We start from the raw sequence: 56636 nt of genomic DNA, 5'->3' as shown, positions 1-56636 counted from the left end.
ATGTAATCCGGCGAGATCCGGTACTCGGGCCGCTCGAACAGGCCGTTGACCGCCCGTACCTGGTGCTGGCACGGGAAGGCGAAGGCCACCATGAAGTCCAACGCCACGACGGTGTCGCGGCCCAGGAACTCCTGCAGCGTCTTCATCGGCGTCATCCGCGGCGGCGTCACCACGATCGGATCGGCCGAGGGCACCTTGTCGTCGATGACCACGCGCACCGTGTTCGTACCGCGGGGCAGGTCGGCCGTCGGGAAGCGGAGGTTGCGCCAGTTGTTGTTGGTCCACGCGTCGAGCGGTGCCAGGCGGCCCAGCGGCTGCACCGCACCGTTCGCGGACCGGTTCCCGGCCTCGAGGAACAGCGTCCGGCCGTCGCGCTTCACGCCGTTCAGGCCGGTCGCCGCCACGGGGCCGCCGACGGAGAGGGTCACCAGAGGGGTCGACTCGTCGACCGCGCCGAGCGTGTACCAGTCGGTGGTCAGGTTGGCCAGGCCGGTCGCGCCGGAGGATCCGAGCACCGGCGTGGTCGCCGGGTTCAGGCCGAAGGGCAGCGGCACCCCGTCGGTCTTCGGGTCGGGATTGCGCTTGCCGCCCACCGTCTCCGGCACGTCGGAGTTGGTCACGTCGGTGTTGTGGCCCGGGTTCGACTTCACGGGCGAGAGCCAGCCGGGGATACCCGTGGGGGAGAAGCCCGTCGACTTGCCGGCCAGAGCCTGCGCCGCGCTCGGCACGGAACCGTCGGGCCGCGGGGCGGGCTTGAGCTGCCCCGCGTTGGGGTCGGTCTCCATCAGCACGTAGTCCGCCATCGAGCACGTATCGCCCTGCAGCGCCCGGACGTTCGACGCGGTCCAGGAGAAGCTGCCGCGCTGCGCGTAGGCGCCCTTCGCCATCGTGCCCACGTCGAAGAGCACCATCAGCATGGTGAGGATCGCCAGCGTCGGGAGGGTACGACCGTGGGTCTTCGTGGGCTCCGGCGCGTAGTCGCGACGGTAGTGCAGCCACAGGCCGTAGAGGGCCGTGAGCACCGAGGCGAAGAACAGCATCCAGGAGATCTCGAGCCCGAAGAGCTGCGGCGGCATGGTGTTCCAGGGGATGCCGTAGGTGCCCACCCAGTAGTAGCCGACGCGCGCCGCGAAGGAGATCGCGGCGATGAACAGCGCGGCGGCGGCGAAGAAGACGCGGTTGCGCTTCGAGCGCATCATCGGCGCCATCGTCAGCGTCGCCGCGACCGCGGCGATGCCCGCGGCGTAGCCGGCGAACAGGCCCAGGTGATGCGTCCACTTGGTCGGGGTGAACGCCAGCAACACCACGGTGGCGAAGAAGACCGCCATGAGCCGCCACACGGGGCCCGCGGAGATGCCCGCCGGACGCTTGCGGCGCAGCATGAAGGTCAGCACCGTGAGCAGGCAGAGGAAGGCGGTGAGCACGCCGATGCGGCGCACGGCGGAGCCGTCCTCCGTCTCGAGCATCAGGTAGTAGTAGCGGACGCCCTCCTCGTACCAGTCCAGCGTCGGCCCGGTGACGCCCTTGACGGTGATGGCCTCCCGGAGGGCCGCCGCGGTCGGCGTGAAGAAGGCGTAGAACAGGTACGCCATGCCCGAGGCGAGGATCGGCGCGATCATCGGGAGCAGCCCGTCGCGCTTCCGGCGCTTGACGATGCGCGTGATGATCTGGCGCGACGCGGCGAGCAGGGCGGCCACGGCGATGAGGCCGCCGGGCGCGGCGCCCACGCAGAGCGCGGCGCACGGGACGGCGATCGCGACGGGCAGCATGCGACCGGTCGCGATGGCGCGCTCCACCGAGACCCAGGTCAGCAGGGAGAAGAAGACCACCGCAGGCTCGGGACGCAGGCCGTTGTTGAGCGGCAGCCAGATCAGCAGGAATCCGCCCGCGCCGGCCCACAGGGCGGCGGGGTTGTTGCGCACCGCGCGGCCGAGCCGCGGGATCATCTCGCGCGAGATGATCAGCCAGGTCAGGAGTCCGAAGATCAGCCCGGGCACGCGCATCGCGGGCGCCGCCGTCGTGAAGTGCGAGATCGCGGTGAACAGGTAGTCGTTCCAGCCGACCGGGTTCTCCGGCACGCCGAAGCTGCGGAAGTAGTTGATCAGATAGCCGCTGTACTTCGTCTGCGTGGCCATCGTGATCTGGTAGCCGTCGTCGGACGTGTTCGGGCCGATCAGCCACCAGATCCCGAGCACGCCGATCACGGTGAAGTCGACGGGCCGGGGGCGCAGCCAGCCCTGCGGCATGAACCGGATGTGGCCGCGGCCGTCGCGCATGTCCACGAAGCCCAGCGCGACGAGCGCGAGGATGGTGGCGGCGATGCCGACGATGATCGCGATCAGCTTGATCGTCGAGGGCGAGGTGTTGAAGCGGGTGTCCACCTGCGTCGCCACGTCGATGCCGGCGACGGGCGTCGACGGCGGGAGGTCGGTGTAGAAGCCGGCGATCTGCGGACGCAGGTTCGGGTCGGCGACGGTGTTCGACAGCTGGTTGGAGGTCTGCGCGCCCTCCGGCATCCCGGTGAACTCGGCCGTCGTCGCCTCGGGGGTCGAGACGAAGCGGATCGCGCAGCCCGCGCCGGCGCGCGCCACGTCGGCGCGGCTCGCCGTCGCCAGCGCGACGTCGCGGTCGGCGATGATGACGTTCTTGGCGTCCGCGCGGATCACCAGGCCCTGCAGGCCCGGGCGCGGGCCGTCCTCCGGGAGCGTCCGCAGCAGCGTGCCGCCGGCCGCGGGGAGTTCGTCGACCACCGAGCACGGCAGCGTGACGTCGAGCCGCACCGGCGTGTACGAGACCAGCGGAGCCTCGACGTTCGCGACCTTGCCGTTCTGCGGCCAGTGCAGTGCGGTGGTGGTCTCCTTGACGGGCAGGAAGGGGGTGAGGATCGCCAGGACGAAGCCCAGCAGGCCCGCGACGGCGGCGACGATCCGCCACTTCCCGTAGCGCTGCTCCGGCGGCACCGTCGCGGGTGCGGTCGAGTTATCGCTGCTCATCATCGATTCCTAGCTCTTCACCGTCTGGTTGGTCAGCGCGCGGATGGGGCCCTGGCGCCACCATCCCGACCGCGTCTGGACACCGACCGTCAGGTCCGCCGCGGGGGCGTCGTCGGCGAGGGGCGCGTACTGCTGAAGTTCGCCCCAGTCCCGGGTGAGGTCACCCGTCATGTACGTCGGCAGCGTCGTGGTCCGCAGCAGCGTGTCGGGCACCGTCAGGAGGCCGCCGGCCTCCCGCGCCTGCCAGGTCCCCGACGTCGAGAGCGCGTCCTTGCGGGTGGGCAGGATCCGCCACTTCGGGACCTCGTAGGTGCCGTTGCGGATGGCCAGCGGGCGCTGGCACGGGAACTGCTGGCCCACGAGCAGGTCGAGCAGGACCGGGTCCTTCTCGCCCACCACGTCCTGGAGGGTCCGCAGGCGCGGCACGCGCGGCGGCGTCACCGCCACCCACTGCTGTGCGCCCAGGTTCGGGTCGCGCACGTGGATGCGGACCACGTTCGCGGCCGGCGGGATGGCCTCCATCGGGACCCGCAGGTTGCGCCAGGGCTTGTTGGGGCCCGGGTCGATCGGGTCGATGACGCCGCGGGCGCCGATCGAGCCGTCGGCGCGGCGCTCGGCCCACTCCAGGGTCACGGGCTGGCCGTACTCCTTCTTGCCGGTCGGGCCGACGGAGGAGATGGCGCCGGAGGCGGCGAAGGCCACGAGCGGTCGGTCGGCCGACCGCGCGGGCAGGCTGTACCAGTCGCTGAAGAGCTCCGCGGGCACCGTGTTCTGGCCGTACGAGCCGACGACCGGCGTGCGCGCCGGGTCGAGCCCGAAGGGCAGGGCGGCGGTGCTGCCGTTGACGGTGCGCGGCCCGGTGCCGCCTCCGGTGCCCGCCGTCGCCGCGGTCGACGTGAACGGCGACGTGATCGGCGACGCCATGTTGATCTGGCCGGGCGCCGAGCTGATCGCCAGGGGCTTGAGCTCGTTCGGGATCCCCTCGGGCGTGAAGCCGGTCGATCCCGCCCCGACCAGCGCCTGCGCGGCTGGACGGCCCTCGGCGGAGGTGAGCATGTCGGCGTTCGGGTCGGTCTCCACGAGCACCGAGCGCGCCATTCCGCAGCTCTTGCCGCGCAGCGCGTCCAGGTTGCCCTTGGCCACGGTGTACGTGGCCGGGTTCGAGACATAGGCCTTCGCGAAGATCGCGCCCTCGCCGAGCACCAGCATGCCCAGGACCGCCACCAGCGGCAGCGAGGCCAGCTGCAGCCGGCGCCGGCTGCGCAGCGCCTGGTCGCGGTCGGCCCGGGTGTGCGTGGCGAGCTCCGCGTCGTCGAGCGCGGATTCGTCGACGGTGCCGTCCTCGACCAGGCCGCCCTCGCCGCGACCGCGGAAGTCGATCCGGAAGTGCTGCCACGCGGCGAGCGCGCCCGCCAGGCCGGCCAGGATCAGGAAGGCCTTGCTGAAGGTGATGCCGGCGACCTCGGGCTGCCGGTCGAACCACGGCACGCCCCACAGGTACGGCCACGACCACAGGTTGAAGCCCGCGAAGGCGGCGGCCAGTGCGAAGAGCATCCCGCACAGGAAGAAGGTGAAGTTCCGGACGGAGGTGCGGGCGGCCTCGACCACCGCCACCGTCGTCACCGCGGCCAGCGCGGCGGCGAGCCCGGCGTACACCCCGAAGTGCACGGTCCACTTGGTGGGGGTGAGCGAGAGGAGGGCCGCCGCGATGAAGACGGCGCCGACCAGGCGCCACACCGGGCCCGGCGCGATCCGCGGGATCCGGCGGCCGCGGAGCATGACGAACAGCGCCACGAACAGGCACATGACGAACAGGTAGACCGGCACGCGGCGGACCAGCGAGCCGTCGGTCGTCTCGACCGTGAGGAAGAAGAAGCGCAGGTACTCCTGCGTCCACGGCGCGGCCGGGCCCACCTCGAGCCGGATCCGGATGGCCTCGGCCACCGAGGCCAGCGACTGGTCACGGAAGGCGATCGGGATCACCACGGCCGCGGCGGCGAGCACCGGCAGGACCAGCGCGGCCAGGCCGGCCTCGCGCCGTCGCGCGACGAGCACGCGGAGCACCGCGGCCGACGAGGCCAGCAGCAGGGCCGCCGCGACGACGCCCTGCGGGGCGAGGCCCAGCGTCAGGCCCGCCGCCATCGCGGCGACCGCCGCGGGCAGCGCGCGGTGGGTCGCGACGGACCGCTCGACGGCGGCCCAGGTGACGATGGTGCCGAGCACGATGATCGGCTCGGAGCGCAGGCCCGAGGCCAGCGGGAACCAGAAGGCCAGGAGCATCGCGCCCGCGGTCCACACGGCCAGCGGGTAGCGGCGCACGCCCGGGCCGAGGCGCGGCAGTAGCACGCGGCTGAGCAGCAGCCACGTGAGTGCGCCCGCGGCCAGCATCGGCAGCCGCATCCAGATCGCGTTCGCGCTGATCGAGCCCCAGTGCGAGAGGAAGGTGTAGTACCAGTCGAAGGGCGCCTCGGGGGCGCCGAAGAATCGGTAGTAGTTGGCCGTGTAGCCGGCCTCGGGCGCGACCTTGCCCATCGACAGGATGTAGCCGTCGTCGGAGCTGCCCGCGCCGAGCACGGTCCACAGGGCGAGGCCGCCGAGCACGGCCACGTCGACGAGGCGGGGGCGCAGGATCTGCCCGACGGTCCGGTGCGGCGCGCGACGGTGGTGGCCGAAGTTCCGGTCCAGCAGCCACAGCGCGATCAGCGAGGCGAGCACGCTGAGCAGGCCGATGCCGATCGCCGCGGCCTTGAGGGGCGACGGCGACAGCTCGAAGCGGGTGTCGAGGTCCGCGTGCAGGCGCAGGCCCGGGCCCGCGGCGGCGACGTCGGCGGCCTTCAGGGAGGTGAAGACGCCGCCCATGACGGGGCGGTTCTCCGTGGGGATGGACCCCGCCACGTCGATGCCCTCGAAGCGCGCGCCCACCTCGGCGGCGTTGGACCACAGGCGCAGCTGCGAGCAGCCGCGCAGCCGGTCGACGGGCGCCGCGGCGATGACGGTGTTGCGGGAGGAGACGGTGACCGCCTGGCCCGGCCCGGGCGCCCCGACGGTGACGTTCAGGCCCAACTCGCGGGCGGCGCCCGAGCCCACGGGCAGCGTCGAGAGGACGGTGCCCCCGGAGCCGGCTGCGCGGGCGATCGCCGAGCACGGCACCGTCGCCGTGAGGTCGGCGGGCGACTGCGTGACGAGGGAGGCCGTGACCTCCGCGCTCTCGGCCCCGGGTCGCAGCTGCGGCCAGTCGAGCGAGGCGGTGGCCTGCTGGACGGGCAGCAGCGGGGTCAGCAGGCAGAGCAGCAGGCCGACCGCACCGGCGACGACCGCGGCGAGGCGGGCGACACCGGCGGCTCGCGGCGGCGCCGCGGCGGCGGCTCGACGCTGGGGGCCGGGCTCCGACTCGGAGCGGGACGTAGGCACGGACACGGGTGCTCATGGTATGCGAGTCAGCTGCGAGAACCGATTCGCCGTCCGGGGAAGACGGGATCGCTTAAGGGATTCTCAGTCCGTGCGATGCCGCAGGTCAGGAAAGTCCGTCAGGAATCGGTCCGGTCCTTGCGGATCGGCGCCTCGACGTGCGTGCCCCAGACGGTGCGGGTCCCGAGTGTGAGATCCGCCGCACGCGCCTGGGAGTACGGAACGAGCCGCATCACGTCGCCGAAGTCCTGGCCCAGGTCGCCCTGGAGGTAGCCGGGGATCTTCTCCTGCTGGAGCAGCATCTGCGACCAGCCGAGCGGGCCGCCGCCGAGGGTGCCCTCCCACTCCGTGGTGACGGGCGACAGGTTCTGATCGGGGGTGATCCGCCACTGCGGCACCTCCGCGACGCCGTTGGCGTGGCTGAACGGCCGCTGGCACGGGAAGGCCAGGCCGGACGTCCAGTCGAGCAGCACCGGCTCGGTGGAGCCGATCAGTTCCTGCGCCGTGACCAGCTTCGACACCCGCGGCGGGGTCACGGCGAGCCAGTGGTCGATCGCCAGGTCGTCGTCGAGCGCGACGACTCGGATCGCGGTGGCGTCAGCGGGCAGGTCGGTGCGGGGCAGGCGCAGGTTCCGCCACGCCGGCTTCGGCCCGATGTCGATGAAGGACTTCTTGCCCGCGACCTTCGGCTGCGCGCCGGCGGCCGGCGCATCGGTGGAGTACTCGACGTAGAGCTCGTCGTCGGTGAACTTCCCGGCGGCGGAGAGCGTGATGAGCGAGCGGTCCGCGGCGTTCGCCGGCAGCGGGTACCACTTCGAGACCACCTGGGCCTTGACCTGGCCCTCCTGCGAGTAGGAGCCGAGCACCGGGGTGCGCGCCGGGTCCAGGCCGTAGGGCAGGCGCATGTGCGAGCCGTTGATCCCGGCCGTCGACGTGCGGCCCGACGTGGTGTCCTGCGGCAGCCGCGCCATCGCGTCGAGCGAGGTGCTCGAATCGTCGGTGTTGGAGCTGGTGGTGGCGTTGATGATGGTCGGCACCCCGTCGGGCGAGACGCCGGTGGTGCCCGGCCCGGCGAGGCCGTCGCGGATGTTCCCGTCGAGCGGCAGCAGCAGGCCCGACGTGGGATCCGGCTCGGTGAGCACGTAATCGGCCAGGTTGCAGCCGTCGCCGCCGAACGCCCGGAGGTTCGCCTTGCCGTTGGAGAACGAGGAGAACTGGGTGATGCCGGTCGTCGCGAGCATCGAGCCGACGCACAGCACGACCACCGTCCAGGCGGCCCACGTGATCGACGACTGGCGACTGAAGAAGTCGACGACCCGCTTCGCCCGCGGCGGCACCGGGGCCGGATCGGGCTCGTGGAAGTGCAGCCACCCGGCGACCAGCAGCGCGACGCCCGCCCCGGCGAAGAAGACCGTGCCGAGGGCGAGCACCGTCGACTCGCCCCAGGGCACGCCGTAGTTGCTGGCGTACCACCAGCCGTTCGGGCCGCTGAAGGACAGGCCGAGCACCAGGAGGACCACGGAGGCGCTCAGCGCGCGATTGCGGGCGCTGCGCAGGGCCGCGGGGGCCAGCGCGATCGCCGTGAGCGCGGCCAGCGCGCCCGCCAGGCCCGCGAAGGCGCCGAACTGGTGCGTCCACTTGGTGGGGGTGAACATGAGCAGCAGCAGGCCGCCCAGCGTGACGGCCACGAGGCGCCGGCTCGGCCCGAGGCTCGCGCCGGGGATCCGGCCCTTGCGCAGCAGCACCGCGCCCGTGAGCAGCAGGCAGGCGATGGTGACGATGACCGCGAACCGTCGGGCGACGCCGCCGTCGGCCGTGAACGTGAACAGGGCCGAGTACCGGTCGATCTCGTTGTACCACTTCTTGGTGTCGACGACGGTGCCCACGTCGGACTGCATCAGAGTCTTCTGCACGAAGGCCGACGCGGTGAGCTTGGAGAAGATGATCGGCACCAGCAGCACCCCGGCGGCGAGCACCGGCGCCACGTACGCGGCGATCGTGAGCCGGAACCCGGCGGGGCTCGTGCGGGCCCGGGCGAGGATCCGCCGGCCCACCGGCCGCACGCCGGCCAGCAGCGCGGCCACCGTCATGATGCCCGTCGGCCCGGCCGCCACCGTCCACCCCGCGAAGACCGCGGCCGCCGCGAAGGGCAGGACCCGGCCCGTCGCGATCGCCCGCTCCACCGAGCACCAGGTGAGCAGCGCGCCGAGGGCGATCACGGGCTCGGGGCGCAGCCCGTTGTTGAAGGCGAACCAGTAGACCAGGAAGACCCCGGCGGCGGCCCACAGCGCGAACCGCGAGCGCGCGGCCCGGCCCAGCCGGGGCACCACCTCCCGGCTGATGATCAGCCAGGTCGCGATCCCGCAGATCAGGGCGGGCAGCCGGACCCACGGGCTGGCCGTCGAGAGGTGCGAGAGCCACGCGAAGGCCTGGTAGTACCAGCCGAAGGGGGTCTCGGGCGCGCCGTACCAGCGGTAGTAGTTCGCGGTGTAGCCCGCGGCCTCCGCCGTGCGGGCCATGGTGAGGATGTAGCCGTCGTCGGAGGTGTTCGCGCCGATCACGTGCCAGGTCGCCAGCAGGGCGAGGACGGTGCTGTCGAGCTTCGTCGGGCGCCACCACCCCTCGGGCATGATCCGACGGTGCCGGCGGCCGTCGGCCGCGACGTCGAGCCGGTGCAGGGCGACGAGGCTCGCGAGGATCAGCGCGATCGCGAGGACGATGACGACCCACCGGGCGGCGGCCGGAACCGTCGAGTAGCGCGTGTCGATATCCGCACGGAACTGAATCCGCGTGCTGTCCGTGACTGTGCCATGCAGGTCTGTGAACACCCCGACGACCTGGGGCCGGTAGTCGAAGCCGTTGTCCTTGCCGCCCGCGAGCGGCGTGCCGTCGGGGGCGGAGACGCCCACGACCTCGGCCTTCACCGTCTTGTTGTCGCCGGAGAAGACGATCGCGCGACAGCCCGGGGCGGTCAGCGCCGCGACGTCGACCGTGAGCAGGGGGGTGTTGCGGACCACCACCTCCAGCATGCGCCGCTGGTCGGGGAGTGTGTTGACGCCGATGGTCATGCCCCGTCGGACGGTGTCGGGGGAGTCGACGGGCCCGGTCGCGACCAGGGTCCCAGCACCCCCCGGAAGTCCGCCCACAGCGGAACAGGGGATTGTGATGTCGACCCTATCGGGCACGTAGGACATGAGCGGCGCCGTGACCGCCTCGAGCGATCCGCGCTGCGGCCAGTCCAGCGCCGCGGTGGTCTGCTGGACCGGCATGAAGGGCGTGAGCAGCGCGAACAGGACGCCGAGCACGCCGGTCAATGCGGCGGTCCGGGCCGTGGAGCGGACGGTGCGGGCAGCGTCGGACGGTTCGGGCACCCCGCGAGTCTAGACGTCGCGACCTGGCGGAATCCGGGCGAACCGGTTCTATGAGCGGCTTGGTGTACAACGAGCCGACGAACCGACGTATCGTTTCGGTCATGAGGGGATCCGACCGGCCGACACGCGCAGTCCGCGCCGTCGTGCGTGCGGTGACCCCGCAGTCCGGATCGGGTCCGGGGACCGTCGCCGAAGTGGTCGCCGCGTACTCCGAGCATCTCGGCCGGCGGATCGACGTGCAGCGCATGACGCTGCCCGTCGGCGTCTTCGGGATGTGGCTGCGCTCCGACGAACGCGACCTGCTGGTGGTCTCCAGCGGCGTCGCCACCTTCGAGCAGACGCTCGCGCACGAACTGGGCCACCTGGTGCTCGGCCACGAGCAGGGCTGCTCCTCCGATCCCGACAGCGGCCGGGCCGCGCGGTGCGAGGCCGAGGCGGAGTCCTTCGCCACGCTGCTCGTGCGCCGTGTGAAGGCCGGGCACACGATCACCCGCGTCGACTCGGTGGTCGACGAACTGCTCGGATGATCGCGTCGCTCGTCGCACCGATCCTCTGGCTCGGTGCGCTGGAAAGATTCAGCCGGTGGCAGACGAACCGGAACCCCCCGGCGGGCGGTGCGCTGCTCACCGCGGTCGCGCTCGCGCTGATGGTCACCATCGACACCCCGGTGTCCATCGAGGCGTTGGGCCGACTGGGCCTGTCCGAGTACGAAGTGGTGACCATCGAGCGGGTCCTGCTGCTCGTGGCCTGCTACGGCGCGCTCGTCTTCGCCTTCGCGCTCGACGGGCGGCTGAGCCGGGCCCGGCTCCTGGTATGGGCGCCGCCGCTCGTCGTGGTCGGCGTGATCATCGTGACCGGGTCCGCCCTCGGCCACCTCGGCGACCCGACGGGCCTGGGCTTCGGCGGCGACTTCGGGCTCGCGGTCGAGACGGCGCTGGTCTACACCTGCCTCGGAGCCACGGCGCTGGTCGTGGCCGTGTCCACGTGGCGGGTGTCCAAGCGCAGCCGGGTGCACCGCGCGCAGTTGCGGCTCCTGGCGCTGGGCGGGGTCCTGCTCGCGGTCGTCGCGGTCGCGAACGTCATCGCCGGCGGCGTCCTGCTCCAGCAGCTGCAGGTGGGCGTGTGGGTGCTCCGGCTGAACCGGTTCATGCTGGACGCCGCGTTCGCGAGCTGGACGCTGGTGCTGATGGCCTCGTGGCTCGCGTCGATCCTCATCTCGGCGCGGGAGTGGCTGCACTTCCGGCCGGCGTACGAGCAGGTCAAGGAGTTGTTCCCCGACCTCGAGGCCGTCGTGCGGCAGGGCGGCGGCTGGGTCGAGACGGCGGAGGCGCGTGCCGTCGTCGTGCTCGACGGCTGGGCGATGCTGGCCAGCCCCGGCGACGGCAAGTTGTCCGACGCCTCGCCGGTCGATCGCGCCGCCGCGGTGGCGCGATGGCTGGATCGTGAGGCGCCGTACGGCTCCGTGCACGCCGTCGATCTGGAGCCCCCGTCGGGCTGGCGGACCTCGCGCTGGACGGCCGCAGTGACGAAAAGGGCCCAGCACACCCCGTCGCCCCTGTTGGAGCGGGTGCGCTGAGCCCCGGTGGGCCGCTGCCGGCCCGGCGGGCCAGAGGCCCGGAGAGGTGCGCGGCCTAGGCCTTGTCGTCCTCCGCCTCGAGCTCGGCGAGCAGGCCGGCGAGCGCTGCCCGGCGGTCCGCCGAGAGCTTCGTCGAACGGCGCGCCATCTCGAGCATGCCCGACTCGCGAAGCTCGCGGGTCAGCTCCAGATCGCCCAGGACCTCACGCTCGTAGAGCGGGTCCGAGAAGTACTCGGCGCGGACGCCGAAGGTCTGTGCGATGGACGCCACCATGTCGTACGCGGGGCGCGAGCTCCGGCCGGAACGCAGCTGCGACAGATAGGGAACGGACAGCTTGCCGCCGCTCTCCTCGACCATCCTGCAGAACTCCGAGGAGGTGTAGGGCCCCCGGTCTGCGGGATGCACGACCTCGAAAAGTCGATTCAATTTGGCCGCGAACGTTGTCATAAGGCCCTCCCTTCCAGATTGCGAATACTGGGAGATTACATGATCCGCGGGTCAGATGCGCACGGCGTGGGACATGTATCCCATTTCCTGTGATCCACCCCGGGCTATTCTGGGCCCATGGGAGCCCGCATTCTGGTGCTGAACGGACCGAATCTGAACATGCTGGGCGTGCGGCAGCCGCAGGTCTACGGGCAGAATTCGTACGCCGACGTCGTCGACGTTTGCCGTCGGGCGGCGGCCGCGCGCGACGCCGAAGTGGAGGTCCGTCAGACCAATGACGAGGCCGAGCTGCTGGGGTGGATCCACGATGTCGCACGCGACCGAAAATTCTCCGCGATCGTGGTTAATCCGGCAGCATGGACACATACTTCAGTGGCTGTCGCCGATGCTTTGGTGATCCCCGAGGTGCCGATCATCGAGGTGCACATCTCCAACATCCACGCCCGTGAGGCCTTCCGGCACCACTCCTACGTCTCGCCCATCGCGGCCGGCGTGATCGCCGGATTCGGGATCGCCGGGTACGGCTACGCGGTGGACCGCGCCGTCGACCTGTCCTGAGGTCAGGCCGGCGCGGACGTGCGGGCGCGCAGCCCGTCGACGATGAGGTCGACGCCGCCCGCGAAGGCCCGATCGGTGGCGGTCTGGTCGAGCTCGCCCGCGGCTGCCCCGGCGCGGGCCATCGCCTCGCGGGTCTGCTCCTCGAAGGTGAAACCGACGACGAAGTGCGTCAGCGTGAGGGCGACGGCGCTAGCGTCCGCAGGACCCGCGCCCGCCGAGGCCGCGATCTCGGCGATCTGCGACTGCAGATTGCTGGTGCCCAGCTGCGAGGCCAGCGATGCGGAGACCACCTCCGCGCCGTCCCGGTGCTTGCGGAGCACGGCGCGCAGCGCGTGCGCGTAGCCGGTGAGCTGGCGGTCCCAGCGCATCCGCGACTTCGACGCCGCCGCGGCCAGCGCCGGATCGGCGAGGATGGTGTCGGCGATCGCCGCGAGCAGCGACTGCTTGTTGGGGATGTGCCAGTACAGCGCGCCCGGCGCGACGCCGAGGTCGGCCGCCACCCGACGCATCGTCAGGTCCGGGAGGCCCGACCGGTCGAGGACGCCGATCGCGGAGGTCAGCACGTCGGAGCGGTTGATGGCCACGGACTTGACTCTAGCCGAGCGCCCCGATACTTCTTGAACCGTGTTCAACGCCGCCACGTATCGCGCCACGCCGCGCGATCTCGCCCTCGTCGCCGTCTTCACCGCCCTCACCGCGGTGCTGGCGATGCCCACCATCACGATCAGCGGCATCGCCCCCATCACCCTGCAGACCCTGGGGTTCATGCTCGCCGCGTCGCTGCTCGGCTTCCCGTGGGGCGGGGCCTCGGTGGCGCTGTACGTGCTGCTCATCGTCGTGGGGCTGCCGATCGGCGCGGGCGGCCGCGGCGGCCTGGCGGTGCTCACCGGCCCGACGGGCGGCTTCCTCATCGGCGGCATCATCGGGGCCCTGGTGACCGGCTGGCTCGTCGACAAGTGGGGCCGCACGAATCCCTTCACGGTGGGCCTCGCCAACATCATCGGGCTGGTGCTCATCGTGTACGCGATCGGCCTGCCGTGGCTGGGCTGGCGCACCGGCTCGGGCCTGTTCGCCAAGCTCACGCTCGGTTTCCAGTTCGTCCCCGGCGACCTGATCAAGGTGGTCATCACGTCGCTCGTGGTGGTGACGGTGGCGCGGGCGTATCCGGCCATCGCGAAGAAGGGGGCATGACCCCGCGCGGGGTCGCCCGCCGCGCCCCCGCGAGGGCGTGGGCGTGATCCGGCTCGACGACGTCCACCACGCCTACGACGAGCGCCCCGTGCTGCGGGGCATCACGGCGGAGCTGTCGGAGCGGCGGATCGGGATCATCGGGGCCAACGGCTCCGGTAAGTCGACGCTCGCGCGCACGTTCAACGGCCTCGTCGTCCCGGACGGCGGCACCGTCGAGACCCTGGGGCTGGACGTGCGGAAGAAGCGCTCCGAGGTGCGCCGGAAGGTGGGCTTCATGTTCGCCGACGCGGCCGCGCAGATCGTCATGCCGACGCCGGCCGAGGACGTCGCGCTGTCGCTGCGCCCGCCGGGCCGCGGCCGACGGCGGCCCGTCGACACCGATCGGGTGATGGCCGTGCTCGCCGAGTTCGGCCTCGCCGACCACGCCGATTCCCCCGCGCAGCTGCTGAGCTCGGGGCAGAAGCAGATGCTTGCCTTCGCGTCGGTGCTGGTCACCGACCCGGAGATCCTCGTCTGCGACGAGCCCACGACCCTGCTCGACCTGCGCAACGTGCTCAAGGTCCGGGACCGCCTCGCCGCGCTCGACCAGCAGGTCGTCCTGCTCACGCACCACCTCGACATGCTCGACGACTTCGACCGCGTGTTGGTCATGGACGACGGTGCCCTCGTCCACGACGGCCCGCCCGCCGAGTCGATCGCCTTCTACCGCGAGCTGGCGGCCCGCTGATGCTGGGCCGCTACGTCCCCCGCGATTCCCCGATCCATCGCACCCCCGCGGCGGTGAAGCTTCTGGCGATGCTGGCGCTCGTCACCTTCCTGGCGATCCTTCCGCGGCCGGTCCCGCTCGCGGTGTCGGCGCTGGTGGTGGCCGCGCTGTTCCCGGTCGCCCGGCTGCGCCCGGTGCACCTGTGGCGGGCCCTGCGCCCGGCGCTGCTCTTCTCGGTGGTGCTCACGGCCTTCTACCTGCTCAGCCAGGGCCTGTCCGATGGTGCGCGCGCGGCCGTCGGCCCCGTCGGGCAGCTCGTGGTGGGCGTGCTGGCGGGCAACCTGCTGGTCTTCACCACCCGCGCGACGGACCTCGCCGCGCTCGCCGGGCGGGTGCTCGGCTGGCGCGTGGAGCTGCTGATCGCCCTGACCATCCGCTCCATCCCGACGGTGATCGCCGTCGTCCGGGAGACCCGCGAGGCCGCGTGGGCGCGGGGGCAGCGAGCCTCGCTCGTCCGCGTCCTCCCGACGGTGCTGGTCCGCCTGATCCGCGACGCCGACCTCCTCGGCGAGGCCCTCGCCGCCCGCGGCCTGTAGTCGCGAGGACCGCGTCAGCGCAGCGGGTGGGTGAGGAGCAGCTCGCAGTTGCGGTCGGCGGCGGCGCCGAGGAGGGCGTCGTCGCGGTGGATGTCGTTGTAGGACAGCTCCCGGTACAGGCTCGCGAGGCCCTTCGCGCTGAGGTCCGACGGGTTCGCCGTCGCGGGGCTCGCGGCCTCGATGAGCGGCGTGAACAGGCTCAGCGTGCCGTCGCGGTTGTCGGCGACCTCGATGATCCGCGCCAGCTGCGGGAAGTCGACGTGGCTGGCGGTGTTGATCTCCCAGAAGCTCTGCTTCGGCGTGGGGCCGGTGTGCGGGATCATCTCGTTCTTGTGGGTGTGGCCGTTCACCCAGGCGATCACGTTCGGGTGGTCGGTGAGCGTCTTCACGACCACGCCGCCGTCGTACTGCTTCTCGCCGGGCTCCTCGGGGTCGGGGAGCTTGGCGGTCATCGACTTCGACGTGTGGTGGCTGAACACGATGACCAGCTGGTCCGGGTGGGCCTTCAGCTGCGCGATCAGCCAGGCGAGCTGCTTCTCGCCGATGGTGCCCTCGGCGATGCCCAGGTTGTTGGTGGTGTCCAGCGCGATGCCGAGCACGCCGGGCGCGATCTGGAAGGCGTACCAGGTGGGGCCGTCCGGGCTGGAGAACCCGTGCCCGACGGGGCCGGGGCCGGTCACCGCCGGGTCGAAATGCCGGCGCACGAAGTCGCGGGGACTGCACGGGGCCCGCTTGGCATCGACGGTCACGGGGATCACCGGCCCGGAGAGCTTGAGTTTGGTGAGCATCGGCCCGACCTGCGACGGATCCGTCGTGAGCGCGCGGGCGATGGCGAGTGCCGCCGGGTCGGTGTGCGGGATGTCGAGCTTGACCGGCGAGAGGTAGAGCCAGTCGGCGATGCCGTTGGGCAGCGTGCCGAGCAGGCTGTCGTCGTGGTTGCCGACCACCGCGTACCAGGGCATGCGCAGCCCCGGGCTGGTGTGCGCGCCGATGGCGGCGCGGAGGAAGCCGGGGATCTGCTGGAAGCCCTTGTCCTTGTACATGTCCCAATAGGGGGATTCGGGCTGCCAGTACAGGGCGGCGCCGTGCGCCTGCAGGCCCTCGAAGCGATCCGGGGCGCCGGTGTTGGGCACGACGGTGCCGCCGGAGAGCACCGTCTGGAACCAATTGAGCTCGGCGAACTCGCGGTTGTCGGTGTTGTCGCCGGTGGTGATGACGCAGTCGAAGGCGCGGCCGGTGAACGGGCCGGACGCGATCGCGTTGATCCGCTCGACGAGGGAGACCGCGCCCTGCGTGGTCAGCGTCTCCTGCGGGCGGAAGGCCGGGGCCTGGAACGGGTGGACGAACTCGAACCGGGCGGGGCTCTGCGCATCGACGATGTGCATGTCGGTGAGCTGCACGAAGGAGGCGAGCGGGGCGCGGACGGCCTCGCGGGTGCCGCCCGCGGTCGCGAGCTCCTGCCGCACGTACAGGGGCCAGCCGGCACCGTCGACCAGCGGGCGGTAGCCGCCGGCGCGGGCCTGACCGGGCACGCTGACCCGCTCCAGGGTGGTGCCGGTGATGTTCCCGGCGACGGTGCTGCCGGGCAGCGCGTGCGCGATGCGGCCGGTGGCGGCCGCGCTGGCGGTGGCGAGCGCGGCGACGGCGCCCGCGCGCAGGAATCCCCGGCGTGTGGTCATGGGTAGAGACCCTAGCCACAAGTCACATGAGACACATGAACAACACGCGTAACATCGTTGACCGACGGATGACGCCCGGGTGGTGCCACCCGGGCGCCGCGTCGTGCGCTACTTCGCCAGGTACTCGCCCAGCTGCTTGACGATGAGGTTGGCGCCGGTCGGGCCCAGGCCCAGGTACCAGACGTCGTCGTCCACGCGGAAGGCCTTGCCCTTCTGCACGCCGCTGAGCTGCGACCATGCGGGGTTCGCCAGCGCCGCGGTCTCGCCGGTGTTCTCGGGCTTGCCGTAGCTGGAGTAGAAGATGTAGTCGCCGTCCGCCTGGGAGATGTTCTCCAGCGAGATCTCGGTGGCGAGCTCGTCGACGCCCTGGTTGCCGGCGCGCGGCAGGCCGGCGTCCTGCAGGATCACGCCGATGAGCGACTTGTTGCCGTAGAGGCGCAGCCGGTTCGGCATGAACCGGACGAGCGAGATGGCCGGCTTCTGGCCGGTGAACTTCGCGCTGAGCGCCTTCGCGTTGTCCGCGTAGGAGTTGAGCGCGTCGACGGCCTTCGTCTCCTCGCCGAGGGCGGCGCCGATGAGCCGGAAGTTCTCCTTCCACGGGAAGCCGGGGCGGATGGAGAAGACGGTCGGCGCGATCGCGGAGAGCTGGTCGTACTGCTTGTCCACGCGCAGCTGGCTGCCGAGGATCAGGTCGGGCTTCAGCTTGGCGATGGCCTCGAGGTTCAGGCTCGTGTTCTTGCCGACGGTCTCGACGCCCTGCACCTTGTCGGCGAGGTAGGTCGGGATCGGGCTGGCGCCGTCGGTGACCACGAGGCCGACGGGCTTGATGCCGAGGGTGAGCACGGAGTCCAGCTCGCCGCTGTCGAGCACGACGACGCGCTCGGGCTTCTTCGGGATCTCGGTCACGCCGCGCGCGTGCTTGATGGTGCGCGGGAAGACGCCGGGCGCCGCGTCGGTGCCGAGCTTGGCCGTCTCGGCGTCGGCGGTGCCGAAGCGCTCGCCGCCGGTCGCGACCTCGGTGTTGCCCGGGGTCTTGGCGTCGTCGTTCGAGTTCGAGCAGGCGCTGATGCCGACGGTGGCGGCCAGCAGGACGACCGCGGGCGCGAGCCGGCGGGCGAGGGATCGTTTCATCACGCGCCGAAGCGTACCGCGCACGTTAGGTGAGGCAAATCAAAGTTACTTCGGGTAAGGGGTGCGATCTCGACGGCCGGTCCGGCGCGACGGCTCAGGTCAGCGACGAGATCGTGCGGTCGGTGGTTCCCGGCGACAGCAGGTCCATCACCGGCAGGACGGCGCGCAGCGCCGCGGGCGAGACCTCGACGGGCTGGTGCGTGATCGCGCGGACGATCCACCGGCCCGCCTCGTCGGGCTCGAGGGCGGAGGCCCCGGAGTACTCGGTGGTCGGCGCGATCATCTCGGTGCGGACCAGCGGGAAGTAGACGTTGGTCGCGTGCACGCCGGGGTGCGGGCGCTCGGCGTTCAGGCTGCGGCCGAAGATCGCGAGCGCGCTCTTCGACGCCGCGTACGCGGAGAACTTGGGGAAGGTGTTCGCGAGCAGGCCCCAGGTGCAGACGTTGACGATCTGCCCGCGGCCGCGCTCGATCATCCCCGGCAGCACGCCCAGCGAGAGCTGCACGGCGGAGAAGTAGTTGAGGTTCATCGTGCGCTGGTAGTCGTGGAAGCGCTCGGTGGAGTCGGCGATGGTCCGCCGGATGGAGTGGCCGGCGTTGTTGACCAGCACGTCGACCTCGCCGAGGTCGGTGAGCAGCCCGTCGATCGAGTCGGTGTCCGTCAGGTCGCAGACGCGGTACTCGCCGCCGGTGAGCGCGCACAGTTCCTCGAGCTCCTGCTCGCGCCGCGCCACCGCGATGACGTGGGCGCCGCGCTCGGCGAGCTGCAGGGCGGCCTCGCGGCCGATGCCCGCCGACGCCCCGGTCACGACGATCCGCAGGCCGCGCAGCGTCCGGCCCTTCCCGGCGAGGGCCGCGTCGACGGAGTCGGGCAGCAGGCTGCGGCGCTGCATGAGGTCGCGCACGGAACGGGACAGGGACATGGTCACTTCCTCACGATCACGACGAACGGGCCCGTCTCGGTGACGGCGAATCTCGGGTCCTCGAAGAGCTTCTCGGGGAAGACGACGGTGTACCGGCGCACGTTCGGGTCGTTGGGGTAGACGTCCTCGGCGAGGCGCAGGGAGAGGCCGTCGGCGGACCGTCGGAAGACGAAGGCGTCCGGGGCGCGCCACGGCGTCTCGTCGAGCGCCTTGACCAGCTCGTCCGGCGTCTCCAGCTTCGCCCACTCCTCGATCGCCGCGGACCGGGCGGTGAAGTGCGCCAGGGGGTTCGCGTAGTTCGACGTGAGGTTCTGGAAGCCCCAGTACGGGTAGATCGCGAGGAAGCCGTAGTCGGCGGTCAGCACGACGGTGTCGGTCCGCGGCCTGCCCGTCGCGGCCAGGATGGCGGCGTCCACGTCCTTGTACGACGATTCCGCGCCCGCGGGACGGCGGTCGCCGCGCTCGCCGTGGCCGTCGGTATCGGAGTAGGCGACGGCGATCTCCCCGGCCAGCTGCGCCGGGATCGTCTGCGCCACACCGATCGCGGCGAGCACGCCGAGCACGACGCCGGCGTCGCGGTAGCGCGGGTAGCCGTCGCCGAGCGCGCCGACCATCGTCACCGCGCCGAGCGCGCCCGCGGCGGCGAGCAGGATGTGCAGGACCGGCTCGGTGCGGAAGCCGAGGAGGGTGGTGCCGGCGGGGGAGGCGGCCATCGAGAGAATGGCCCACAGGTACGAGCCGGCGATGCCGAGGCCGAGCGCCTGCGCGGGCAGGCTGGAGCGGGCCTTCACCAGGACCCAGATCACGCCGATCATGCCGAGCGCGCCGAGCAACGTGAAGTGCAGCATCGGCAGCGACAGGACCGAACCCTGCTCGGGCAGGTAGTGGAACGCGGAGCCCTTGGAGTCGGTGCCGTCGCGGGCAACGCGCAGCAGGAACGGCCCGTACGAGGGGAGTCCGATCGCGATGGCGATGACGCCCATCGCCGCGACCCGCGCGGGGTAGCGCCACTCGAACCGGCGCTCGCGGATCCAGGCGGCGACCAGCGCGACCACGCCCATCAGCACGATGGTGAACGCCGCGACGCCCAGGTACAGCGTGTAGAACCACACCGCGACGCCGAGGTACACGCCCACCAGGACGATCGCCCCGCGGCGGCCGCGGAGGATGGCGGACCAGGCGACGATCAGCGCGGGCGGCAGCAGGATCGCGACCGCGGCGCCGTAGGGCTCGGCGGAGCCGTAGAGCAGCATCGCGACCGTGGTGGCGAGCGTCGCGGCGATCGCGCGCGCGGGACCGACGACGGTGAGCCACAGGGCCAGCGCGACGGCTGCCGCGACGGCCAAGGAGATGATCGACCAGGGCTGGAACGCCGCCCAGCCCTCTAGCCCGAAGAGCTTCGCGAAGCGCCCGCCGAGCCAGAACCAGCCGGGGGAGTACAGCGGCGGCATGTCGATGTAGGTCATGTCCGCCAGCCGCGGCGACGAGGTGAACCGGGTGAGGTACTCGGTGCGGAACTGCTGGTCGACGGAGATGCCGCCGAGGTAGAGCTTGGTGCCGCCGAGCGGCAGGGCCAGGGTGACGGTGACGAACCCGGCCACCGTCGCGAAAGAGAGCAGCCGGGCGACGCGGGCCTGCCAGGCCGGGACGGACCGCGACAGCAGTACCGCGCACGCGGCGAGCACGACGATCGCGATCACCTGGAAGACGGTCGAGAACGCGCGGGTGACGTTGGAGCTGCTGTACGCGGGCCACTCGACGGAGCTGATGGCGAACCACCCGACGACGCCGACCGCCGCCGCGAGGATCGCGGCGGCGGCGAGGTCGAGGGCCAGGTCCCGCCCCCGGGCGGGGGCCTCGGGGGCGTCGACGGTGCGCGTGTCAGTCACGCGGGCCAGCGTAAAGGGTGGTTCCGAGAATCGGACGCGCCCCCTAGATCGGGAGCTTCTTGAAGATCGGCTGCGGGATGTTCTTCAGGCCGAAGCTGACGAAGCCCCACGGCGCGGGCGCGTAGATCAGCGACTTGCCCTTGATCGCGGCGTCGACGGCGAGGGTGGCGATGACGTCCTTGTCGATCGTCAGCGGGGCCTCCTTGACGTGCGCGGAGAACTTGGTGCGCACCATGCCCGGCCGGACCACGAGGACGGAGCCGCCGAAGGGCTCCAGGGCCTGACCCAGGTTGAGGTAGAAGCCGTCGAAGCCGGCCTTGGAGGAGCCGTAGACGAAGTTGCTGCGGCGCGGGCGCAGGCCGGCGACGGAGCTCATGGCGATGATCTGGCCGTGGCCCTGCTCCTTGATCTTCTGGCCCAGGAGCACGCCGACGGACACGGCGCCGGTGTAGTTGACCTGCGCGAGGAGCACGGCCTTGCGCTGGTTCTGCCACAGCTCCTCGGCGTCGAAGTCGAGGGCGAAGGCCACGATCGCCACGTCGATGTCGCCGCCGGAGAAGGCAGCGTCGATGGTCTTCTGGTGACCGTCGAAGTCGGTCGCGTCGAAGTCGATGACCTCGACCGACGTGGCGCCGGCGGCCTCGACCTGGGCGACGGCCTGCTCGCGCAGCGGGTCGTTCGGCAGTGCGGCGAGCACGACGCGCATCGGGCCCTTGGCGAGGTACTCCTCGACGATCGACAGGCCGATCTCGGAGGTGCCGCCGAGCAGCAGCAGGGACTGGGGAACGCCTACGGCGTTGATCATGTGACTGATTCCTTACGGGTCTTAGGCGAGTTCGAGGCGGCGGCCGAGGTCGGAGATGAAGACCCCCGTGGGATCGATCCGCCGACGGGTGGCGATCCAGTCGTCGATCTGCGGGTACATGGCGTGGAAGCGGTCCGCGGTGGTCCGCGAGTCCTTCGCCGTGTAGAGCCGCCCGCCCATGGCCATCACGCGGCGGTCGAGGTCGTCGAGGAACTCGGCGAGGCCACGCTTCACGGGGAAGTCGAGGCACACGTTCCAGCCCTTGAACGGGAAGCTGAGCGGCGCCTGGTTACCGTCGCCGAACAGCTTGATCACGTTGAGGAAGCTGACGTTGCCCGACGCCTGGATGTGCTCGATGAGCTTGACGAACTCGGGCTCGTTGCCGGTGGGGACGATGAACTGGTACTGGCAGAAGCCGCCGGGACCGTACGCGTAGTTCCAGCCGCCGAAGGCGTCGAGCATGTGGTAGAAGGCCGTGAGGTTCTTCACCTTGCCCTTGCTGGGCGGGCCCGCGCGGTAGTAGCCCTCTCCGACGATCGAGAAGTCGAACTTGTTCGCCAGCCCGGGGGGGAAGACGTTGGGGAGGGTGAACAGCGGCTTGTTGTTGAAGCTCAGCGGGTTCTTCCGGTACTTCTCGGGCAGCTCGTCGAGCGTGGCGAGGTTGCCCCGGGAGAACGTGCCGCGACCCAGCTTCGGCGGCGCGCTGATCGCGTCGAACCAGCCCGACGCGTACTCGTAGCCGTCCTCGAAACCGTCCTGCAGATGCAGGTCGAGGGTCTCCTGCAGCGAACCCGTGCGCTCGGTGTCCGCGATGAAGTACGCACTCTCGGTGCGCTTCATCTGGAGCTTCGCGCGCAGGATGATGCCGGTCATGCCGACGCCGGCCACCGTCGCCCAGAACAGTTCGCCCTGGGGGTCGTCGGACGAGCCCTTCGGGGTCAGGGTGAGCACCTTGCCGTCGGCGGTGAGCAACGTCATCTCGGTGATGTGGTTGCCGAACGAGCCCTGGCTGTGGTGGTTCTTGCCGTGGATGTCGTGGGCGATGGCGCCGCCGATCGTGACCTGGCGGGTACCCGGGAGCACCGGGACCCACAGGCCGTACGGCAGGGCGGCCTGCATCAGGTCGTCGAGGCTGACACCCGCGTCCAGGTCGATGATGCCGGTCTCCACGTCGATGTCGTGGATCGCGCTGAGCGGCGTCATGTCGATGGTGAGGCCGCCGGTGTTCTGCGCCGACTCGTTGTACGAGCGGCCCAGCCCGCGCGCGATCACGCCGCGTCGCAGGTAGGCGGGCTTGTCGGCCTCGGCGTCGGCCACGACGGCGACGGCCTTGGCGATCTGGTCCACGTCGGGCGTGGACAGCACGTGGCCCTCGATCGGCGTGGTGCGCGACCAGCCCACCAGCTTGCGCGTCGAGATGGGCAGATAGGGAAGAGTTGTCTCGGACATCGCCCATCAGATTACCGCGCCCAACCTGAGTCGATGCTGAGGTTGAAGCTGCTGTGACCTCGTCTTGGTCACAGGTCGGGGCCGTGCGACCCCGCGGGCTCGGTGCTCACCGACAGTCGCGGTTTGTCGTCCGACGGTGCGCCCGGCTCGCGCAGGTGCTCCCACATCGCGTCGACGAGCGGCTGCAGGAACAGGGTGCCCATCTGGCGGACCATCATGGCGATCACCTGGTCGGACTCCGCCCGGTCGGTGGAGGCGAGGTGCGCGGCGCGCAGGCGGACGACCTCGCTGCGGCCCAGTTCGGTGAGCCGGATCAGGAGCTGCGAGCCCGCCGGGTCGAGGAAGGAGCGCCGCAGGTAGTCGACGACCGCGGGGTGCCGGGCGAGCATCTCGCGGACGGAGGCGTCCCGGGCCGCCGCGACGTCGGCGGGCGGACCCTCGTCGGGGACGCGGGCGATCGCCTGCGCGTGGTACTCGACGATCTGCTCCTCGACGGCGGTCCGGAGGCCGTCCTTGGTCGTGAAGTGGTGTTGCACCAGGCCGACGGTGACCCCGGCCCGCGCGGCGACCGCGCGCAGCGAGACGGCGCTCGTCCCGTGCGCGGCGAACAGCTCGAGCGCGGCGTTGCGAATCCGGGCCTTCGCGGTCAGGTCGTCGTTCGACGCGGGGAGGCCGGCCGCTGGTGTCCCTTCCACCTGCGTGATCCTAGCGGCCCGGGCCTTGCGCTGTACACACGCATCGTGGACTATACGAATGTATTGCCCGATCGTGCGCCGAAGAGAAGAGACCGCCCATGACCGCACTGTTCCCCGACTACCGCCCCGCCTGGGAGACCCCCGAGCACACGGAACTGCGCAAGCACGCCGCCGAGTTCTTCCGCCGCGAGGCCACCCCGAACCAGGAGCGGTGGGCCGAGCAGCACCAGGTGGACCGCGAGTTCTGGAACAAGGCGGGCGCCGCGGGGCTGCTCTGCACCGAGTTGCCCGAGTCCCTGGGCGGCGCGGGCGGCGACTTCGGGCACGACACCGTCGTGCTCGAGGAGCTGGTCTTCTCGGGCGACGGTGCCTTCGGCTACGGCGTGCACTCCACCATCTGCGCGCACTACATCGACGACTGCGGCACCGAGGAGCAGAAGGCGCGGTGGCTGCCCAAGGCCGCGTCGGGCGAGGCCGTGCTGGCCGTCGCGATGACCGAGCCCGGCACCGGCTCGGACCTCCAGGCCGTGCGCACCACCGCCGTCCGCGAGGGCGACGAGTACGTGATCAACGGCTCGAAGACCTTCATCTCCAACGGCAGCCACTGCGATCTGCTGATCATCGTGGCGAAGACCGACCCGAGCCAGGGCGCCAAGGGGATCTCCCTCATCGTCGCGGAGACGAAGGACCTCCCCGGCTTCGAGCGGGGGCGGGTTCTCAAGAAGATCGGGCAGCACGGGCAGGACACCCGCGAGCTCTCCTTCACCGACATGCGCGTCCCCGTGGAGAACCTGCTCGGCGGCGTCGAGGGCCAGGGCTTCTACCAGCTGATGCGCCAGCTCCCCCGTGAGCGCCTGAGCATCGCCATCGGCGGCGTCGACGCGGCGGAGAAGGCGGTGGTCGAGGCCATCGCGTACACCAAGGAGCGCAAGGCCTTCGGCCGTCCGATCGCCGACTTCCAGAACACCAAGTTCGTGCTCGCCGATGCCAAGACCGAAGTCTTCGCCGGCCGCACGCTCATCGACCACTGCATCGGCCGCGCCATCGACGGCACCCTCGACGCCGCGACCGCGTCGATGGCCAAGCTCTGGGCGTCCGACATGCAGTGCCGCGTCATCGACAACGTGCTGCAGCTCTTCGGCGGCTACGGCTACATGATGGAGTACCCCATCGCCCAGCTCTACGCCGGCGCGCGCGTCCAGAAGATCTACGGCGGCACCAACGAGATCATGAAGGAGCTGATCGCGCGCAGCCTCTAGAGGCCGCCGCGGATCCGTTGCAGCGCACGGTGTTGGCGCAGCCGCACCGTCGACGGGGCGATCCGCAGCAGTGCTGCGGTCTCGTCGACGGTGCGGCACTGCACCACGCGCAGGTGCAGCACGCGATACAGCTCGGGCGGCAGCGCCGCCCGGATCCGCGAGTCGTGCGCCCCGTGCCCCATGCGGATTCACGCTAGGCATCGCGGGGCCCGGGCACATCCGCCGTTCGGGTGATGTCCGCGCGCCTTACGTCGGATCGCGGTACGTTGGTCTGGACCGAAACGGACACCCATCCGAGGAGGTCCGATGAACGATTCTTGGGCCGAGACCGTTGCCCGGGCCACCGAACTCCGACGCGAACTTCATCGCCGCCCCGAGCTCGCCTGGGCGGAGCACGCCACCGCCGCGGCCGTGCGCGCCGAACTCGACGCGATCGGCCTCGCGTGGCGGCCCTGCGCGGACACGGGCACCGTCGTCCGCCTCGCCCCGACCGCGACCGGCCGGCACGTCGCGCTGCGCGCCGACCTCGACGCCATGCCGATCCGCGAGGCCACGGGCCTGCCGTACGCCTCCGCGACCGACGGCGTCATGCACGCGTGCGGGCATGACGGCCACACCGCCGCCCTCCTCGCCGCGGCCCGCTGGCTCCGCACCCACGAATCGAGCCTCCCCGGCCCGGTCACGCTGCTGTTCCAGCCCGCCGAGGAGGGCGGGCACGGCGCACGCGGCATGATCGCCGACGGCGCCCTCGACGGCGTGGAAGTCGTCTTCGGCTGGCACAACTGGCCCGGACTGCCCCTTGGCCGCGCCCTCTGCCCCGACGGGCCCGTGATGTCCGCCAACGGCACGTTCGAGGTCGAGCTGATCGGCCGCGGCGGCCACGCCTCGCAGCCCGAGGCCACCCGCGATCCCGTCCTCGCCGCGGCCGCCGTCGTCGTCGCGCTGCAGCAGATCGTCGCGCGCCGCACCTCGCCGCAGCAGGCCGCCGTGGTGGCCGTGACCTCTCTGCACGCGGAGAGCGCCGCCACCGTCACCCCCGATACGGCCCGCCTCGCGGGAAGCGTGCGCGCCGCCGACGACGAAGCCCGCACTGGGGTCTTCGCCCTCATCGACGAGATCGCGGGCGCCACCGCGGCGGCGCACGGCGTGCGCGCCGCGACCGTGACGACAGTGCGCTACGGGGCCACCGTCAACCATCCTCGCCCGGCGGCCGACCTGCGGGAGCGCCTGTCGACGGTGCTCGGCCCGAACTGGCCCGAACTCGCCGCCGCGACGCCCGTGCTCGCCTCGGAGGACTTCAGCTACTACCTGCAGCGGATCCCAGGGGCCTTCGCGCTCCTCGGCTCCGGCACCGCGGCGCCGCTGCACAGCGCCGAGTACGACTTCGACGATGCCCTGCTCGACCCCGCCGCGCGCCTGCTGGTGGGTCTCGCGGGGGCGCCGGAGCCGCCCTGACAGAAGAGAGTCGCACGGAACGAAAGGAATTCGCATGGACACTGCTGCGTTCGAGAACTGGGAATCGGAAGTCCGTGGGTACTGCAGGAACTTCCCGACCGTCTTCGCCTCCGCGTCCAACGCGCGGCAGGTGGACGAGGCTGGGAAGAGCTACATCGACTTCTTCGCGGGCGCCGGCGTGCTCAACTTCGGGCACAACAACCCGAACATGAAGCGCGCCATGATCGATTTCCTCGAGGCCGACGGCGTGGCCCACAGCCTCGACACCTACACGACCACCAAACGCGACTTCCTCACCCGCTTCCACGACGTGATCCTCGCGCCGCGCGGCATGGATCACCGCATGCAGTTCACGGGACCGACGGGCACGAACGCGGTGGAGGCGGCGCTCAAGCTCGCCCGCCTCGCCACCGGTCGCCGCGAGGTGGTGGCCTTCAGCCACGGCTTCCACGGCATGACGCTCGGGGCGCTCGCCGCCACCGCCAACCACGCCTTTCGGCAGTGGGCCGGAGTGCCGTTGCGCGACGTGGTGCGGCTGCCCTTCGAGACGGCCCCCGGCGGCAAGACCGCCCTGTCGGACTACGCCGCGGCCCTGGCGGATCCGTCCAGCGGCCACACCCCGCCGGCCGCCTTCCTGGTGGAGGCCGTGCAGGCCGAGGGCGGCGTCAACGTCGCGAGCGCCGACTGGCTGCACGCCGTGCAGGACCTCGCGCGGGAGATCGGTGCGCTGTTCATCATCGACGACATCCAGGCCGGATGCGGGCGCACCGGAAGCTACTTCAGCTTCGACGGCTACGGCCTCGACCCCGACGTGATCACCCTCGCCAAGGGGCTCGGCGGCTACGGGACGCCGATCGCCATGAACCTCAACAAGCCGGCCGTCGACGCGCACTGGTCGCCCGGGGCGCACACCGGCACCTTCCGCGGCCAGGGCCTGTCGATGGTGGCCGGCACCGTCGCCCTGGACTACTTCGCCGACGACGAGCTGATGACCGCCGTCGCTGCGAAGGGGGAGACGATGCGCGAGCGCCTCGCCGCGCTCGCCGCCGCGCACCCGGACCGCGATTGGGAGGTGCGGGGCAAGGGCATGATGCAGGCCCTCGACACCGGCGACGGGGCCTTCGCCAAGGCCGTCCAGGCCGCCTGTTTCGACGCCGGGCTCCTCGTCGGGCCGTGCGGCAGCGGCGGCCGCGTCCTGAAACTCATCCCGCCGCTGACGATCCCCGACGAGGACCTCGCCGCGGGCCTGGGCATCCTGGAGGCGGCCGTGACGGAGGTGGCGCGATGAAGCGGCGCGACGACATGACCTTCCCGCCGGAGGAGTACGAGCGGCGGCTGACCGAGCTGCGGGAGCGGATGGACAAGCGCGGGCTCGACGCCGTCGTGATCACCGATCCCGAGAACCTGATGTACCTCACCGACTACCAGACCACCGGCTACTCCTTCTTCCAGGCGCTCGTGGTGCCGCTCGACGAGGAGCCGGTGATGATCACCCGCGCGATGGAGGAGTCCAACGTGATCGCGCGGACCTGGGTGGAGCGCACCCGCCCGTATCCCGACACCGGCGACGCCATCCAGGAGCTGGTGCTCACCCTCAAGGAGGGCGGCCTCGGGACCAAGCGGGTGGGCTACGAGCGCAACAGCTACTTCTTCCCCGCATACCAACAGGACCGGGTGCACACGTCCTTCCAGCAGGGCGTGCTCATGGACTGCTTCGGGATCGTCGAGGCGGGGCGGGCCACCAAGTCCGACGCCGAGATCGCGGTGATGCGCAAGGCCGCCCGCGCCGCGGAGGCCGGCATGGCCGCCGGGCTGGAGGCGGCGGTCCCCGGGAACACGGAGAACGATGTGGCGGCGGCGATCAGTGCCGCGATGTTCCGGGCCGGCGGCGAGTTCCCCGCCGTCATGCCCTACGTCGCCTCGGGCCCGAGGTCGATGATCGGCCACGCGACGTGGGAGGGCCGCACCATCGAGCCGGGCGAGCACGTCTTCCTCGAGGTGGGCGGCTGTTACCGCCGCTACCACGCCGCGCTCATGCGCACCGCGGTCAACGGCGAGCTCTCGCCCACCATGTACGAGGCGCAGGAGAAGATGAAGCTGGCGCTCTCCGAGCTGAAATCGCTGATGCGGCCGGGGATGACGGTGTCCGACGCCGACTCGCTGGTCCGGCGGATCATCTCGGACAACACCGTCGGCGCGCGGCTGATCACCCGGTCGGGCTACTCCATCGGGATCGCCTTCCCGCCGTCATGGGACGAGGGCTACATCCTCAGCCTCAACCCGGGCGACTTCACCGCGCTGGAGCCGGGCATGACCTTCCACGTGATCCCGTGGATGTGGGGCGTCGACGGGGACAAGACCGTCGGCATCTCGGACACCATCCGGATCACCGACGACGGCTGCGAGTCGTTCTTCACGCTCGACGAGGATTTCGCCGTGCACGACGGCGCCGGTTCGGGTTCCGCGGTGAACGGCGCCGCGATCGATCCGGGGCCACAGCAGGAGACGACCGAGGCGGAGGTGCTGCCATGACCACGATGCTGACCGCGATCGACCCGTCGACCGGCGAACCGATCCGGGAGGTGCCGGCCGCGGGCCCCGTCGAGATCGAGACGACGCTCGAGCGCGCCGAGACGGCGTACCACGACTGGCGGCGGGCGGGCTTCGCCGAGCGGGCGCACCTCCTGCGTGCGGTGGGCGCCGAACTGCGCCGGGGCGTCGAGGATTACGCCTACGTGATGACCGAGGAGATGGGCAAGCCCATCACCGAGGCGCGGGGCGAGGTGGTCAAGGCGGCGTGGGCCGCGGAGCACTACGCCGAGCACGGCGAGCAGTACCTCGCGGCCGAGTCCGTCGAATCCGACGCCACCTCGAGCTACGTGCAGTACCTGCCGATCGGCCCGGTCCTCGGCGTGCTGCCGTGGAACGCCCCGTTCTGGTTGGCCTTCCGGTTCTGCGCGCCCGCGCTCATGGCGGGGAACACCGCCGTCATGAAGCACGACCCGCACGTCCCGGGCTGCGCCGCCGCCATCGCCGGCGCCTTCCGGGCCGTCGGTGCTCCGGACGGCGCCTTCGCCTCGCTCCCGGTGGCGACGCCCGACGTGGCCGGGGTGATCCGCGACCGCCGGATCCGCGCCGTCTCCTTCACCGGCTCCGACCGCGCGGGTTCCGCCGTGGCGTCGGTCGCGGCCTCGGAGATCAAGCCCGCGGTGCTGGAGCTGGGCGGCTCGGACCCGTCGATCGTCCTGGCGGACGCCGACATCGAGGCCGCCGCCGAGGTGCTCGCCCTGTCCCGGATCATCAACGCCGGCCAGTCCTGCATCGCGGCGAAGCGGATCATCGTCGAGCGGTCCGTGCACGACGAGCTCGTCGAGGCCCTGCGCACCCGGCTCGCCGCGCTGCGGATGGGCGACCCCCGGCAGGACGACACCCAGGTCGGGCCGATCGCGCGCGCCGATCTGCGGGACAACCTGCACCGCCAGGTCGCGGAGACCGTGACCGCCGGTGCCACCTGCCTCCTGGGCGGGACGGTGCCCGACGGACCGGGGTTCTTCTACCCGCCCACGCTGCTGACGGGCGTGCGGCCGGGGATGGCGGCGTGCTCCGAGGAGACCTTCGGTCCCGTCGCCGCGGTGATGACGGCCGTCGACGCCGACCACGCCGTCGACCTCGCGAACGCCACCCCGTACGGCCTCGCCGCGAGCGTGTGGACCGACGCCGCCCGCGGCGAGGCCATCGCGCGGGAGCTCGAGGCCGGGCAGGTCAGCGTCAACGGCATCGTCAAGACGGACCCGCGGCTGCCGAGCGGCGGCGTCAAGCGGTCCGGCTACGGCCGGGAGCTGGGCCGCGCCGGCATCCACGAGTTCGTCAACGCCCAGCAGGTCTGGGTGGGGCCGAAGCGGGACTGACGGGAGTTCGACGGTGCGCGGGCCCGAGACCGCGTCGTAGAGTCGGTGCGGTGAGGTACGAGGAGCTCGGCGATCTTCCCTGTTCGATCACCCGGCCGCTGGTGGTGCTCGGTGATCGGTGGACGCTGCTGGTCCTCAAGACGGCGTTCGCCGGGGTGCGCAGGTTCAGCGCCTTCCAGGAGTCTCTGTCGATCTCGAAGAGCCGTCTCCAGGACCGGCTGACGCGCCTCGTCGAGCACGGGATCCTCGTGAAGCAGCCCAGTGCAGAAGGCGCCCACGACGAGTACCGGCTCACGCCGAAGGGCATGGACCTCTATCCGATCCTCATGGCGATCAAGGATTGGGGCGACGAGTACATGGCGCCGGACGGCCCTCCGGTGCACTACCGCCACGCGGACTGCGGCGGCGAGGCTCACGCGGTTCTGACCTGCGGCGATTGCGGCGAGCGGCTGACAGCGCGCGACGTGGTGCCGGGGGCCGGGCCGGGCATGACGGCATAGGTCGGTGCGCGAAGGGGTTCCCCTCGGCGGTGATCCCTGCTAGCTTTTGGTCTCAAAATAAGACCAACTGATCGGAGTGCTCATGCCGGGCATCGCGCACGCTCCCCGTCTCGACGACCTCCTGGCCGACCGGTGGACGTGTCGGCAGTTCATCCCCGACCGCGAGGTCCCACTCGAGACCATCGAGGAGCTCCTGGCGGCGGCGCAGCGGACGCCGTCGTGGTCGAACACCCAGCCCTGGGGGTTGTGGGTGACCACCGCGGCGGCGACGGACCGGTTCCGGGCGGAACTGTGTGCGCATGTGGCCGCGGGCGGAGAGGTGAAGCCGGACATCGACTTCCCCGTCGCGTACACCGGGCGGCACCGGGACCGCCGACGGGAGTGCGGGCACGCGCTCTACGCGAGCCTCGGTGTCGAGCGGGACGACCACGCCGGTCGCGCGGAGCAGTTCCTCCGCAACTTCGCGCTGTTCGACGCCCCGCACGTCGCGGTGATCACCAGCCCCGTCGAGCTCGGAACGTACGGGGTGCTCGACTGCGGGCTCTACATCGCCACGTTCCTGCTCGCGGCGCAGGACCGCGGCCTGGCCGCCGCGCCGCAGGCGGCCCCGGCCGCGTACTCCCCGTTCCTCCACCGGCACTTCGGGATCGACGACTCGCGCCACGTGGTGGCGACGATCGGCTTCGGCTACCCCGACCTCGACGACCCGGCCAATCGGTTCCGCACCGCGCGCGCCGCGCTGACCGAGAACGTCGTGCTCGTCAGCGATCGGACGCACGATGCGGCACCGGTTCGCCTACTCGACGGTGACCGACTTCGCCAGGTTGCGGGGCCGGTCGATGTTGAGCCCCAGGCTCAGCGCCGCGTAGTAGGCGAGTAGCTGGGTGGGGATCATCAGCAGGATCGGGTCCAGCTCGGGCTCGTTCTTCGGCACGGTGAGCGTCACCTTCGCCTCGGGCAGCTCGACGCCCGGGTTGGTGATGGCCACGATATCGCCGCCGCGGGCCGCGATCTCGTGCAGCGCACCGATGTTGCGGTCCAACAGCTCGTCGTCGGGGACGATCGCGACGGTGGGCATCTCGGGGCTGATCAGCGCGAGCGGGCCGTGCTTGAGCTCGGAGGCCTGGTACGCCTCGGCGTGGCGGTAGCTGATCTCCTTGAACTTCTGCGCGCCCTCGCGGGCCGTGGGGTAGCCCCGCACGCGGCCGATGTAGAACAGGCTCGGCGCCTCGGCGAGCAGCTTCGCGGCGTCCTCGACGTCGCCGGGGGAGTCGATGATCTCGCCGATCTGCGCGGGCAGGGCCTTGAGGCCCTTGACGATCCGCGTCCCGTCGGTGATCGAGAGGTCGCGGACGCGGCCCAGGGCGAGTGCGAGCAGCGCGAAGCCGACCGCCATGTGGGTGTTGGCCTTGGTGGAGGCCACGGAGACCTCGGGGCCGGCGTGCAGGTAGATGCCGCCGGAGACCTCGCGTGCGATGGTGGAGCCGACCACGTTGACCAGGCCGACGATGGTGCCGCCCTTGCGCTTGACCTCCTGCACGGCGAACGCGGTGTCGGCGGTCTCGCCCGACTGGCTGACCGCGACGTACAGGGTGTCGGGCTCGACGATGGGGTTGCGGTAGCGGAACTCGCTGGCGGGCTCGGCGTCCGCAGGGATGCGGGCGAGCTCCTCGATGACGGAGGCGCCCAGCTGGCCCATGTAGTAGGCGCTGCCGCAGCCGAGGATCTTGACGCGCTTGAAGCGGCGCATGGCCTGCGCGTCCAGGTTCAGGCCGTCGAGGCGGGCGGTGGCGAAGCGCTCGTCGAGCCGGCCGGAGAGCATGCGCTCGAGCGAGCTCGGCTGCTCCGCGATCTCCTTGAGCATGAAGTGGCTGTGGTTGCCCAGCTCCAGGTCGTCGGGCGAGATGTCCACGGTGGTGGCGGACTTCGCGACGGCGCGGTTGTCGTCGGCGCTGAACATGCGGAAGCCGGAGGCGGTGACGGTGGCGCACTCGCCGTCGTCGAGGTGCACGACCTGGCTGGTGTGCCGCACCACGGCGGAGATGTCGGAGGCGACGAACATCTCCTTGTCGCCGACGCCGATGATGAGCGGGGAGCCGTTGCGGGCCACGACGATCCGGTCGGGATGCTCGGTGTCGATGACGGCCAGGGCGTAGGTGCCGCTGAGGCGGTGCAGCGTCTGGCGCACGGCGTCCTCGAGGGTCTCGGCGCCGCTGCGGGCGATGAGGTGGGCGACGGCCTCGGTGTCGGTGTCGGAGGTCAGCTCCACGCCGTCCGCCTCGAGCTCGAGGCGCAGGTCCCGTGCGTTGTCGATGATGCCGTTGTGCACGACGAAGATCCGCTCGTGGCCGTCGGCGTCGGGGGCGGAGGTGTGCGGGTGCGCGTTGGCCTCCGACGGGGCGCCGTGCGTGGCCCAGCGGGTGTGGCCGATGCCGGTCTTGCCCGCGAGCCGCTTCGGCAGCGCGGCCTCCAAGTCGCGCACGCGGCCCACGCTGCGGACCCGCTTCGCGCCGGACGGGCCGAGCACCGCGATGCCCGCCGAGTCGTACCCGCGGTACTCGAGCTGGGTGAGTCCGTCGACGAGGATGTCCACGGCCGTCTGGCCACCGATGTATCCGACGATTCCGCACATGCTGAGGCGGCTCCTAGCTGTAGATGAGGCGGCGCAGCTGCCGCTCGGTGAGATCGGGTGCGGCGACGAGCCGGCTGCTCAACTCGTCGGCGAGGGTCGCGAAGATCTCCGCGTTCTTGGCGCCGCGTCCCTGCAGGTCGCGATGCCGGCGGCGGACGAACTCCTCGACCGGTTCCCGGTAGTAGGCCGTGACGTCGTCGATGACACGCACGGCCTCGGTGGCGGAGAGCCCCGTGGTCCGCGCGATGTGATCCACGAGATCGCTATCCGGCACGGCTTCGATCTTCCGTGCCCGACGGTGTCGTGTCAATTATCTGCCCGTAATCGGGCAGAAATGAGATCGATTCGGTCGGGCGAAGCCAACCGAGCCAAGAATGACAAGAATGCTTGACACCAAATGTCAAGGCTGCTTGACTCGATGGTGTGGACGACGACGAGAACCCGGTGCGGGCGCGGCGACGCGTCCAGCGCATCACCCAGGCCGAACTGGCCGCCGCCGTCGGCGTGAGCCGGCAGACGGTGGTCTCGGTCGAGAAGGGCGACTACGCGCCCAGCGTGTACCTCGCGCTGAAGGTGGCCCGGGCCCTCGGCGCCACCGTCGAAGAGCTGTTTCCCCTGAAGGAGGACGATCATGTCGGCTGAGAGTCGTATCGAGGACTTCATCCTCGCGCCGTCGGACCCCGCGTGGGGCGACGAGCGCAACCGCGAGGAGTACTACCGGGCGATGGCGGTGGGCTACTACTGGGCGGCCCCGGCGGCGCTCGTGGCCTCCCTGATCGCGGCGGCGGAGGGCGCCCGGATCACCGCGATGGCGGTGCTCCTGCTGCTGCTGGCGACGCAGCTCGCCACCTACCGGTACTGCACCCGGCACGACGTGCCGTTGGCGTCCATCTCCCGCGCCTTCATGACCCCGAAGCGCAAGGCCGTGATGGCGGCGATCCTGATCCCGTACCTCGCGGTGTGGTGCTCGCTGCAGCTGGACCGCGACCCGAGCACGATCGCGGGCGCCGCGGTCGGCGGGCTCGTGGGTGCGGGGATCGCCGCCGGCGCCGTGTTCCTGGCGGCCCGGACCGAGCGTCGCCGGGAGGCCGCGGCGGCCGCCGACGACGACGTATTCGAATAACGAAGGATCCATCGGTACGCTGTGACCTCGTGACCGCCTCCGAAGCCGCTGATCGGGTACCCCTCGATCTCAAGACCCAGCTCGTGCGCTTCGTGCTGACCGGCGGCTTCTCGGCGGTGGTCGACTTCGGAACGCTCTTGATCCTCACCAAGGGATTCGGGGTCGACGAGGCCCTGGCCAAGACCATCGGCTTCATCCTCGGCACCACCACCGCGTACCTGCTCAACCGCCGCTGGACCTTCCAGGCCGAGCCCTCCGCCAAGCGGTTGATCGCGGTGTGGGCGCTGTACATCGCCATGTACGGCGTGCAGCTGGGCATCTACATGGCCTTCTACACGCTGTTCCCGCCGCCCGAGGACGGCATCGGCAGCTACGTGAACCGCCTCGTCGCCTTCGTCGTCGCCCAGGGCACCGCGACGGTCGTCAACTTCATCGTCCAGCGCACGGTGATCTTCAAGCTGATGTGATGGCCCGGGCAATTCGGCCGCGGCGAACACTGCTCGTCCCCGGGGCCCTCGCGCTCCTCGGCGTCCTGCTGTCGCTCTGGCACGGCGGGCGTCCGTCCGTCTGGTTCGACGAGCTCGCCACCGCCTCCGCCATCGACCGCTCGCCCGGCGAGCTGTGGCACCTGCTGACCAACATCGACGCCGTGCACGGCCTCTACTACTGGGGCGTCCGCACCTTCTCCCTCGTGTTCGGGCTCGACGAGACCGCGCTGCGGGCCTTCTCCGCGCTCGGCGTCGGCGCGGCCGTCGCGGCCTGCTACTGCCTCGCGCGGCGGCTCGGCGGGGAGACCTTCGCGCTGGTCGCGGGCGTGATCGCGCTGATCCTGCCGCGGCTCACCTGGTCGGGCGTCGAGGCCCGCTCCTACTCGTGGGTGATCGCCTCCGCGGCGCTCGTGCTGATCGCGGCGCACCGGGCGACATCGTCGACGGGGAAGCCCGGTGCCCGTCGGGCCTGGCTCGCCTACGGCGCGGCGCTGCTCCTCGCGACGGTGCTCTTCCTCTACTCCGCGACCCTCGTGCTCGCGGTCGCGGCGGTGTTCGCCGCGGACGAGAGGACCCGGACCCGCGCCGTCCTGAAGCCGGCGGCGATCGCCTCGGCGGCCGCGATCGTGCTGGCGAGCCCCGTGGTGATCCTCGCGGCCACCCAGCGCGACCAGGTGTCCTGGCTCCAGTGGCCGGGGTGGCGCATCTTCCAGAACGTGCTGGTCGACCAGTGGTTCGACCACTCGTACGCGTTCGCGATCGCGGCGTGGCTCGTGATCGCCGTCGCCGCGCTGCTGTGGTGGCGGCGCGGCGTCGCCGGATCCGCGCGGGCGAGGGACGCTGGACCGGCGGATGCGGCACCGTCGGGCGAGTCCCCCATGGACCTGACCTGGGCGCTGCGCTACGGCCTGGCCGGCGCCCTGGTGCCGCTCGCGGCGATCCTGCTGGTCTCGCCGATCGTCCCGTCGTACGTGGGGCGGTACGTGAGCTTCACGGTGCCCGGCGTGGTGCTCGTGCTCGCGGCCGCGGTCACGACGGTGGCGCGGGCCCTGCCGCGTCCGCGGGTCGCCGGCGCGGCGCTGCTCGCCGTGCTGACGGTGGCCGCGATCCCGGGCTACCTGTGGCAGCACAGCCCGCTGTCGAAGCCGGGCGGCAGCGACTTCAGCTACGCGGCGCGCTACATCCGCGACAACGCGCGGCCCGGCGACTGCGTGTTCTTCCAGGTGCAGCCGAGCTGGGCGTGGCCCTCGCTGCGCATCGCGCACGACGGCCTGCCGGGCATGTTCGACGGCCTGCGGGACATGGGGAACGACGGGGACCGCCGCTCCGACGGGAAGCTCTGGGACAAGGAGAAGGGCGTCAACCAGTGGGCGTCGTGGGCGGCCGACGAATGCACCGCCGCCTGGGTGCTCGCCGACGCCGACCGGTCCGAGGACGACTTCCGGCAGGAGAACGGCAACCTGTGGTGGACCTTCCGCCCGTTCCGGTTCATGGGCACCGACATGCAGGTCTCGCTCGACTACGGCGGGCTCGCGGTGGTGCACCAGGAGCAGTTCCACATCCTCCAGGTGGTGCACCTGGTGCAGCCGCCACCCGCGGAGGGGCCGGACCCGCAACCACTGCCGCAGACCCGCCATACCTACTGGTGAACGGTTGCAAAGCGGTTCGTTAGACGTATATACGACTTTGTCCGTCGTGTCCACCCTTGTCCGATGTGACATATGCGGGGTTGTCCGCCGCGCGGACCTTCGCGACGATCGTTACGCACAGGTAACGATCGAGGGGAGAGCGTCGTGGTGTCAGTCGGGATCGTCGGAGGGGGTGCCGCGGCCGTGAGCCTGCTGCGGCAGCTGCCCGTGAGCGACGATCTGTCCGTCTCCGTCTACGCCGACCGGGTCATCGGCCCCGGCCGGGCCTATGCGGAGGAGTCCGATTCCGCCCTGCTCAACCGGCAGGCCTTCGCGATGTCCATCTCCGCGGAGGAGCCCGACGAGTTCGTCGACTGGTGCCGGGCGAACGAGCCGGAGCTCCTCGTCGAGGGCGGGCACAGCTTCGTCCCGCGCTGGGCGTACGGCCGCTACCTGCGGCAGTGCACGCAGGCCCGCGCGGTGGACTTCGGCGACTCGCTCACGCGGATCACCGGCCGCGTCACCGACGCGGCGCGCGAGGGCGATGTGTGGCGGCTCGTCGTGCACCGCCCCGGCTTCGCGCCGGAGACGTACCGACACGACGTGGTCGTGCTCGCGCTGGGTTCGAGCCCGCCCGCCGACCCGTACCGGCTCGAGGGGACGGAGCACTACACGCAGGACCCGTACCCCGTCGACGAGTGGCTGCCGACGGTCCTCGCCGGGGAGTCCGCCGCGGTGATCGGCACGGGCCTCAGCGCGATCGACGTCGCGCTGGCCGTGCGCTCGCGAAGCTGGGACGGCCGCCTGCTGATGGCCTCGCGCCAGGGCATCCTGCCCGACGTGCGCAGCGACCTCGAGCCGCTCGACTTCGATCCCGATGTGGGCGCGCTCATTCGGCGCGTGCAGCTCAAGCACGGAGGCCTCGAATGGGAGGACGTCGTGAACATCGTCGACTACCTCGCCGTGGGCGAGGGCCTGCGCCGCTCCGAGGTGCGCGCCGCCTTCCGCGCGATCGCCGAGCCCGCCGGGCCCCGGCTCGCGGGCTTCGCCGGCCGCCCCGTCTCCATCGCGCCCGAGGTGCAGCGGCTCGTGATCTGCGTGGCCCAGTACTACGCGAACGACCTGTGGTCCGCGATGACCCGTTCGGCGCGGTCGGCGATGGTCGCGTCGGTGCACGCGCCCTTCCAGGCGCTCGCCAACCCGCTGCCCGCCCGGAGCGCGCAGGTGCTGGGGGACATGGTGGTCGACGGTGCGCTGACCGTCCGGCACGGCGTCCGCGACGTGGCCCCGTCGGCCTCGGGGCTGGTGGTGAGCAGCGCCGACGGTGACGAGGCCGTCCAGCACGTGGTCAACGCGACGCGGACGCCGGCCGGTGCGCCCTCGGGTGCCGCGGCGAGCCTGGTCTCCTCGCTCGTCTACGGCGGCACCGCCCGCCGCAATCCCTACGGCGGGCTGCGGATCAACGTCGCCGACAACGCGATCGTCGGCCGCGACGGCACGTCGGTGCCGGGGCTGTACGCGCTCGGCGAGATCGCCTCGGGCGACCTCTACTACATCAGCAGCATCGCCAAGATCCGCCGGCGCGCCCGCGCTGTGGCGCGGTCCATCGCCGAGCGGGTGAATCCGGCGGTGCCGCAGTCGGACCCGGTGCCCGCGTCGGTGGCGGTGACCGGTGGCTGAGGCGAGCGCGGTCGCCGACCGGACGGAGGCCGCGGTGGGCACGCCGGGCCGGTGGTCCACGATCATGCTGCTCGTCGCGGTCACCGCACCGCAGCTGGGCCTGAGCCTGCTCAACCCGTCGACGCCGCAGATGGCGATCGACCTGCACACCTCCGTCTCCGCGGTGCAACTCACGCTGTCCTGCTACATGGCCGGTTACGCGGTGTCGATGTTCGCGGCGGGCGTGCTCGCGGACCGCTTCGACGCGCGGGCCCTCCAGGCGTTGGGCCTCGTGCTGTTCGCGTTGGGCGGGGTGCTCGCGGCCGCCGCCCCGACGGTGGCGGTGCTCGGCGTGGCGCGGTTCGTGCAGGCGGTCGGTGGCACCTCGGCGACGGTGCTGTGCCGCTTGGTGATCCAGCGCCGGTATCCGACGGATGCGCGGATGCACCTGCTCACGTCGCTGTCGATCGTCATCGCGGCGACGCCCGCGATCTCACCCTTCTTCGGCTCGGCGCTGGTCCAGGTCGCGCCGTGGCGCGCCCTCTTCCTCGGCCTGGCCGCGGTCGGTCTCGTTCTGGCCCTCGCGTTCCTGCGCCTGGTACCCACGGCCGCGCCGGCCACGCCCGTCGCGCCGACCCCGCGCGCCATCGGGCGGGGCGTTGCGGAGGCCTTTGCGCGCAAGGGCTTCCACCGGCACGCGCTGGTGATCTCGCTGGCTTGGATGGGGTACTTCCTGTTCATCGAGCAGTCCGCGTTCATCCTGCAGGGGCTGCACGGCGCGACGGAGATCCAGTACGGGCTGCTGCTCATCGTGCCCGCGCTCGGGTACATCGCGGGCAGTGTGGTGATCCGGCGGGCGGCCGTCGCGCGGACCGCGGTGCGGCTGTGCACGATCGGCTCGGCGCTCGGAGGCGCCGCCCTGGTCGCGCTGGCGGCCCTGGGGGTCCCGACGGCCGCCGCGGTCGTCATCCCGCTCGCCGTCGGCTTCCTCGGCGTGGGCGCGGCGATCCCGTTCGCCCAGGCCGGGCTGCTGGAGCTGGACCTGAAGGCCCAGGGCGTCGGCGCCGGGCTGTTCTTCTTCCTCCAGATGGGGGCCGGCGCGGTGTACTCCGTGGTCATCGAGGCGCTGCACCTGCGGTCCGCGGTCAGTACCTCGGTGGCGATCGGCCTGCCGCTGCTCGCCCTCGCCGCCGTCGTCTGGGGGACCACGCGCGCGAAGCCGTGACGCGGAACACGGCGGTTCGGGAATGATACGGACCGAGGTCCGGTTATAGTTCCCGTATCGCGGCGCACGGTGCGCCGCCTCGAACGAGGAGCTCCACCATGGACGTCGTATTCCTGATCGGCCGCATCCTGCTCGCGGTCCTGTTCGTGATGTCGGCCGTCGGCCACTTCACCGCCGCGGACGGCATGGCGCAGTACGCCGCCGCCAAGAAGGTCCCCGCCGCGAAGCTCGCCGTGGTCGGCAGCGGCGTGATCGCCCTACTCGGCGGCCTGTCGCTGATCCTGGGCGTGTGGATCGACCTGGGCGCGCTGCTGCTCGTGCTGTTCCTGCTGCCCGTCACCGTGATGATGCACGACTTCTGGAAGGCCGTGGATCCGCAGGCCAAGCAGACCGAGATGATCTCCTTCAACAAGAACCTCGCGCTCATCGGCGGCGCGCTGATCCTGTTCTACTTCGTCAACGTCACCCAGTCGGTGCCCCTGGGCCTCACCGGCCCGCTGTTCCCCGCCTGGTGATCGCTCCCCGATAACGGGTTCGGCCCCGGTCCGCGTGCTGCGGATCCGGGGCCGAACTCGTCGTCGCGTCAGTCCTTCGGGAGCTCCCGGCGGACGATCTTGCCGGTGGGGTTGCGGGGCAGCGTGTCGAGGAAGACGACGTCGCGCGGGACCTTGAAGCGGGCGAGGTTGCCGCGCACGTAGTCCTTGAGGTCCTTCACGAGCGCCTCCTCGTCGGAGGGCGCGCCGCCGTCGATCACGACGAAGGCGCGCAGGCGCTGGCCGAACTCGGGATCGGGCACGCCGATCACCGCGGCCTCCACCACGTCGTCGCGGGTGACCAGCAGGTTCTCCACCTCGAGCGGGTAGACGTTCTCGCCGCCGGAGACGATCATGTCGTCGTCGCGGCCGTCGATGTGCAGCAGGCCGTGCTCGTCCCAGTGGCCCATGTCGCCCGACGAGAGGTGGCCGTCGATGATCTGCTTCGTGCGGCCGTCGCTGTAGCCCTCGAAGGGCGCGCCGGCGCGCACGAAGACCCGGCCGCGCTTGCCGACGCCCTCGACGAGCGCGTCGTTCTCGTCGTACAGGCGCACCGTCGTCAGCACCGGCGGCTTGCCGACGGTGCCGGGCGCGGTGCGCAGGTTGCGCGGCGTCGCGACGGTGGCGACGGCGACCTCGGTCGAGCCGTAGACGTTGTAGAGCACGTCGCCGAAGACGTCCTGGAACTTCTCCGAGAGCTCGGGGGAGACCGCGGACCCGGCCACGACCACGGACTTGAGGCAGCTGGTGTCGTACTTCGCGAGCGTCTCCGCGGGCAGGCTCAGCATGCGGGTGAGCATCGTGGGCACCGCGACCAGCATGTCGGCGCGGTTGTCCGCGATCAGCTTGAGGGTGTTCTCCGGGTCGAACCGGCGCATCGTCACGGTGGTGCAGCCCACCGACATCCCGGCGGACCACATGGCGAATCCCGTGGAATGGAAGATCGGCGAGGCGATGACGACGGTGCCGCGGCGCTTGAAGGGGATGCGGTCGACGAGCATCGCGGTCGCCAGCGAGGGCACCTTGCTGCGGGTCGCGCCCTTGGGCAGGCCGGTGGTGCCCGAGGTCAGGATGATGAAGCCGCCCTGCTTCTCCGGCGGCGGGACGCGCTTGGCGTCGCGGCCGGCGATCAGCTGGTCGATGGTCTTCGCGCCCGCGGGCACGGCGTCGGCCTCGTCGACCCAGGTCAGGTACTGCGGCATGTCCTCGGGCAGGGCGTCCAGCAGGGAGGTGAACTCGCTGTCGTGGAAGACGGCCTGCACCTTCTCGCGGGCGCAGACCTCGGCGAACTGGGGCTTGGCGAAGCCGGTGTTCATCATGGCCAGGCGCATGCCCGCGCGGGCGGCGGCGCTGATGATGAGCAGGAGGCCGCGGTGGTCGCGGGCGAGCACGGCGATCACGTCGCCGGACTTGAGGCCGGATGCGCGTAGGCCGCGGGCCAGGGCGTTCGACTGCGCCTCGTACTGCGCGTAGGTGAGGGTGCCGCGCTCGTCGACGATCGCGATGCGGTCGGGGTTCTCCGCGGCGCCCTTGATCACCAGCGCGGCCTGCGGGCCGTACTGCCGGTTGTAGCCGAGCGCGCGGAGCGCGACGTCGGGGCGTGCCGGGTCGACGACCCGGCGCTGGAGCATGCGCAGCAGGGCGTGGCCCTGCGGAAGAAGATCGGAGACCAGGCTCGTTCCCATGACGACGATGATAGAGGCATCGCGGGAGCTCTGTTGAGCCCCCTTCAATAAGAGGTGTGCGCCACCGGGATCAGGGCCGCGTGAACCGCTCGTCGCGGCCCAGCTTGCGCAGCCGCAGCCACTCGCGGAACCCTGCGACGTCGCGCTGCTGCACCAGGAAGAACCAGCCGAAACGGGCCCACTCCTGCGGGATCAGCTTCCGCATCCCGGGCTGGGACTGCAGGTAGCCGCGGTTGCGGTAGGTGAAGAAGCGCTTGGTCTCGTTGTCCGGGTACTGGGTGTGCATGCGCCCGCCCAGGATCGGCCGGAACTCGTCGGCGCCGTTCGGGTGCAGGTAGGCGGTGGTGAGGCAGGTGCCGAAGGGCAGGCCCGAGCGCACCAGCCGGCGGTGCACCTCCACCTCGTCGCCGCGGATGAACAGCCGCAGGTCCGGCACGCCCACCGCCGCGACGGTGTCCTTGCGGAACAGCGCGCCGTTGAACAGGGAGGCGATCCCCATCAGCACGTCGTCCGACGGTGCCTCCGGGTCGATCAGCTCGGAGCGCTTGCGCCGCCAGACGAGGCCGCGGCGCAGTGGGAAGGCCAGCGTCTCGGGGTCGTCGATCGTCGAGACCACCGGCGAGACCTCCGCCAGCCCGTGCCGCTCGGCGCAGTCGAGCAGCGTCCCGAGCACCTGCGGCCCCTCGGGACGGCCGTCGTCGTCGGCGAGCCAGATCCAGTCGGCGCCCAGCGCGAGCGCGTGCAGCATGCCGAGGGCGAAGCCGCCCGCGCCGCCCAGGTTGAACTGCGAGGGCAGGTACGTGGTGGCGACGGGCTGGGACTCGACCAGCGCGCGCACCTCGTCCTGCGCCGCGTTGTCGACCACGATCAGGTGGTCGACGGGGCGCTCCTGCGAGCTGAGCACCTCCAGGGACTTCGCGAGCAGGGCCGCCCGGTCGTGGGTGACGACGACCGCGACGACGGTGCCCCGGGGGTCACTCATCCTTCTCGGCCTCGAGCATGTCGAGCACCTTGCGCACCTGCGCGCCGGCGTCGAGGCCCTCGTAGGCGGTCACGACCTCCTCGATGCCGCCCTCCTGCCGGATCTCGCCGTGATCGATCCACATCGCCCGGTCGCAGAGCTGCGCGAGGAACTCGTTCGAGTGCGAGGCGAAGACGAGGATGCCGGAGCGCTCCACCAGCGCGGAGAGCCGCTTGCGGGCCTTGCGCATGAACTCGGCGTCGACGGCGCCGATGCCCTCGTCGAGGAGCAGGATCTCGGGGTCGATCGACGTGACCACGCCCAGGGCGATGCGCACCCGCATGCCGGTGGAGTAGGTGCGCAGCGGCATCGACAGGTAGTCGCCCAGCTCGGTGAACTCGGCGATCTCGTCGGCCTTGCGCAGCATCGACTTGCGGGTCTGCCCCAGGAACAGCCCGCGGATGATGATGTTCTCCATGCCGGAGATCTCGGGATCCATGCCCACGCCGAGGTCGAAGACGGGGGCCACGCGGCCCTTCACGAGCGCGGAGCCGCGGGTCGGCTCGTAGATCCCGGCGAGGAGCCGCAGCAGCGTCGACTTGCCGGCGCCGTTGTGGCCGACGAGCCCGACGCGGTCGCCCTCGTCGAGGCTCATGGTGATGTTGCGCAGCGCCTCGACGACGACCACGTTGTCGTCGGCCATCACCTTGCCGCCGGCGGAGCCCATGACCGCGCGCTTGATCGAGCGCGATTTCGCGTCGAACACCGGGAAGTCGACGCAGGCGTCCTGCGTCCGAATGGAAACGCTCATCTCACACCCAATACGCGACTCGGGAACGGAACTGCTTCATGAGCACGAGGGTCAGCCCCATGCCGACGATCGTGCAGCCGATCACCACGTACCAGTGCTGGGGATCGAAGGGCTTGCCCGTGAGCGGCCCGCGCACCATCTCCAGGTAGTGGTACAGCGGGTTCAGCTTCACCAGCTGCGCGCGCTCGCTGTTGCCGCCGGGCACGGTGTCGAGCGTCCACACCACGGGGGTGATGTAGAAGAGCAACTGCGTCAGGGCGGTGAGCAGCGGCGCGATGTCGCGGAACCGGGTGGCGAGGATGCCGAAGAACATCGAGACCCACACGCCGGTGATGGCCAGCATGGCGAACCCGGGGATCACGCTGAGCTGCGTCCACGACCACTGCTTCGGCGGGAAGATCGCCAGCACGATCACCACGATGATCATGTTGTGGGCGAGGAAGAGCATGTGTCGCCACACCAGGCGGTAGACGTGCACCGACAGCGGCGCGGGGAGCTGTTTGATCAGGCCCTCGTTGGCGATGAAGACCTCGGCCCCGTCGATGATCGAGCTCTGGATGAAGGCCCACAGCACGAAGCCGACGGTCAGCTGCGGCAGCAGCGTCTTCACGTCGGCGCCGAGTAGTACCGACCACAGCAGCGCGAGTGCGCTGGCGGTGACGCCGGTGGCGATCGTGATCCAGAAGGGGCCGATCACCGATCGGCGGTAGCGCTGCTTGATGTCCTGCCAGCCCAGTTCGAGCCAGAGCTCGCGATGCACGGTGGCGCCGTCGACCAGGTCGCGGATCGCGCGCGAGAAGGTGCGCGAGTCCGAGACGAGAGGCGCCGGTTGGGCGGCGTGGGGGCTATCGACGGGCACGGTAGGCCAGGGTACCCGTCCCGACGGTCCGCCCGGCGCACGTCGAGCGGGAGCGCCCCGGCCGCCTTCCGGCGGTGCGCCGACCGCCCGCGGGCGGAACCGTCACAGGTACTGCCCGTGACCGGTCTGCGACTCCGGGCCGGGGCTCATCGCCGGGGGCAGGGCGCCCTGGCGCATCTGCTCGAGCTGGGCCCGGGCGGCCATCTGCTGCGCGAAGAGGGCGGTCTGGATGCCGTGGAAGAGGCCCTCGAGCCAGCCGACGAGCTGCGCCTGCGCGATCCGCAGCTCGGCGTCCGACGGGGTCGACTCGTCCGTGAAGGGCAGCGCGAGACGCTCCAGCTCGGCCTGCAGGTCGGGGGAGAGCCCGTCCTCGAGCTCCTTGATCGACGTCCGGTGGATGTCCTTGAGCCGGGCGCGACTGGCCTCGTCGAGCGGTGCGGCGCGCACCTCCTCGAGGAGCTGCTTGATCATCGTGCCGATCCGCATCACCTTCGCGGGCTGCTCGACCATGCCGTGCAGTTCCTCCGCGGCGTTGTCCGGTTCCTCCGCTTCGCCGTGCGCGCCGGCGCCGGCACCCGCGGGAATGATCTCCACCTCGTTGCGATCGCTCATACCACCATTCTGGCAGCTCCCCGCGGGCGGACCACGGTGTCGTCGGTGCGGCGGTGTAATCTGCGTCCCAGTGAACACGTTCTCAGAAGGCCAGGGTGCACCCGGCCGGGCATCGACTGCGGTTGCGGTATCCGCATTCGACGTTGCCCGCGTCCGGGGGCTCTATCCTGCCCTGGGAGACGGGTGGATCCATTTCGATCCGCAGGCCGGCGCGCAGATCCCCGGGGCGGTGTCCTCGGCGGTGGCCAACGCCTTCCGCGGATTCGTCAGCAACCCCTACGGCGTCTACGCCGGGGCCGCGCACACGCGCTCGATCGTGCAGGCCGCCCGGGTGGCGGTCGCGGACCTCGTCAACGGCAAGCCGGAGGGCGTGGTGCTGGGGCCCAGCCGCGAGCAGTTGCTCACCTCCCTCGCGGAGTCGCTGAGCGCGCGCCTCGGGCTCGGCTCGGAGATCGTGCTCTGTCGCCTGGACGACGATGCGAATCAGTCGCCGTGGCTCCGCGTCGCGGATCGCGGCGGCGGCCGGGTCCGGTGGGTCGAGGCCGACATCGAGACCGGTGAGGTCCCGGCGTGGCAGTTCGAGGAGCTGGCCGGTCCGAGCACCTCGGTGATCGCGGTGCCGTACGCCTCGTCGACCATCGGCACCGTCATCGACGTGGCCGCGGCGGCGCAGGCGGCGCACCGCGTGGGCGCGCTCCTCGTGGTGGACGCGACGAGCGCCGCGCCGTACGAGCTGCTCGACATCGAGCGCCTCGGCGCCGACGTGCTGCTCGTGAGTGCGAACCGCTGGGGCGGCCCGCAGGTGGCCGCGATGGCCTTCCGCGATCCGTCGCTGTTCGGCCGGTTGCGCGCCGTGAACCCCGATCGCAGCCTGACGGGGCCGGAGCGGTTCGAGCTGGGCGAGCATCAGTACGCGATGCTGGCGGGGCTCATCGCCTCGATCGACCACCTCGCCGGCCTCGACGAGTCGTCGGTCGGCACGCGCCGGGACCGGCTGGAGCAGTCGATGTTCGGCCTGCGCCAGTACCAGCAGCGGCTCCTGTTCTACTTGCTCAACTCCCTGGCCTCGGCTCCGCAGGTGGCGATCATCGGCCGCGCCGAGCGCCGGGTGCCCACGGTCTCCTTCACGATGCCGGGCGTGCCGGCGGCCAAGGCCGCCAAGCGCCTCGCCGACAACGGCGTGTGCGCCCTGTCGAACGTGCCGAGCCGGTACTTCGCCGGGCTGGGCGTGCCGGAGTACGGGGGCGCGGTCACCGTCGGCCTGGCGCCCTATTCGACCCCGTACGACGTGGACCAGCTGGTCCGCGCCCTCGCCTCCCTGGGTTAGCCGGTGGGACTGTCGGCGCTGGCGGCCGCCTTCGGCGCGGGGATCCTCGCTGGCCTCGGCGCCGTCCTCCCGCTCGGCGCCATCGGCGTGATGCTGTTGCACGAGGGCGCCTCCCGCGGCTGGCGCCGCGCCGTCCCCGCCGCCGCCGGCGTCGGCACCGCGGACCTGATCTTCGCCGTGCTGGCGCTGGCCGCCGGTTCGGTGCTGGCGCCGCTGGTCTCGCAGTGGGGGCGGTGGCCCGCCGCCGTCGGCGGCCTGCTGCTGCTCGTGGTCGCGGTCCTCATGGTGCGCAAGGCCTTCCGTCCCGAGCCCGCCGAGCCCGACGGTGCCGAGCCCGCCGGCGGGAGCGGGGGATGGGCGCGGTACGCGATGTTCTTCGGGCTCACCGCCGTCAACCCGTTCCCGCTCGTCTACTTCGGCGCCATCGCCGTCGGGCTGGGGGAGGGGCTGAACCGCCCGCCCGTGGCGACGGCCTTCGCGATCGGCGTCGGGATCGCCTCGTTCGGCTGGAATCTCGTGCTCATCGGATTGGGTGCGGTGCTCCGGGCGCGGTCGACCGCGCGGATGCGGCGGATCGTCACCGCCGCGGGCGGTGCGATCGTCGCGGTGTGCGCCGTCGTGATCCTGGTGACCGCGTTCGCCTGATTCCGCTCAACCGTCGATCGCGGCGCGGTACTCCTCGGACTCGAAGAACGGGGTGAGGCGGCGTCGCAGCAGGTCCTCGATGACGCCGCGCTTGTCCAGCGTCGCGATCACCGGCGGGCCGAACCGCAGCGCCTCCTCGATCATGTCCTCGCGGCCCACGCCCAGCTCGGCGAGCAGCTCGTACAGCGAGGCGTCGCCGTACTTGTCGAAGACGTGGTCGATGCCCTCGTCGAGCAGCGCGCGGAAGTAATCGGTGTCGCGGAAGGTGCGCCAGAACTCGAAGATCAGCACCACCACGTCCTCGACGTCGGCGTCGGTGAGCACGCCGCGGTACTCCGCGACCGCGCTGCCGCGGTGCTGGCGCCAGAAGTCCCGGACGGCCTCGGCGAGGGTCTCGTCACCGTCGGCCGCGACCCGGCGCAGGGCGAAGCGCACGCCCTGCCGTGCGGCGGCGTCGGCGCGCTGGCCGAGCGCGGGGAGGGCCGGGCGCAGGGCCCGTGCCGCGGCCCCGGCGACGGTGCGCGTCACCGCGTTCCGGGCGAGGGCGCGGTTCGCGTCGTCGGCCGCGGACGAGGCGGCGGCATGCAGTACCGAGGCCACCGCGTCCTCGGTGGCGGGGCTCTCGGACAGGGCCTGCAGGACCCGCCCGGTGAGGTCCATCTCCGTCACGGTGCTCACCAGCTTCTCGAAGCTGTGGCTGTCGATGACCTCGTCGAGCCGCGTGGTGTCGTTGACGGTGTGGCGGTACAGGCGGCCGGCGATCTCCCCGACGAGCTCGGGGATCGCGCCCTCGACCGGGACCTGCACGGCGTACTTCGCGGCGACGGCCTTGATCATGTCGGGCGTCACCGCCTCCGCGAGCGTCAGCTCGGAGGCGACGGCGAGCGCGTGGTCCACCTCGTCGATGACCAGCGAGTGGTAGGCGGTATCGCGGAGCTGCTTGCGCGCGAAGGCGATCTGCGCCTCGAGGAGGCGGGCGGCGAGGTCGTCGATCATGGGGTCAGGAGCACCTTTCCGACGGACTCGGGGGAGTCCAGGAGGTCGTGGGCGGCGGCCGCGTCGTCGAGCGGGAGGCGCGCGGAGACGACGGGGCGCACGGCACCGTCGGCGATGAGCGGCCAGACCTGTGCGCGGACCGCGGCCACGACCTCGGCCTTGCTGTGCGGCCCGACGGCGGGGCGGCCCCGCAGGTTGGTGGCGCTGACCCGGCCCCGCTTGCCCAGCAGCGCACCGATGTTCAGCTCGCCCTTCACGCCGCCCTGCAGGCCGATGATCACGAGCCGGCCGTGCGGGGCGAGGGCGCTCACGTTGCGGGGCAGGTACTTCGCGCCCATGATGTCGAGGATCACGTCGGCCCGGTCGCGCAGGATCTCCGCGAAATCCTCGTCGTGGTAGTCGATCACGATGTCGGCGCCCAGCTCGCGGCAGCGCTGCGCCTTGAACTCCGAGCCGACGGTGACGGCCACCGTCGCCCCGAGGGCCTTACCGAGCTGGATCGCGTGCGTGCCGATGCCGCTGCCGCCGCCGTGGAGCAGGAGCGTCTCGCCGGCGCGGAGCCCCGCCTCGGTGACGACGTTGGAGTGGACGGTGCAGGCGACCTCGGGGAGCGCCGCCGCGTCGACGAGGGAGACCCCGGCGGGGACGGGCAGGCACTGGGTGGCGGGCGCGATCGCGTACTCGGCGTAGCCGCCGCCGGACAGGAGCGCGCACACCTCGTCGCCGACGGCGAGCCCCTCGACCTCCGGGCCGACGGCGTCGACGGTGCCAGAGACCTCGAGGCCCAGGATCGGGCTTGCCCCGGGCGGCGGCGGGTAGAGGCCGCAACGCTGCATCAGGTCGGCCCGATTGACCGCCGTCGCCGCGACGGCGATCCGCACCTCGCCGGGGCCGGGTTCGGGGATCGGGAGGTCGATGATGCGCAGGTCCTTCGTGGTTTCGTCGACGTCGATGGCCCTCATGGTTCATGGGTAGCACACCGGGCGCGGCCGTCGCGCGGGCTGTGGTGTGGGTCCCGGCTTCGCGGGAATGCGGTAGCGAGGGCCGCCATATGTTAGAAGTGAATGAACATTCTGTCACTTGAAACGGTGGCACGACGGCGAGGAGACCGCGATGGACCTGAAGAACAAGACCGCACTCGTCACCGGCGGCGCCTCCGGCCTGGGTCTGGCGACGGTGACCCGCCTCGTCGCCGGCGGCGCCCGGGTCGTCGCGATCGACCTGCCGAGCGCCGACACCTCAGCGCTCGCCGGTCTCGGCGACGCCGTGCGCTTCGCCCCCGCCGACGTGACCGACGAGGCCGCGGTACAGGCGGCCGTCGACCTCGCCAATGACGAGGGCACCCTCGCGATCGTCGTGAACTGCGCCGGCATCGGCAACGCGATCAAGACCACGGGCAAGAAGGGCGCGTTCCCGCTCGACGCCTTCTCGAAGGTGATCTCGGTGAACCTCATCGGCACGTTCAACGTGATCCGGCTGGCCGCCACCGCGATCGCCGAGAACGCGCTCGACGGCGAGGAGCGCGGCGTCATCGTCAACACCGCGTCCGTCGCGGCCTTCGACGGCCAGATCGGCCAGGCGGCGTACTCGGCGTCGAAGGGCGGCGTCGTGGGCATGACGTTGCCGATCGCCCGCGACCTGGCGTCGCTCGCGATCCGCGTGGTCACCATCGCGCCGGGCCTGTTCCTCACGCCGCTGCTCGGCACGCTGCCCGAGGAGGCCCGCGCCTCCCTCGGCGCGCAGGTGCCGCACCCCGCGCGGCTCGGCGACCCGTCGGAGTACGCCGACCTCGTCGCCGCCATCGTCGGCAACCCGATGCTCAACGGCGAGACCATCCGCCTCGACGGCGCCATCCGCATGGCCCCGCGCTGAACCCCCTAGTCATCTGAGATCGAAGGAAACACTGCCATGACCGACGCCGTCATCGTCGACATCGTCCGCACCCCGTCCGGCAAGGGCAAGCCCGGCGGCGCTCTGCACCCCGTCCACCCCGTCGACCTGTTCGCGGGCGTCATCTCCGCCCTCATCGAGCGCAACGACCTCGATCCCGCCCTCGTCGAGGACGTGATCGGCGGGTGCGTCCAGCAGGTGGGGGATCAGGCGCTCAACATCGCGCGCGTCGCCGCGCTCACCGCCGGCCTCCCGATCGAGGTGCCCGGCACCACGATCGACCGGCAGTGCGGATCGTCGCAGCAGGCAGCGCATTTCGCGGCGCAGGGCGTGATCGCCGGCGCGTACGACGTGGTGATCGCCGGCGGCGTCGAGTCCATGAGCCGCGTGCCCATGGGCACCAGCCCCACCGGAGGCGCGCCCTTCGCGCCGCTCGCCGCCCGCTTCCCGAGCCTGCCGCACCAGGGCATCGGCGCCGAGTTGCTCGCCGCACGAGGCAAGTTCGACCGCGAGGCGCTCGACGCCTTCGCCGCCGAGTCGCACCGTCGGGCCGCGGCGACGCAGGCCGCCGGCGGCTTCGACCGGGAGATCGTGCCCGTCGCGCTCCCCGACGGCGGAGTGCACGCCGTCGACGAGACCGTGCGCGGCTCGACCACCGCGGAGGGACTGGGTGGTCTCAAGCCCGCCTTCGCCGATCCCAGGTTCGCGGAGCGGTACCCCGAGATCGATTGGTCGATCACGCCAGGCAACTCGTCGCCGCTGACCGACGGTGCCTCCGCCGCGCTGATCATGAGCGCGGAGAAGGCCGAGGCCCTGGGCCTGACCCCGCGGGCGCGGTTCCACGCCTTCTCCGTGGTCGGCTCCGACCCCGAGGTCATGCTGAGCGGCCCGATCCCCGTGACGCACAAGGTGCTCGCCCGCGCCGGCCTGCGCGCCGACGACATCGACGCCTTCGAGGTCAACGAGGCCTTCGCCTCGGTGCCGATGGCGTGGGCCGCCGAGTTCGACGTCGACCCCGCCCGCCTGAACCCGCGCGGTGGCGCGATCGCGCTCGGCCACCCGCTCGGTGCGTCCGGCACTCGCCTGCTCGCGACGTTGGTCAACCACCTCGAGCAGACCGGTGGCCGCTACGGCCTGCAGACGATGTGCGAGGGCAACGGCATGGCGAACGGCACCATCATCGAGCGTCTCTGAGCGGTGAGCCTCTGGTGGGTCCGGTATCGTACGGCGCTAGGGAAGCGTGGCAGAGCGGCCGAATGCACTCGCCTTGAAAGCGAGCGTGGGTGAAACCACCGGGGGTTCAAATCCCTCCGCTTCCGCAGGTAGAACAGGGTCCCGGTGCCGGACACGGCATCGGGCCCCTCGAGACTTGCCACACCTTGCCACTATCGCCGAAGGAATTCTCGGCGCTAGTTTCGGCGTGTCGTCCCGGCTGGCTGGTGATCATAGAAATCACCGATGGGATGTACACATGGCTCGACTACCCAGCTACATCACGCGCATCGACGGTTCGCGTGGACCCCGATACGAGGCGCGGATCAACGCCACGCTTTCCACTGGGAAGCGACTCCAGCACCGGAAGCGGTTCCGGTCGTTCGACGAGGCGAAGGCATGGCACGCGAAGACGCTCACCGAACTCGAATCCGGTACCCATACGCCGCCCAGCGACCTGACGGTGCACGAGGCGGTAGAGGCGTGGCTCACTGCGAAGGCTGCACGGACGAAGCCGAGCACGGCCGCCGCGTACAAATTCTCCTTGGCACCCGTGGTCGCCGCGTACGGCAACACGAAGGTGCAGAAGCTCTCGAAGGCGGATGTTGAGCGACTCGTCACCGACCTCCGCACCGGCGCGGGCGACCGCGGATTGTGGAGGCGCACCTCGATCAATCCGATGCTCGCTCGGTGGCGGAAGGTCTGGGCCGACCTGCATGCGGAGGGAGTCGTAGCGCGGAACGTCGTGGCATTGGTAGAGCCGCTGCGCAAGCCGAGTGGTGAGCCCGCGATGAAGGTCGACGACAGCCTCTCGGAGGCTGAGGTGGAGCTGCTGATCAAGGCACACAGCGACGGCGCGAACGGTTACGCCCGACGGCGTGAACCGTTCGTGCACTTGGCGCTGCTTGGACTCCGCCGCGGAGAGCTCAGCGGGTTGCGCTGGAGCGCCGTCGTTCTCGAAGGGGGTGCGCCCTCGATCGCAGTCGCCGCGACCCGCGTGACCGTCACAGGGAAGGTTATCGAGCAGGATGACGCAAAGACCGCCTCCTCGTCGCGCACACTCCCGATCCCTCCACACCTCCTCCCTATCCTCCGCCGTGCGCACGCGGAGATGCATGCCAACCGCGGAAGACTCGGGGAGCGGTGGGAGGGCGGCGACGATCCGTACGTGTTCGCACTGGACCTCGGAGCGCCGCTCTCGCCGAGAACCTTGAACGCGTGGTGGAAGAAGAGTTTGGAGGACGCCAACCTGCCGCACCGCCGGCTGCATGCGTCGAGGCACACGGCTGCTTCGTTGCTGGCTCTGCGGGGTGCGCCGGTGCCGATGATCGCTGCGTGGCTCGGGCATGCCGATGGTGGCGTGCTGGCGATGCGCACCTATGTGCACACGCCGGGTGCTGCGCTCACGGATACTGCCGCACTGCTTAGCCATGAGACCTGACGCCGTTCCGCTGACGCGACGATCGGGGCGCGACACCACCGCGGTGGCGGATGCTGCACCCGGACGGTCGGGTCCAGCGGCTCGGGTCGGCAGAGGCGAGGTGGACCTGCCGCAGCGTGTCGCGGAGGGTGACGGCAGCGGTACGCAGAGCATCGAGGTCGCCGCTCATGTGCCTCGTGAACCCGAGCAGAAGCTGGTCCATGTCGGCGTCGCTGCTCGTGGCCGAGATCGTCATCGCCGGGGTGATGGCGCTGGGTTGCGGCGCGTCCACCCGACCCAACGCAGAGGGTCGTCGGCGCTACCACCGCGGGCGATCCGCGTGGGGCGTGGCGCAGTCAACGACTCCCACGGCTACGAGTCCAAGTAGGCAGATGTGGTGATCACTAACGCCAACCACGCATTCAATTCGCTGAACCCTGAGAAGGCGGAGGACTTCTTCGTCGAGGGAGTATCAGCGGTCTGCAAGGTCAAGGCGAACCTCCGGCTATCAAACCTAGAGTCCGCCGTCGAAGCCGGCGCCGCGTTCAAGGCGCTCTGCCCTGTGCACAACCCGGAGGAAACGATTCTCGGCCACGAGGCCTAGACGCGTCACACCAATGCGCTGCCGCCGTCCGGCGTTGTTGCGTTCGACACGAACATCGCGGAGATGACGCTGCTCGCGCGGCCGGCCGATGGAGCCGATGTCGAGCAGGCAAACCCCGAGTCCACACCGCAGCCGCCGGTCGACGCCGTGTGAATGACTCGAATCCTGGGCAGGTATGTCCTCTGGAGGGTCTGTTTGGTCGACAACCCCATGTTCCGCGTGAGGTCCGGGGGCGAAGGCTGCCGCCGAGCGGATGCATGCTGACGGGCTATGTCCAGCGTCACTTGTTCGGCGGGCGGTGGGACATCGCCGCGAGCAACTCTGTGCGCCTGATAGGTCCGGGCGATCACGCGGCGTGGTCTGCCTGGGCGTCGCGTGCAGCGACTCCGCGATCGTGAGCGAAGCGGAGAAGGCGCGCATCCGTGTGGCGATCCAGCGGCGCGAACTCGAAGCCGGGATTGAGCGGATGAACGAGGAGGGCGAGTGGCGGAGGTTGCCCGGGATTGAGCGCCTATGAATGGAGCCCACTTCTGAGCCCCACCGTCCTCGGCATAGCGATGTGTGCTACTGTGAAATTGGTTGACTTTCTTGGTGATACGCTCGCGAGAACTTCACGCGGCAGGTAATCACCGAAATCCTGTATGTCAGTACTTCAACTTCGTAGAACTCCGCAGGCCCAGACGCGAAATCGTTCGCCCTGCTAATTCACTTTCTCAGGAGATCTCCATGGCTCAAGGTACCGTCAAATGGTTCAACAGCGAGAAGGGATTCGGCTTCATCACCCCCGACGACGGTGGCAAGGATCTGTTCGTCCACTTCACGGGCATCGTGGCCAACGGCGGCTTCCGCAACCTCGAGGAGAACAACCGCGTCTCCTACGACGCGGAGGCGGGCGACCGAGGGCCGCAGGCGGTCGCGGTCCAGGTCCTGCCGTGACCGATTGCGGCGCTGATAGCGATGAGCCCTCCACCTGGTGGGGCAAGGTGCGACGCTCCGTAGACGACTTCTTCCTCCGCGGTGAGCAGGGAACGAAGCTCTACCCCTAACGGCTGATCTTCGGCCTACCGGGGAACTGGCCTCCGCCTATCGGCGGGGGCCAGTTTCGTCTGCGACGGCCCATCAGCTCATGACGCGGGGTCACTCTGCCCTCGGCGCGGCGTGGCTGCCGACACCGTGGGCTGCCGGTGGAACAACGGTGAGCGGAACCATGTGCCCGCCGTCCACGTACACGTGCATCTCCTCACGCGGCTGACCATCCCCCGGGTCGCCGAGCAGGAGGCCACTACTGAGTCTCATCGTCCGAAGGCGCTCGATGGTCTCGTGGTTCCATGCGAATGTGATTCGCTCGACGCGCTGTCCGAGTGCCAACCCGCAGCTGTATGCGAGATCGTGGATCTCAGCGGCGTAGTCGGTCGAGCGGGGCCACCATAGGCCCGCTCTTAGCTCGTCGTCGAGGTCCAGGCGCACGCGCTCGGTGCCGGTGTCCAACCGATGCTTCGCGTGAGGAGAGTTCAACGCCGGTGTGAGCGTCGACTGTCGGTGGGATCCGATGGGCATTGACGACACCGCTTCATCTTCTAGTGAGGTGTAATGAAGTAGGCGCGCTCAAGCGGGGAGGTGACGCGCGGCGATCTCTTCTGCTGCTGATGTCGAGGCGTCGGGAGCGATGAGTGCGTAGATCACCGCGACCCGGGGGCCGGTGAATACCACTAGGCCCGCGGTGACGAGGTGACGGGTCTCGATGACGGTGCCGTCACGTGCTGGAAGCTGTCGGACTCGGGTGGTCCAGTCCGCGGGGCAGAAGTGGATGCACTCTAGGGTCTGCAGTTTCAAGCCGACGGATGGGAGCACGGTGGGGAGCTCTGTCTGGAGGTCACGGCTGCGGGGCCACCACACCCCGTCGATCCCGCGGGCGAGCGAGGAGCGGGGCGGCAGCAGCACTCGGCCCGGTATCGGCGTCGGGACTCCGTCCCGAGCTGGCCCTCGATCGAGGAGCCGTCGCAGAGCCTCGGGCCCGGGGTGAGCGCGTGAACTCACTCGGTGCCCGCGTCCGTGGCGATGACGGTCCGCGCGTCGTCCCGCGCGGTGGTCAGGGCAGCGATGACGCTGTCGAGCACCGCCACTGGGATCCCGATTCGGCGCGGTGACTTCTGGTCGGTGACCAGTAGCTCGACGTCAGCGGCAGAGATCTCGCCAGCACTGTTGTTGAGGGTCTTGATCGTGGTCTCGATGGTGACCTGCCGATGCGTGAGCGTGCGGGCGGACCACCACCGTTCGACGGAGCCGTCGAGATTGCGGTACGTCGTGATGGGATCCACGGACATGCGCAGTGGGGCGTTCATGGCGTCACCTCAGCAGGGCGCAGGGCGGTTCGGGAAGGCGATGGGGCGTGACCGCCCTCGTCGTCCCACACGCGTTCAGCGACCCGACGTTGATGAATCCTGGCAGTGGTGTCGGCGGCTTCCTCGTTGAGTGCGTGCGCGGATTGGGTCACCGCGCCGGTCATCGCGAGCATGGATGCCAGCTCCGCGACCTCGCGTTCGGTGCCGGGTGGGATCAGAGCGCATACCAATGACGTTCGGATGCCGACGAACCGAACGGTGTCGAGTTCCTGGGTGGCGTAGCCGTCTAGCCGAACGACGTCGCCGTCGATCGATACCTTGCGAGGGATCGAGTCCCAGTTCGAGTAGCGGTAGCACACCCTCTCGAGATGGCAGACCCGATCGCGGAGGAGCGGATAGACCTGCAGCAGCTCGTCGCGCAGGTTGCGTGACCGCGGCCACCAGACGCCGTCGACCACACCGACGATCGATCCGAGCGGTTTCAGTTCGAACCGCGCCGATTCGAGGGGCAATAGGTGAAGTGGATGCGTCATGAGGACGCTCCGATCCGGAACAGAATTCCGCTGAGCAAGTCGAGAGCACCAAGGGAATCCCGGTGGGAAATCAACTCCTCTTAAGCGTACGCCTGTGATCGACATGTCGGGCACCGGCGAGTCTTATCGTTCGTCCGACGAACAGGATTCAGTGCCCGTTGGAGCGCGGTTCGCCGGTTGCCTCTCCGGCTTGTGCGTGAGTGAGGCGAGGGACTAGCCGACCTGGCGTCGGCTCCACCTCGCGCCGCAGCAGATCCATGAGCTCCTCGGCGTATCGGACAAGGCCGGTCGAGTCGATGCGGTGAGGGGCGGCGCTGCGGCTGTGCCCGATCCGAACTGCCGCACGTTCGAGCAAGACGATCGCTCCCTTCGGATTACGCCGCTGTACATGGGTGATGCCGACCGCGAGTTGCGCGAGCCCTTGCCAGAGCTGGCTCTCCTCGCCTGGGCGGCTCTTCCACGCACTCTCGAGGACCTCGTGCGCGGTGAAGGCGTACCCGCGGTTCAGCAAGTCTTGCGCCCAGGACAACGCAACCTCCGGCGGAAGGTCCAAGTCGTCGGGTACACGGTCGATCCCGACGCGCCCGATGGGGAGAGGGCGACCGAGACGATCGCGTGGGCGGGCATTTCGTGCCCGTCCATCGGAGTCGCGATCGCGCTCCCGACCGCCTGAACTACTCACGGACTCTATCGTGCCGCAAGACAGCGGAGCTCGTCGACAGCGTGCATCGCGCCTGTGTGGTCTCGGTCTCGCAGGACCTCTCTTGGCTGTGGCGAGGGCGTAGGCTAGGGATAGCCGGATGGGACTGCTGCACGATCGGGTGACAGTGTCGGTGTCATGCCGCTGAGGCGGCTGTGTTGATGATCGTCTCGTATTCGACGGGCGTCAACCGGCCGAGGCGGACCTGACGG

55 protein-coding genes and 1 tRNA gene (1 of these 56 running past the window's edge) are annotated in these 56636 nt (G+C 70.8%); 29 read left to right on the top strand and 27 right to left on the bottom strand.

The features are described 5' to 3' along the window. From WFK95_RS23970 to WFK95_RS23960, 3 genes are all read right to left on the bottom strand, one after another. Positions 1-2993: the 5' portion of an arabinosyltransferase domain-containing protein gene (locus tag WFK95_RS23970; RefSeq protein ID WP_336672208.1), read on the bottom strand. Its footprint begins 244 nt before the window's first position; 2993 of the gene's 3237 nt are visible here — the first part of the coding sequence; the start codon lies at positions 2991-2993; the stop codon falls past the left edge of the window. 9 nt (positions 2994-3002) lie between these two features. Further along, positions 3003-6410 (bottom strand): arabinosyltransferase domain-containing protein, encoded by a 3408-nt coding sequence (locus WFK95_RS23965; RefSeq protein ID WP_336672207.1) that lies wholly within the window; start codon positions 6408-6410, stop codon positions 3003-3005. A gap of 110 nt (positions 6411-6520) precedes the next feature. Then, positions 6521-9772 (bottom strand): arabinosyltransferase domain-containing protein, encoded by a 3252-nt coding sequence (locus WFK95_RS23960; protein WP_336672206.1) that lies wholly within the window; start codon positions 9770-9772, stop codon positions 6521-6523. Positions 9773-9873: 101 nt separating this feature from the next. Between WFK95_RS23960 and WFK95_RS23955 the strand changes: the two genes are divergently transcribed. Further along, entirely contained in the window at positions 9874-10299 is a 426-nt protein-coding gene (locus WFK95_RS23955) for an ImmA/IrrE family metallo-endopeptidase (protein ID WP_224645602.1), read from the top strand. Continuing rightward, complete coding sequence (locus WFK95_RS23950) at positions 10296-11348, top strand: hypothetical protein (protein ID WP_224645603.1); 1053 nt, start codon at positions 10296-10298, stop codon at positions 11346-11348. Before WFK95_RS23955 ends, WFK95_RS23950 begins: the two co-directional genes overlap by 4 nt. Positions 11349-11403: 55 nt before the next feature. Here the strand turns inward: WFK95_RS23950 and WFK95_RS23945 are convergent, their stop codons facing one another. After that, positions 11404-11754, bottom strand: a complete 351-nt coding sequence (locus tag WFK95_RS23945; protein ID WP_224645604.1) for a transcriptional regulator — start codon at positions 11752-11754, stop codon at positions 11404-11406. 159 nt (positions 11755-11913) lie between these two features. On the opposite strand from WFK95_RS23945, the gene aroQ reads away from it, so the two are divergent. Continuing rightward, entirely contained in the window at positions 11914-12354 is a 441-nt protein-coding gene (gene aroQ, locus WFK95_RS23940) for a type II 3-dehydroquinate dehydratase (RefSeq protein WP_336672205.1), read from the top strand. A 2-nt stretch (positions 12355-12356) separates the two neighbouring features. Here aroQ and WFK95_RS23935 read toward each other — a convergent pair whose 3' ends face one another. Beyond that, entirely contained in the window at positions 12357-12938 is a 582-nt protein-coding gene (locus tag WFK95_RS23935) for a TetR/AcrR family transcriptional regulator C-terminal domain-containing protein (RefSeq protein WP_224645606.1), read from the bottom strand. 40 nt (positions 12939-12978) lie between these two features. Between WFK95_RS23935 and WFK95_RS23930 the strand changes: the two genes are divergently transcribed. The 3 genes from WFK95_RS23930 to WFK95_RS23920 are packed head-to-tail and all read left to right on the top strand — an operon-like array spanning position 12979 to position 14847. Beyond that, positions 12979-13545, top strand: a complete 567-nt coding sequence (locus tag WFK95_RS23930) for a biotin transporter BioY (RefSeq protein WP_224645607.1) — start codon at positions 12979-12981, stop codon at positions 13543-13545. 37 nt (positions 13546-13582) lie between these two features. Continuing rightward, positions 13583-14272, top strand: coding sequence for an energy-coupling factor ABC transporter ATP-binding protein (locus tag WFK95_RS23925; RefSeq protein WP_443081589.1), 690 nt, complete (start codon positions 13583-13585; stop codon positions 14270-14272). After that, on the top strand, positions 14272-14847 hold the full coding sequence (locus WFK95_RS23920) for an energy-coupling factor transporter transmembrane component T family protein (protein WP_224645609.1): 576 nt from the start codon (positions 14272-14274) through the stop codon (positions 14845-14847). Before WFK95_RS23925 ends, WFK95_RS23920 begins: the two co-directional genes overlap by 1 nt. Positions 14848-14861: 14 nt before the next feature. Here WFK95_RS23920 and WFK95_RS23915 read toward each other — a convergent pair whose 3' ends face one another. The 7 genes from WFK95_RS23915 to WFK95_RS23885 form a co-directional block, all read right to left on the bottom strand. After that, on the bottom strand, positions 14862-16526 hold the full coding sequence (locus tag WFK95_RS23915; protein ID WP_336672203.1) for a TIGR03767 family metallophosphoesterase: 1665 nt from the start codon (positions 16524-16526) through the stop codon (positions 14862-14864). A 108-nt stretch (positions 16527-16634) separates the two neighbouring features. Beyond that, the gene (locus WFK95_RS23910; protein WP_336672264.1) at positions 16635-17657 is read right to left on the bottom strand and encodes an ABC transporter substrate-binding protein; all 1023 of its coding nucleotides are present in this window, start codon (positions 17655-17657) and stop codon (positions 16635-16637) included. A 94-nt stretch (positions 17658-17751) separates the two neighbouring features. Further along, complete coding sequence (locus WFK95_RS23905) at positions 17752-18579, bottom strand: SDR family NAD(P)-dependent oxidoreductase (protein WP_336672202.1); 828 nt, start codon at positions 18577-18579, stop codon at positions 17752-17754. A gap of 2 nt (positions 18580-18581) precedes the next feature. Continuing rightward, complete coding sequence (locus WFK95_RS23900; RefSeq protein ID WP_336672201.1) at positions 18582-20468, bottom strand: galactan 5-O-arabinofuranosyltransferase; 1887 nt, start codon at positions 20466-20468, stop codon at positions 18582-18584. Positions 20469-20511: 43 nt separating this feature from the next. Next, on the bottom strand, positions 20512-21273 hold the full coding sequence (locus WFK95_RS23895) for a decaprenylphospho-beta-D-erythro-pentofuranosid-2-ulose 2-reductase (RefSeq protein ID WP_336672200.1): 762 nt from the start codon (positions 21271-21273) through the stop codon (positions 20512-20514). Positions 21274-21294: 21 nt separating this feature from the next. Further along, a complete protein-coding gene (locus tag WFK95_RS23890) occupies positions 21295-22722 on the bottom strand; it encodes an FAD-binding oxidoreductase (RefSeq protein ID WP_224645614.1) in 1428 nt (475 codons plus the stop codon). Between the two features lie 68 nt (positions 22723-22790). After that, complete coding sequence (locus WFK95_RS23885; protein ID WP_336672199.1) at positions 22791-23417, bottom strand: TetR/AcrR family transcriptional regulator; 627 nt, start codon at positions 23415-23417, stop codon at positions 22791-22793. A 98-nt stretch (positions 23418-23515) separates the two neighbouring features. On the opposite strand from WFK95_RS23885, the gene WFK95_RS23880 reads away from it, so the two are divergent. Continuing rightward, the gene (locus WFK95_RS23880) at positions 23516-24676 is read left to right on the top strand and encodes an acyl-CoA dehydrogenase family protein (RefSeq protein WP_224645616.1); all 1161 of its coding nucleotides are present in this window, start codon (positions 23516-23518) and stop codon (positions 24674-24676) included. On the opposite strand, the gene WFK95_RS23875 is transcribed toward WFK95_RS23880, so the two are convergent. Beyond that, positions 24673-24858: a sigma factor-like helix-turn-helix DNA-binding protein gene (locus tag WFK95_RS23875; protein ID WP_336672198.1), complete on the bottom strand. Its 186-nt coding sequence runs from the start codon at positions 24856-24858 to the stop codon at positions 24673-24675. The two genes, WFK95_RS23880 and WFK95_RS23875, sit on opposite strands and share 4 nt — an antisense overlap. A gap of 124 nt (positions 24859-24982) precedes the next feature. On the opposite strand from WFK95_RS23875, the gene doeB2 reads away from it, so the two are divergent. The 6 genes from doeB2 to WFK95_RS23845 all read left to right on the top strand — a co-directional run bounded on the left by doeB2 (position 24983) and on the right by WFK95_RS23845 (position 31419). Then, the gene (gene doeB2, locus WFK95_RS23870) at positions 24983-26131 is read left to right on the top strand and encodes a N(2)-acetyl-L-2,4-diaminobutanoate deacetylase DoeB2 (RefSeq protein ID WP_336672197.1); all 1149 of its coding nucleotides are present in this window, start codon (positions 24983-24985) and stop codon (positions 26129-26131) included. Between the two features lie 34 nt (positions 26132-26165). Further along, a complete protein-coding gene (locus WFK95_RS23865; protein WP_336672196.1) occupies positions 26166-27419 on the top strand; it encodes an aspartate aminotransferase family protein in 1254 nt (417 codons plus the stop codon). After that, positions 27416-28663: an ectoine hydrolase gene (doeA, locus tag WFK95_RS23860; RefSeq protein WP_336672195.1), complete on the top strand. Its 1248-nt coding sequence runs from the start codon at positions 27416-27418 to the stop codon at positions 28661-28663. Before WFK95_RS23865 ends, doeA begins: the two co-directional genes overlap by 4 nt. Then, entirely contained in the window at positions 28660-30039 is a 1380-nt protein-coding gene (locus WFK95_RS23855; RefSeq protein WP_336672194.1) for an NAD-dependent succinate-semialdehyde dehydrogenase, read from the top strand. Before doeA ends, WFK95_RS23855 begins: the two co-directional genes overlap by 4 nt. Positions 30040-30089: 50 nt before the next feature. After that, positions 30090-30539 carry a winged helix-turn-helix transcriptional regulator gene (locus WFK95_RS23850; protein ID WP_336672193.1) on the top strand — a complete coding sequence of 150 codons (450 nt, stop codon included), beginning with the start codon at positions 30090-30092 and terminating at the stop codon, positions 30537-30539. An 82-nt stretch (positions 30540-30621) separates the two neighbouring features. Then, complete coding sequence (locus WFK95_RS23845; protein WP_336672192.1) at positions 30622-31419, top strand: nitroreductase family protein; 798 nt, start codon at positions 30622-30624, stop codon at positions 31417-31419. Here WFK95_RS23845 and glmS read toward each other — a convergent pair. Then, on the bottom strand, positions 31336-33171 hold the full coding sequence (glmS, locus tag WFK95_RS23840; protein WP_224645624.1) for a glutamine--fructose-6-phosphate transaminase (isomerizing): 1836 nt from the start codon (positions 33169-33171) through the stop codon (positions 31336-31338). The genes WFK95_RS23845 and glmS overlap by 84 nt on opposite strands. A 13-nt stretch (positions 33172-33184) precedes the next feature. Then, positions 33185-33445 carry a hypothetical protein gene (locus WFK95_RS23835; RefSeq protein WP_224645625.1) on the bottom strand — a complete coding sequence of 87 codons (261 nt, stop codon included), beginning with the start codon at positions 33443-33445 and terminating at the stop codon, positions 33185-33187. Positions 33446-33594: 149 nt separating this feature from the next. On the opposite strand from WFK95_RS23835, the gene WFK95_RS23830 reads away from it, so the two are divergent. The 7 genes from WFK95_RS23830 (at position 33595) to WFK95_RS23800 (ending at position 39809) form a co-directional block, all read left to right on the top strand. Continuing rightward, a complete protein-coding gene (locus WFK95_RS23830) occupies positions 33595-33813 on the top strand; it encodes a helix-turn-helix transcriptional regulator (protein WP_336672191.1) in 219 nt (72 codons plus the stop codon). After that, entirely contained in the window at positions 33803-34294 is a 492-nt protein-coding gene (locus WFK95_RS23825; RefSeq protein WP_224645627.1) for a hypothetical protein, read from the top strand. The genes WFK95_RS23830 and WFK95_RS23825 overlap by 11 nt, the downstream gene beginning before the upstream one ends. A 29-nt stretch (positions 34295-34323) precedes the next feature. After that, positions 34324-34761, top strand: a complete 438-nt coding sequence (locus WFK95_RS23820) for a GtrA family protein (RefSeq protein WP_336672190.1) — start codon at positions 34324-34326, stop codon at positions 34759-34761. Beyond that, positions 34761-36431, top strand: a complete 1671-nt coding sequence (locus WFK95_RS23815) for a glycosyltransferase family 39 protein (RefSeq protein ID WP_336672189.1) — start codon at positions 34761-34763, stop codon at positions 36429-36431. Before WFK95_RS23820 ends, WFK95_RS23815 begins: the two co-directional genes overlap by 1 nt. A gap of 144 nt (positions 36432-36575) precedes the next feature. Beyond that, positions 36576-38090 carry an FAD/NAD(P)-binding protein gene (locus WFK95_RS23810; RefSeq protein ID WP_336672188.1) on the top strand — a complete coding sequence of 505 codons (1515 nt, stop codon included), beginning with the start codon at positions 36576-36578 and terminating at the stop codon, positions 38088-38090. Then, complete coding sequence (locus WFK95_RS23805) at positions 38083-39294, top strand: MFS transporter (RefSeq protein WP_336672187.1); 1212 nt, start codon at positions 38083-38085, stop codon at positions 39292-39294. Before WFK95_RS23810 ends, WFK95_RS23805 begins: the two co-directional genes overlap by 8 nt. Before the next feature lie 98 nt (positions 39295-39392). Beyond that, the gene (locus tag WFK95_RS23800) at positions 39393-39809 is read left to right on the top strand and encodes a DoxX family membrane protein (protein ID WP_336672186.1); all 417 of its coding nucleotides are present in this window, start codon (positions 39393-39395) and stop codon (positions 39807-39809) included. Positions 39810-39877: 68 nt separating this feature from the next. Here WFK95_RS23800 and WFK95_RS23795 read toward each other — a convergent pair whose 3' ends face one another. The 5 genes from WFK95_RS23795 to WFK95_RS23775 form a co-directional block, all read right to left on the bottom strand. Next, positions 39878-41512 (bottom strand): acyl-CoA synthetase, encoded by a 1635-nt coding sequence (locus tag WFK95_RS23795; protein ID WP_224645632.1) that lies wholly within the window; start codon positions 41510-41512, stop codon positions 39878-39880. Positions 41513-41582: 70 nt separating this feature from the next. Beyond that, the gene (gene glfT1 / locus WFK95_RS23790; RefSeq protein WP_336672185.1) at positions 41583-42494 is read right to left on the bottom strand and encodes a galactofuranosyltransferase GlfT1; all 912 of its coding nucleotides are present in this window, start codon (positions 42492-42494) and stop codon (positions 41583-41585) included. Beyond that, positions 42487-43284 carry a galactan export ABC transporter ATP-binding subunit Wzt/RfbE gene (gene wzt, locus WFK95_RS23785; RefSeq protein ID WP_336672184.1) on the bottom strand — a complete coding sequence of 266 codons (798 nt, stop codon included), beginning with the start codon at positions 43282-43284 and terminating at the stop codon, positions 42487-42489. Before wzt ends, glfT1 begins: the two co-directional genes overlap by 8 nt. Position 43285: 1 nt before the next feature. After that, entirely contained in the window at positions 43286-44143 is an 858-nt protein-coding gene (gene wzm / locus WFK95_RS23780) for a galactan export ABC transporter permease subunit Wzm/RfbD (protein ID WP_336672183.1), read from the bottom strand. 102 nt (positions 44144-44245) lie between these two features. Continuing rightward, positions 44246-44755 (bottom strand): bacterial proteasome activator family protein, encoded by a 510-nt coding sequence (locus WFK95_RS23775; RefSeq protein ID WP_443081588.1) that lies wholly within the window; start codon positions 44753-44755, stop codon positions 44246-44248. Positions 44756-44825: 70 nt separating this feature from the next. Between WFK95_RS23775 and WFK95_RS23770 the strand changes: the two genes are divergently transcribed. Together WFK95_RS23770 and WFK95_RS23765 are read left to right on the top strand one after the other, a co-directional pair. After that, positions 44826-46082 (top strand): cysteine desulfurase-like protein, encoded by a 1257-nt coding sequence (locus WFK95_RS23770; protein WP_336672182.1) that lies wholly within the window; start codon positions 44826-44828, stop codon positions 46080-46082. Between the two features lie 3 nt (positions 46083-46085). Beyond that, positions 46086-46727: a LysE family transporter gene (locus tag WFK95_RS23765; RefSeq protein WP_336672181.1), complete on the top strand. Its 642-nt coding sequence runs from the start codon at positions 46086-46088 to the stop codon at positions 46725-46727. A 6-nt stretch (positions 46728-46733) separates the two neighbouring features. On the opposite strand, the gene WFK95_RS23760 is transcribed toward WFK95_RS23765, so the two are convergent. Together WFK95_RS23760 and WFK95_RS23755 are read right to left on the bottom strand one after the other, a co-directional pair. Then, positions 46734-47723, bottom strand: a complete 990-nt coding sequence (locus tag WFK95_RS23760) for a hypothetical protein (protein WP_336672180.1) — start codon at positions 47721-47723, stop codon at positions 46734-46736. Further along, positions 47720-48685, bottom strand: a complete 966-nt coding sequence (locus WFK95_RS23755) for an NAD(P)H-quinone oxidoreductase (protein WP_336672179.1) — start codon at positions 48683-48685, stop codon at positions 47720-47722. The genes WFK95_RS23760 and WFK95_RS23755 overlap by 4 nt, the downstream gene beginning before the upstream one ends. A gap of 151 nt (positions 48686-48836) precedes the next feature. On the opposite strand from WFK95_RS23755, the gene WFK95_RS23750 reads away from it, so the two are divergent. The 7 genes from WFK95_RS23750 to WFK95_RS23720 all read left to right on the top strand — a co-directional run bounded on the left by WFK95_RS23750 (position 48837) and on the right by WFK95_RS23720 (position 53785). Further along, the gene (locus tag WFK95_RS23750; protein ID WP_336672178.1) at positions 48837-49595 is read left to right on the top strand and encodes a 3-hydroxyacyl-CoA dehydrogenase; all 759 of its coding nucleotides are present in this window, start codon (positions 48837-48839) and stop codon (positions 49593-49595) included. Positions 49596-49631: 36 nt separating this feature from the next. Continuing rightward, on the top strand, positions 49632-50807 hold the full coding sequence (locus tag WFK95_RS23745; protein WP_224645641.1) for a thiolase family protein: 1176 nt from the start codon (positions 49632-49634) through the stop codon (positions 50805-50807). Positions 50808-50847: 40 nt separating this feature from the next. Continuing rightward, positions 50848-50932 (top strand) — tRNA-Ser (locus WFK95_RS23740). A gap of 152 nt (positions 50933-51084) precedes the next feature. Beyond that, positions 51085-52266: a site-specific integrase gene (locus WFK95_RS23735; protein WP_224645642.1), complete on the top strand. Its 1182-nt coding sequence runs from the start codon at positions 51085-51087 to the stop codon at positions 52264-52266. Between the two features lie 376 nt (positions 52267-52642). Beyond that, positions 52643-52849, top strand: coding sequence for a hypothetical protein (locus WFK95_RS23730; RefSeq protein ID WP_224645643.1), 207 nt, complete (start codon positions 52643-52645; stop codon positions 52847-52849). A gap of 394 nt (positions 52850-53243) precedes the next feature. Next, positions 53244-53366 (top strand): hypothetical protein, encoded by a 123-nt coding sequence (locus tag WFK95_RS23725; protein ID WP_336672177.1) that lies wholly within the window; start codon positions 53244-53246, stop codon positions 53364-53366. Positions 53367-53575: 209 nt separating this feature from the next. Next, positions 53576-53785, top strand: a complete 210-nt coding sequence (locus WFK95_RS23720; protein WP_224645644.1) for a cold-shock protein — start codon at positions 53576-53578, stop codon at positions 53783-53785. Positions 53786-53986: 201 nt separating this feature from the next. Here WFK95_RS23720 and WFK95_RS23715 read toward each other — a convergent pair whose 3' ends face one another. The 5 genes from WFK95_RS23715 to WFK95_RS23700 all read right to left on the bottom strand — a co-directional run bounded on the left by WFK95_RS23715 (position 53987) and on the right by WFK95_RS23700 (position 56406). After that, a complete protein-coding gene (locus tag WFK95_RS23715) occupies positions 53987-54406 on the bottom strand; it encodes a DUF5994 family protein (RefSeq protein ID WP_224645645.1) in 420 nt (139 codons plus the stop codon). Between the two features lie 48 nt (positions 54407-54454). Then, positions 54455-54790: a DUF5994 family protein gene (locus tag WFK95_RS24795; protein WP_426000802.1), complete on the bottom strand. Its 336-nt coding sequence runs from the start codon at positions 54788-54790 to the stop codon at positions 54455-54457. Between the two features lie 92 nt (positions 54791-54882). Then, complete coding sequence (locus WFK95_RS23710; RefSeq protein WP_224645647.1) at positions 54883-55191, bottom strand: hypothetical protein; 309 nt, start codon at positions 55189-55191, stop codon at positions 54883-54885. Next, positions 55188-55724, bottom strand: coding sequence for a DUF5994 family protein (locus WFK95_RS23705; RefSeq protein WP_224645648.1), 537 nt, complete (start codon positions 55722-55724; stop codon positions 55188-55190). Before WFK95_RS23705 ends, WFK95_RS23710 begins: the two co-directional genes overlap by 4 nt. Positions 55725-55872: 148 nt before the next feature. Further along, positions 55873-56406 (bottom strand): DUF309 domain-containing protein, encoded by a 534-nt coding sequence (locus tag WFK95_RS23700; protein WP_224645649.1) that lies wholly within the window; start codon positions 56404-56406, stop codon positions 55873-55875. Positions 56407-56636 lie beyond the last annotated feature (230 nt).

This window comes from Tsukamurella sp. USMM236 (assembly GCF_037148755.1).
Classification (GTDB): Bacteria; Actinomycetota; Actinomycetes; order Mycobacteriales; family Mycobacteriaceae; genus Tsukamurella.
This window is presented reverse-complemented; position numbering and strand designations above follow the sequence as displayed.

What these genes read in the sequence shown, in the direction of transcription:
- WFK95_RS23955 (WP_224645602.1), top strand. Translation starts at nt 9,874, where the DNA reads ATGAGGGGATCCGACCGGCCGACACGCGCAGTCCGCGCCGTCGTGCGT.
- WFK95_RS23950 (WP_224645603.1), top strand. Translation starts at nt 10,296, where the DNA reads ATGATCGCGTCGCTCGTCGCACCGATCCTCTGGCTCGGTGCGCTGGAA.
- aroQ (WP_336672205.1), top strand. Translation starts at nt 11,914, where the DNA reads ATGGGAGCCCGCATTCTGGTGCTGAACGGACCGAATCTGAACATGCTG.
- WFK95_RS23920 (WP_224645609.1), top strand. Translation starts at nt 14,272, where the DNA reads ATGCTGGGCCGCTACGTCCCCCGCGATTCCCCGATCCATCGCACCCCC.
- WFK95_RS23915 (WP_336672203.1), bottom strand. Translation starts at nt 16,526, where the DNA reads ATGACCACACGCCGGGGATTCCTGCGCGCGGGCGCCGTCGCCGCGCTC.
- WFK95_RS23910 (WP_336672264.1), bottom strand. Translation starts at nt 17,657, where the DNA reads ATGAAACGATCCCTCGCCCGCCGGCTCGCGCCCGCGGTCGTCCTGCTG.
- WFK95_RS23905 (WP_336672202.1), bottom strand. Translation starts at nt 18,579, where the DNA reads ATGTCCCTGTCCCGTTCCGTGCGCGACCTCATGCAGCGCCGCAGCCTG.
- WFK95_RS23895 (WP_336672200.1), bottom strand. Translation starts at nt 21,273, where the DNA reads ATGATCAACGCCGTAGGCGTTCCCCAGTCCCTGCTGCTGCTCGGCGGC.
- WFK95_RS23890 (WP_224645614.1), bottom strand. Translation starts at nt 22,722, where the DNA reads ATGTCCGAGACAACTCTTCCCTATCTGCCCATCTCGACGCGCAAGCTG.
- WFK95_RS23880 (WP_224645616.1), top strand. Translation starts at nt 23,516, where the DNA reads ATGACCGCACTGTTCCCCGACTACCGCCCCGCCTGGGAGACCCCCGAG.
- WFK95_RS23875 (WP_336672198.1), bottom strand. Translation starts at nt 24,858, where the DNA reads ATGGGGCACGGGGCGCACGACTCGCGGATCCGGGCGGCGCTGCCGCCC.
- doeB2 (WP_336672197.1), top strand. Translation starts at nt 24,983, where the DNA reads ATGAACGATTCTTGGGCCGAGACCGTTGCCCGGGCCACCGAACTCCGA.
- WFK95_RS23865 (WP_336672196.1), top strand. Translation starts at nt 26,166, where the DNA reads ATGGACACTGCTGCGTTCGAGAACTGGGAATCGGAAGTCCGTGGGTAC.
- doeA (WP_336672195.1), top strand. Translation starts at nt 27,416, where the DNA reads ATGAAGCGGCGCGACGACATGACCTTCCCGCCGGAGGAGTACGAGCGG.
- WFK95_RS23855 (WP_336672194.1), top strand. Translation starts at nt 28,660, where the DNA reads ATGACCACGATGCTGACCGCGATCGACCCGTCGACCGGCGAACCGATC.
- WFK95_RS23845 (WP_336672192.1), top strand. Translation starts at nt 30,622, where the DNA reads ATGCCGGGCATCGCGCACGCTCCCCGTCTCGACGACCTCCTGGCCGAC.
- glmS (WP_224645624.1), bottom strand. Translation starts at nt 33,171, where the DNA reads ATGTGCGGAATCGTCGGATACATCGGTGGCCAGACGGCCGTGGACATC.
- WFK95_RS23825 (WP_224645627.1), top strand. Translation starts at nt 33,803, where the DNA reads ATGTCGGCTGAGAGTCGTATCGAGGACTTCATCCTCGCGCCGTCGGAC.
- WFK95_RS23815 (WP_336672189.1), top strand. Translation starts at nt 34,761, where the DNA reads ATGGCCCGGGCAATTCGGCCGCGGCGAACACTGCTCGTCCCCGGGGCC.
- WFK95_RS23800 (WP_336672186.1), top strand. Translation starts at nt 39,393, where the DNA reads ATGGACGTCGTATTCCTGATCGGCCGCATCCTGCTCGCGGTCCTGTTC.
- WFK95_RS23795 (WP_224645632.1), bottom strand. Translation starts at nt 41,512, where the DNA reads ATGGGAACGAGCCTGGTCTCCGATCTTCTTCCGCAGGGCCACGCCCTG.
- glfT1 (WP_336672185.1), bottom strand. Translation starts at nt 42,494, where the DNA reads ATGAGTGACCCCCGGGGCACCGTCGTCGCGGTCGTCGTCACCCACGAC.
- wzt (WP_336672184.1), bottom strand. Translation starts at nt 43,284, where the DNA reads ATGAGCGTTTCCATTCGGACGCAGGACGCCTGCGTCGACTTCCCGGTG.
- WFK95_RS23775 (WP_443081588.1), bottom strand. Translation starts at nt 44,755, where the DNA reads ATGAGCGATCGCAACGAGGTGGAGATCATTCCCGCGGGTGCCGGCGCC.
- WFK95_RS23760 (WP_336672180.1), bottom strand. Translation starts at nt 47,723, where the DNA reads ATGATCGACGACCTCGCCGCCCGCCTCCTCGAGGCGCAGATCGCCTTC.
- WFK95_RS23755 (WP_336672179.1), bottom strand. Translation starts at nt 48,685, where the DNA reads ATGAGGGCCATCGACGTCGACGAAACCACGAAGGACCTGCGCATCATC.
- WFK95_RS23750 (WP_336672178.1), top strand. Translation starts at nt 48,837, where the DNA reads ATGGACCTGAAGAACAAGACCGCACTCGTCACCGGCGGCGCCTCCGGC.
- WFK95_RS23745 (WP_224645641.1), top strand. Translation starts at nt 49,632, where the DNA reads ATGACCGACGCCGTCATCGTCGACATCGTCCGCACCCCGTCCGGCAAG.
- WFK95_RS23735 (WP_224645642.1), top strand. Translation starts at nt 51,085, where the DNA reads ATGGCTCGACTACCCAGCTACATCACGCGCATCGACGGTTCGCGTGGA.
- WFK95_RS23720 (WP_224645644.1), top strand. Translation starts at nt 53,576, where the DNA reads ATGGCTCAAGGTACCGTCAAATGGTTCAACAGCGAGAAGGGATTCGGC.
- WFK95_RS23715 (WP_224645645.1), bottom strand. Translation starts at nt 54,406, where the DNA reads ATGCCCATCGGATCCCACCGACAGTCGACGCTCACACCGGCGTTGAAC.
- WFK95_RS23710 (WP_224645647.1), bottom strand. Translation starts at nt 55,191, where the DNA reads ATGAACGCCCCACTGCGCATGTCCGTGGATCCCATCACGACGTACCGC.
- WFK95_RS23705 (WP_224645648.1), bottom strand. Translation starts at nt 55,724, where the DNA reads ATGACGCATCCACTTCACCTATTGCCCCTCGAATCGGCGCGGTTCGAA.